Source organism: Curtobacterium sp. ME12, assembly GCF_903970855.1.
GTDB lineage: Bacteria > Actinomycetota > Actinomycetes > Actinomycetales > Microbacteriaceae > Curtobacterium > Curtobacterium poinsettiae_A.
In genome coordinates this window covers 55,726-109,578 of the sequence record NZ_CAJCKD010000009.1, presented here as the reverse complement: position 1 = coordinate 109,578, position 53,853 = coordinate 55,726, and the positions used below count along the sequence as shown (strand labels likewise).

At 71.2% G+C, this 53,853-nt stretch carries 46 protein-coding genes, 1 tRNA gene and 1 pseudogene (1 of these 48 only partly in view); 23 read left to right on the top strand and 25 right to left on the bottom strand.

Features of this window, described 5'->3' with window-relative positions; genetic code table 11:
* Window positions 1-521 (bottom strand): annotated as a pseudogene (locus H7A73_RS17950) (hypothetical protein); the annotation flags it as partial.
* A 191-nt stretch (window positions 522-712) separates the two neighbouring features.
* On the opposite strand from H7A73_RS17950, the gene H7A73_RS06880 reads away from it, so the two are divergent.
* A complete protein-coding gene (locus H7A73_RS06880) occupies window positions 713-1,921 on the top strand; it encodes an aminotransferase class I/II-fold pyridoxal phosphate-dependent enzyme (protein WP_182065254.1) in 1,209 nt (402 codons plus the stop codon).
* Window positions 1,922-1,952: 31 nt separating this feature from the next.
* Here the strand turns inward: H7A73_RS06880 and H7A73_RS06875 are convergent, their stop codons facing one another.
* The 4 genes from H7A73_RS06875 to H7A73_RS06860 form a co-directional block, all read right to left on the bottom strand.
* The gene (locus H7A73_RS06875) at window positions 1,953-2,792 is read right to left on the bottom strand and encodes a carbon-nitrogen hydrolase family protein (protein WP_182065253.1); all 840 of its coding nucleotides are present in this window, start codon (window positions 2,790-2,792) and stop codon (window positions 1,953-1,955) included.
* A 142-nt stretch (window positions 2,793-2,934) separates the two neighbouring features.
* A tRNA-Met gene (locus H7A73_RS06870) sits at window positions 2,935-3,011 on the bottom strand.
* 63 nt (window positions 3,012-3,074) lie between these two features.
* Window positions 3,075-6,059 (bottom strand): UPF0182 family protein, encoded by a 2,985-nt coding sequence (locus tag H7A73_RS06865; protein WP_182065252.1) that lies wholly within the window; start codon window positions 6,057-6,059, stop codon window positions 3,075-3,077.
* Window positions 6,060-6,224: 165 nt separating this feature from the next.
* Complete coding sequence (locus tag H7A73_RS06860; protein ID WP_182065251.1) at window positions 6,225-7,334, bottom strand: PDZ domain-containing protein; 1,110 nt, start codon at window positions 7,332-7,334, stop codon at window positions 6,225-6,227.
* A gap of 152 nt (window positions 7,335-7,486) precedes the next feature.
* On the opposite strand from H7A73_RS06860, the gene H7A73_RS06855 reads away from it, so the two are divergent.
* Both H7A73_RS06855 and H7A73_RS06850 read left to right on the top strand, forming a co-directional pair.
* Window positions 7,487-8,905 (top strand): zinc-dependent metalloprotease, encoded by a 1,419-nt coding sequence (locus H7A73_RS06855; RefSeq protein WP_182065250.1) that lies wholly within the window; start codon window positions 7,487-7,489, stop codon window positions 8,903-8,905.
* A 60-nt stretch (window positions 8,906-8,965) separates the two neighbouring features.
* Window positions 8,966-9,823: a TOMM precursor leader peptide-binding protein gene (locus tag H7A73_RS06850; RefSeq protein ID WP_182065249.1), complete on the top strand. Its 858-nt coding sequence runs from the start codon at window positions 8,966-8,968 to the stop codon at window positions 9,821-9,823.
* Here the strand turns inward: H7A73_RS06850 and H7A73_RS06845 are convergent.
* Window positions 9,714-11,480 carry an ATP-dependent helicase gene (locus H7A73_RS06845; protein WP_182065248.1) on the bottom strand — a complete coding sequence of 589 codons (1,767 nt, stop codon included), beginning with the start codon at window positions 11,478-11,480 and terminating at the stop codon, window positions 9,714-9,716. The two genes, H7A73_RS06850 and H7A73_RS06845, sit on opposite strands and share 110 nt — an antisense overlap.
* Entirely contained in the window at window positions 11,477-12,412 is a 936-nt protein-coding gene (gene nudC, locus H7A73_RS06840) for an NAD(+) diphosphatase (protein WP_182065247.1), read from the bottom strand. Before nudC ends, H7A73_RS06845 begins: the two co-directional genes overlap by 4 nt.
* Window positions 12,413-12,528: 116 nt before the next feature.
* Here nudC and H7A73_RS06835 point away from each other — a divergent pair, with 116 nt between their 5' ends.
* Window positions 12,529-13,527 carry a phosphotransferase gene (locus H7A73_RS06835; RefSeq protein ID WP_182065246.1) on the top strand — a complete coding sequence of 333 codons (999 nt, stop codon included), beginning with the start codon at window positions 12,529-12,531 and terminating at the stop codon, window positions 13,525-13,527.
* A gap of 374 nt (window positions 13,528-13,901) precedes the next feature.
* Here the strand turns inward: H7A73_RS06835 and H7A73_RS06830 are convergent, their stop codons facing one another.
* The gene (locus tag H7A73_RS06830; protein WP_259362755.1) at window positions 13,902-17,195 is read right to left on the bottom strand and encodes an ATP-dependent DNA helicase; all 3,294 of its coding nucleotides are present in this window, start codon (window positions 17,193-17,195) and stop codon (window positions 13,902-13,904) included.
* Window positions 17,192-20,347 (bottom strand): ATP-dependent helicase, encoded by a 3,156-nt coding sequence (locus H7A73_RS06825; RefSeq protein ID WP_182065245.1) that lies wholly within the window; start codon window positions 20,345-20,347, stop codon window positions 17,192-17,194. Before H7A73_RS06825 ends, H7A73_RS06830 begins: the two co-directional genes overlap by 4 nt.
* 127 nt (window positions 20,348-20,474) lie before the next feature.
* Between H7A73_RS06825 and H7A73_RS06820 the strand changes: the two genes are divergently transcribed.
* On the top strand, window positions 20,475-20,699 hold the full coding sequence (locus H7A73_RS06820; protein WP_031259670.1) for a DUF3107 domain-containing protein: 225 nt from the start codon (window positions 20,475-20,477) through the stop codon (window positions 20,697-20,699).
* A 4-nt stretch (window positions 20,700-20,703) separates the two neighbouring features.
* The gene (locus H7A73_RS06815; protein WP_182065244.1) at window positions 20,704-21,000 is read left to right on the top strand and encodes a hypothetical protein; all 297 of its coding nucleotides are present in this window, start codon (window positions 20,704-20,706) and stop codon (window positions 20,998-21,000) included.
* A gap of 36 nt (window positions 21,001-21,036) precedes the next feature.
* Here the strand turns inward: H7A73_RS06815 and H7A73_RS06810 are convergent, their stop codons facing one another.
* Window positions 21,037-21,750, bottom strand: coding sequence for a ferritin-like domain-containing protein (locus H7A73_RS06810; RefSeq protein WP_259362753.1), 714 nt, complete (start codon window positions 21,748-21,750; stop codon window positions 21,037-21,039).
* A gap of 189 nt (window positions 21,751-21,939) precedes the next feature.
* On the opposite strand from H7A73_RS06810, the gene H7A73_RS06805 reads away from it, so the two are divergent.
* Window positions 21,940-23,448 (top strand): DEAD/DEAH box helicase, encoded by a 1,509-nt coding sequence (locus H7A73_RS06805; RefSeq protein ID WP_182065243.1) that lies wholly within the window; start codon window positions 21,940-21,942, stop codon window positions 23,446-23,448.
* 176 nt (window positions 23,449-23,624) lie between these two features.
* On the opposite strand, the gene H7A73_RS06800 is transcribed toward H7A73_RS06805, so the two are convergent.
* A complete protein-coding gene (locus H7A73_RS06800) occupies window positions 23,625-24,497 on the bottom strand; it encodes a PHP domain-containing protein (protein WP_071405460.1) in 873 nt (290 codons plus the stop codon).
* Between the two features lie 70 nt (window positions 24,498-24,567).
* On the opposite strand from H7A73_RS06800, the gene H7A73_RS06795 reads away from it, so the two are divergent.
* Window positions 24,568-26,052, top strand: coding sequence for an aminopeptidase P family protein (locus H7A73_RS06795; RefSeq protein WP_182065242.1), 1,485 nt, complete (start codon window positions 24,568-24,570; stop codon window positions 26,050-26,052).
* A gap of 15 nt (window positions 26,053-26,067) precedes the next feature.
* Window positions 26,068-26,538: a GNAT family N-acetyltransferase gene (locus tag H7A73_RS06790; protein WP_182065260.1), complete on the top strand. Its 471-nt coding sequence runs from the start codon at window positions 26,068-26,070 to the stop codon at window positions 26,536-26,538.
* Between the two features lie 403 nt (window positions 26,539-26,941).
* Here the strand turns inward: H7A73_RS06790 and H7A73_RS06785 are convergent, their stop codons facing one another.
* Window positions 26,942-27,844: a general stress protein gene (locus H7A73_RS06785; protein WP_182065241.1), complete on the bottom strand. Its 903-nt coding sequence runs from the start codon at window positions 27,842-27,844 to the stop codon at window positions 26,942-26,944.
* 119 nt (window positions 27,845-27,963) lie between these two features.
* On the opposite strand from H7A73_RS06785, the gene H7A73_RS06780 reads away from it, so the two are divergent.
* From H7A73_RS06780 to H7A73_RS18195, 5 genes are all read left to right on the top strand, one after another.
* Window positions 27,964-29,283: a magnesium transporter MgtE N-terminal domain-containing protein gene (locus tag H7A73_RS06780; RefSeq protein ID WP_182065240.1), complete on the top strand. Its 1,320-nt coding sequence runs from the start codon at window positions 27,964-27,966 to the stop codon at window positions 29,281-29,283.
* A 52-nt stretch (window positions 29,284-29,335) separates the two neighbouring features.
* Window positions 29,336-29,833 carry a DUF1003 domain-containing protein gene (locus H7A73_RS06775; RefSeq protein ID WP_042539423.1) on the top strand — a complete coding sequence of 166 codons (498 nt, stop codon included), beginning with the start codon at window positions 29,336-29,338 and terminating at the stop codon, window positions 29,831-29,833.
* Entirely contained in the window at window positions 29,826-30,986 is a 1,161-nt protein-coding gene (locus tag H7A73_RS06770; protein ID WP_182065239.1) for a P-loop NTPase, read from the top strand. The genes H7A73_RS06775 and H7A73_RS06770 overlap by 8 nt, the downstream gene beginning before the upstream one ends.
* 10 nt (window positions 30,987-30,996) lie before the next feature.
* Complete coding sequence (locus H7A73_RS06765) at window positions 30,997-31,845, top strand: class I SAM-dependent methyltransferase (RefSeq protein ID WP_182065238.1); 849 nt, start codon at window positions 30,997-30,999, stop codon at window positions 31,843-31,845.
* A 161-nt stretch (window positions 31,846-32,006) separates the two neighbouring features.
* Window positions 32,007-33,302: a carbohydrate-binding protein gene (locus tag H7A73_RS18195; protein ID WP_220456595.1), complete on the top strand. Its 1,296-nt coding sequence runs from the start codon at window positions 32,007-32,009 to the stop codon at window positions 33,300-33,302.
* Window positions 33,303-33,380: 78 nt separating this feature from the next.
* Here the strand turns inward: H7A73_RS18195 and H7A73_RS06755 are convergent, their stop codons facing one another.
* Window positions 33,381-33,749 (bottom strand): twin-arginine translocase TatA/TatE family subunit, encoded by a 369-nt coding sequence (locus tag H7A73_RS06755; protein WP_027464570.1) that lies wholly within the window; start codon window positions 33,747-33,749, stop codon window positions 33,381-33,383.
* Between the two features lie 64 nt (window positions 33,750-33,813).
* On the opposite strand from H7A73_RS06755, the gene H7A73_RS06750 reads away from it, so the two are divergent.
* On the top strand, window positions 33,814-34,446 hold the full coding sequence (locus tag H7A73_RS06750; protein ID WP_182065237.1) for an O-methyltransferase: 633 nt from the start codon (window positions 33,814-33,816) through the stop codon (window positions 34,444-34,446).
* 27 nt (window positions 34,447-34,473) lie between these two features.
* Here the strand turns inward: H7A73_RS06750 and H7A73_RS06745 are convergent, their stop codons facing one another.
* The 4 genes from H7A73_RS06745 to dapE form a co-directional block, all read right to left on the bottom strand.
* Window positions 34,474-35,193, bottom strand: coding sequence for an AAA family ATPase (locus H7A73_RS06745; RefSeq protein ID WP_259362752.1), 720 nt, complete (start codon window positions 35,191-35,193; stop codon window positions 34,474-34,476).
* 123 nt (window positions 35,194-35,316) lie between these two features.
* The gene (locus H7A73_RS06740) at window positions 35,317-35,487 is read right to left on the bottom strand and encodes a DUF3117 domain-containing protein (protein WP_017887054.1); all 171 of its coding nucleotides are present in this window, start codon (window positions 35,485-35,487) and stop codon (window positions 35,317-35,319) included.
* 147 nt (window positions 35,488-35,634) lie between these two features.
* The gene (locus H7A73_RS06735; RefSeq protein ID WP_182065236.1) at window positions 35,635-36,879 is read right to left on the bottom strand and encodes a hypothetical protein; all 1,245 of its coding nucleotides are present in this window, start codon (window positions 36,877-36,879) and stop codon (window positions 35,635-35,637) included.
* Window positions 36,864-37,946 carry a succinyl-diaminopimelate desuccinylase gene (dapE, locus tag H7A73_RS06730; protein ID WP_182065235.1) on the bottom strand — a complete coding sequence of 361 codons (1,083 nt, stop codon included), beginning with the start codon at window positions 37,944-37,946 and terminating at the stop codon, window positions 36,864-36,866. The genes H7A73_RS06735 and dapE overlap by 16 nt, the downstream gene beginning before the upstream one ends.
* A gap of 120 nt (window positions 37,947-38,066) precedes the next feature.
* Between dapE and dapD the strand changes: the two genes are divergently transcribed.
* The 3 genes from dapD to H7A73_RS06715 all read left to right on the top strand — a co-directional run bounded on the left by dapD (window position 38,067) and on the right by H7A73_RS06715 (window position 39,897).
* Window positions 38,067-39,032: a 2,3,4,5-tetrahydropyridine-2,6-dicarboxylate N-succinyltransferase gene (gene dapD / locus H7A73_RS06725; protein WP_182065234.1), complete on the top strand. Its 966-nt coding sequence runs from the start codon at window positions 38,067-38,069 to the stop codon at window positions 39,030-39,032.
* A gap of 69 nt (window positions 39,033-39,101) precedes the next feature.
* Window positions 39,102-39,695, top strand: a complete 594-nt coding sequence (locus H7A73_RS06720) for a hypothetical protein (RefSeq protein WP_182065233.1) — start codon at window positions 39,102-39,104, stop codon at window positions 39,693-39,695.
* Between the two features lie 25 nt (window positions 39,696-39,720).
* On the top strand, window positions 39,721-39,897 hold the full coding sequence (locus H7A73_RS06715) for a hypothetical protein (protein WP_182065232.1): 177 nt from the start codon (window positions 39,721-39,723) through the stop codon (window positions 39,895-39,897).
* Window positions 39,898-40,373: 476 nt separating this feature from the next.
* Here the strand turns inward: H7A73_RS06715 and H7A73_RS06710 are convergent, their stop codons facing one another.
* The 7 genes from H7A73_RS06710 to typA form a co-directional block, all read right to left on the bottom strand.
* Window positions 40,374-41,672 carry a citrate synthase gene (locus tag H7A73_RS06710; protein WP_111046314.1) on the bottom strand — a complete coding sequence of 433 codons (1,299 nt, stop codon included), beginning with the start codon at window positions 41,670-41,672 and terminating at the stop codon, window positions 40,374-40,376.
* 164 nt (window positions 41,673-41,836) lie between these two features.
* A complete protein-coding gene (dapC, locus tag H7A73_RS06705; RefSeq protein WP_182065231.1) occupies window positions 41,837-42,955 on the bottom strand; it encodes a succinyldiaminopimelate transaminase in 1,119 nt (372 codons plus the stop codon).
* A gap of 11 nt (window positions 42,956-42,966) precedes the next feature.
* Complete coding sequence (gene fdxA / locus H7A73_RS06700; protein ID WP_017887060.1) at window positions 42,967-43,284, bottom strand: ferredoxin; 318 nt, start codon at window positions 43,282-43,284, stop codon at window positions 42,967-42,969.
* Window positions 43,285-43,319: 35 nt separating this feature from the next.
* Window positions 43,320-44,504: a PIG-L family deacetylase gene (locus tag H7A73_RS06695; protein ID WP_182065230.1), complete on the bottom strand. Its 1,185-nt coding sequence runs from the start codon at window positions 44,502-44,504 to the stop codon at window positions 43,320-43,322.
* Between the two features lie 19 nt (window positions 44,505-44,523).
* Entirely contained in the window at window positions 44,524-45,072 is a 549-nt protein-coding gene (locus H7A73_RS06690; RefSeq protein WP_182065229.1) for a hypothetical protein, read from the bottom strand.
* A gap of 117 nt (window positions 45,073-45,189) precedes the next feature.
* Window positions 45,190-46,383, bottom strand: a complete 1,194-nt coding sequence (locus H7A73_RS06685) for an amidohydrolase (RefSeq protein WP_164941235.1) — start codon at window positions 46,381-46,383, stop codon at window positions 45,190-45,192.
* Between the two features lie 100 nt (window positions 46,384-46,483).
* The gene (typA, locus tag H7A73_RS06680; protein ID WP_182065228.1) at window positions 46,484-48,406 is read right to left on the bottom strand and encodes a translational GTPase TypA; all 1,923 of its coding nucleotides are present in this window, start codon (window positions 48,404-48,406) and stop codon (window positions 46,484-46,486) included.
* A 138-nt stretch (window positions 48,407-48,544) separates the two neighbouring features.
* On the opposite strand from typA, the gene H7A73_RS06675 reads away from it, so the two are divergent.
* The 3 genes from H7A73_RS06675 (at window position 48,545) to H7A73_RS06665 (ending at window position 50,638) form a co-directional block, all read left to right on the top strand.
* On the top strand, window positions 48,545-49,294 hold the full coding sequence (locus H7A73_RS06675) for a CPBP family intramembrane glutamic endopeptidase (RefSeq protein WP_182065227.1): 750 nt from the start codon (window positions 48,545-48,547) through the stop codon (window positions 49,292-49,294).
* 119 nt (window positions 49,295-49,413) lie between these two features.
* A complete protein-coding gene (locus H7A73_RS06670) occupies window positions 49,414-49,893 on the top strand; it encodes a peroxiredoxin (protein ID WP_182065226.1) in 480 nt (159 codons plus the stop codon).
* Between the two features lie 193 nt (window positions 49,894-50,086).
* Window positions 50,087-50,638, top strand: coding sequence for a PH domain-containing protein (locus H7A73_RS06665; protein ID WP_182065225.1), 552 nt, complete (start codon window positions 50,087-50,089; stop codon window positions 50,636-50,638).
* A 115-nt stretch (window positions 50,639-50,753) separates the two neighbouring features.
* Here the strand turns inward: H7A73_RS06665 and H7A73_RS06660 are convergent, their stop codons facing one another.
* Window positions 50,754-52,472: an ABC transporter family substrate-binding protein gene (locus H7A73_RS06660; RefSeq protein WP_182065224.1), complete on the bottom strand. Its 1,719-nt coding sequence runs from the start codon at window positions 52,470-52,472 to the stop codon at window positions 50,754-50,756.
* A 255-nt stretch (window positions 52,473-52,727) separates the two neighbouring features.
* On the opposite strand from H7A73_RS06660, the gene H7A73_RS06655 reads away from it, so the two are divergent.
* A complete protein-coding gene (locus H7A73_RS06655) occupies window positions 52,728-53,708 on the top strand; it encodes an ABC transporter permease (protein WP_110894164.1) in 981 nt (326 codons plus the stop codon).
* A gap of 3 nt (window positions 53,709-53,711) precedes the next feature.
* Window positions 53,712-53,853: the start of an ABC transporter permease gene (locus H7A73_RS06650; protein ID WP_111235438.1), read on the top strand. 797 nt of this gene lie beyond the right edge of the window; the window shows 142 of its 939 coding nt (coding positions 1-142); the start codon lies at window positions 53,712-53,714; its stop codon lies off the right edge, out of view.

The following is a 53,853-nucleotide window of genomic DNA, read 5'->3' as shown; positions in this document are numbered from 1 at the left end:
TGCTGGCCGTACTGGGACTGCTGGCCGTACGGGTTCTGGCCCTGCTGGCCGTACTGCGACTGCGGGCCGTACGGGCTCTGGGCCTGCGGCGTCTGCTGGCCGTACGGCAACTGCTGGCCGTACGGGTTCTGGCTCTGCTGGCCGTACTGGGACTGCTGGCCGTACTGGGACTGCTGGCCGTACGGGCTCTGGCTCTGCTGAGGCTGCTGTCCGTACGGCGACGTCTGCTGGCCGTAGCCGCCCTGCTGCGCGCCCGAGGAGTCGCCGGAGACGGCGGGGTACGGCGCGGTGTAGCGGTCGGTCGGGTGGTCCGTCGACGACGGGATCACGTCCGTGTTGTCCGGGGTCGTGTCGTTCTGGTTCTGGTTCGGGCGACGGGTCTCGTCCGGCTGGTCGGAGTCGTTCGGCATCGACGTGTTCCCTCTCGTGGCCGCTGCTGCGGCGTCCTCACTGGCGGCAGGCGGAGCCGCATCGTCCGGACGGCGGTCGTCGCCCTGCCCGCTGGGCGTGGTGTCGGTCATGCTGGACGTGCTCCCTTCAAGCTCGTGCAGTCTGTCGCAAGCACCTGAGCGGTCCTTCTGGCGACGCTGCGAGCCACCCCTGGCGATCTTATGCGTGCGCTGTACACGGTGGCCCGGTCCGCCGCGGGACGGACAGCTAGGTTGGGGTCCGTTCAGCGCGACACGTCGTCGCCCGCACGGGAGGGAACCACATGCGCCAGGCAGGACCGTGGCTGCGAGCCGCCGACGGAGCGATGCTGCTGGGATCGGACGGGGTCCCCGCACCGACGGTGTTCGCCGAGATGAGCGCCCTCGCGGCCAGCACCGGTGCGGTCAACCTGGGGCAGGGCTTCCCCGACGAGGACGGGCCGGCCGAGGTGCTCGAGGCCGCGGTGCAGGCGATCCGCGACGGCGTGAACCAGTACCCGCCGGGCCGGGGCACCTCCGACCTGCGGGCGGCGATCGCCGAGCACCAGCAGCGGTGGTACGGGCTCGCGGTGGACCCCGACCGCGAGGTCCTCGTCACCGCCGGGGCCACCGAGGGGCTGGCCGCGACGATCCTCGCGCTGGTCGAACCCGGCGACGAGGTGGTCACCTTCGAGCCGTTCTACGACGCCTACGGCGCGCTCATCCGGCTGGCCGGCGGCGTGCACGTCACGGTCCCGCTCACCGCGCCCGACTTCCTGCCCGACGAGCGCACGCTCCGCGCGGCCTTCACCGACCGCACCCGCGCCGTGCTCGTGAACACCCCGCACAACCCGACCGGCCGCGTCCTGCCCACCGAGGTACTGCAGACGATCGTCGACCTGGCCACCGAACGCGACGCGGTGATCATCACGGACGAGGTCTACGAGCACCTGACGTTCGACGTCCCGCACACGCCCGTCGCGACCCTGCCCGGCGCTGCCGAGCGGACGGTGTCGGTGTCGAGCGCCGGCAAGACCTTCAACACGACCGGGTGGAAGGTCGGCTGGCTCACCGCTCCCCCGGCGCTCGTCGACGCGATCACGACGGTCAAGCAGTACCTGACCTTCGTGAACGGTGCGCCCTTCCAACCGGCCGTCGCCGTGGGACTCCGGCTGCCCGACGCGGTCTTCACCACCATCGCCGCCGACCTGCGCGCGAAGCACGAACTGCTGGCCGACGGACTGACGGCGGCGGGCTTCGACGTGATGCGACCCGACGGCGGGTACTTCGTGCTCGCCGACGCCGCGCCGCTCGGGTACGACGACGCCCGTGCGTTCTGCCTCGATCTCCCCGCGTTGGCCGGTGTCGCGGGCGTGCCGGTCTCGGCGTTCGTCCGCCCGGACCGGGTCTCCGGCTACCGGTCCCTGGTGCGCTTCGCGTTCTGCAAGCGCCGGAGTGTCCTGGAGGACGCCGCCGCACGCCTGGCGACCCTCGGAGCGCGCCCCCGCGCCTGAGACGCGACCGCGTCGGGACGCGACCGACGTGTCAGGGCTGCCCCGGGCCTCCAGGCAGGGGGCGCAGTGCGACGTCGTACCGCCGCAGCGACAGCGACGGGTTCACCCGCCGGACGGCGTCGGTGACGGCGGTGTCGATCGTGGCGGTGAGCGTCGTCGGCGAGGCGCCGGCCGAGGCGACCGCGACGCCCGACGGGTCGAGGACGACCGAGCCGCCGACCCCGATCGGCGGCGTCTGGCCGACCCCGACGACCCAGACGGTGTTCTCGATCGCGCGAGCGGTGAGGAGCGTGCGCCAATGGTGCTCCTTGCCGGGACCGCGCACCCACTCCGCGGGGAGGACGACGACGTCGGCCGCTCCGGTCTCCGGAGCGGCGAGCCGTCTGGTGACCTCGGGGAAGCGCAGGTCGTAGCAGGTCTCGAGCCCGATGCGGACTCCGTGGAGCTCGAAGACCGGCAGCTGCTCCGGGTCGCCGGACGCGATGCGGTCCGACTCCCGCGAGCCGAAGGCGTCGTAGAGGTGGACCTTCCGGTACGTCGCTGCCAGGTCGCCCGACGGGAGCACCGCGACCAGGGTGTTCCGGAAGCGCTCCGGCGTGTCCGTCGACTCAGCGACCCCGACGACGAGGGCGATCCCGGTCTCGCGGGCGACGTCGCGGAGGCCCGAGACGAACGGACCCTCCAGGGGCTGCGCGGCCGCCACGAAACGATCGTCGATGTCGGCGGTGAAGTACGAGGTGTACTCCGGCGTGACGAGGAGGTCCGCGCCGCGGGCGGCCGCGTCGGCGGCGGCGGCGCGCACGGTGTCGAGGTTGGCGACTGGGTCGTCCACGGGGGCGAACTGCGCCGCCGCGATCGTGAGGGTGGCCATGGGGTGAGCGTACCCGGGGGCCTGCGGCGGGTCGTCTCGCGACCGGTCGTCTCGCGGTGGGTCGTCTCGCGGCGGGTCGTCTCGCGACCGGGGACACGAAGAAGGCCCCGGTCCTGTTGGACCGGGGCCTTCATGTGACGCTTGGTTGCGGGGGCAGGATTTGAACCTACGACCTCTGGGTTATGAGCCCAGCGAGCTACCGAACTGCTCCACCCCGCGGCACGTTTAGAAGCCTACACGGGGCCGTGGCGGGACACAAATCGAGTGCCCCGCCACGGTGTGTCAGTTGCCGTTCTCGGCTGCCGTGGCGGCCTCGATCGCGTCCTGGAGGCGCTGGTCGGCTTCCGCAGCAGCGACCAGGTCGTTGTCGGCGTAGGCCTCCTGACGGTCCTGCAGGGCTGCCTTGGCGTCGGCCAGGGCCTCCTGCAGGGCGTCGTTGTCGGTCGAGCCGGATCCCGTCGAGCCGCCGGTCGAGCCGGAGCCCGAGGAACCCGTGTCGGAACCGGACCCCGTGTCGGAGCCGGAACCGCTGTCGGAGCCGGAACCACTGCCGGAACCGGAACCGCTCGCGCCGGAGTCGCCGGCGGCGGCACCGGAGTCACCGCCGAACAGCGAGTTCAGGGCCTCGTCGAGGGTGTCCTCGAACGCGATCTTGTCGCCGAAGGCCACGAGGACCTTCTGCAGCAGCGGGTACGAACCACTCGAGGTCGACTGGACGTAGACGGGCTGCACGTAGAGGAACCCACCGCCGACCGGGAGCGTGAGCAGGTTGCCCTGCTTCACGGTCGAGTTGCCCCGCTTCAGGATGTTCAGCTCCTGCGACACGGTCGAGTCACCGTTGAACAGGCTCTGCACCTGCCCGGGGCCCGGGATGTTGTCGGTCTTCGGCATCGTCAACAGCGTGAGTTTCCCGTAGCCCGACGCCTTCTCGCCCTTGCCGGCTCCACCCGCGTCGGAGTTCACCGCCAGGTACCCGGTCAGCACGTTGCGGTTGTTCGCCCCGGCGGACTGCTGCGGGATGTAGGTCGTGTACAGCGAGTACGCCGTCCCCTGCCCCGGCACCTTCATCGTCAGGTAGTACGGGTCCTGCAGGTTCGCCCTGTTGGCGGTCGTCGTCGTCTGCGCGCCGAGCGCGTTCGTCGACGTCGCCGCGGTGTCGGCGTCACTGTCCGACGTCGCCGTGCTCGTCGGTTCCTGCGGGGTGTTCCACGCGTCGTCACCCGAGTAGAACGAGTTCGCGTTGGTCACGTGGTACGTGCCGAGGATCGAGCGCTGCACCTTGAACAGGTCGGTCGGGTACCGCACGTGGTCGAGGAGCTCGGCGCTCATGCTCGACACCGGCTTCATCGACGTCGGGAAGATCTTCTGCCAGGTCTTCAGGACCGGGTCCTTCGCGTCCCACGTGTACAGCGTCACCTTGCCCGTGTACGCGTCGACCGTGGCCTTCACCGAGTTCCGGATGTAGTTCACCTGGTCGGTGCGGTACGTCGAGGACTCGGCGCCGGCGATGCTGTCCGACAGGCTCTGGCTCTGCGAGTACGGGTACGCGTCGCTCGTGGTGTAGCCGTCCACCACCCACTGGATGCGGTGGTCGACGATCGCCGGGTAGGCGTCGCTGTCGACGGTCAGGTACGGCGCGGCCTTCTGCACGCGGGTGATCGGGTCGCGGTCGTAGAGGATCTGCGAGTCCTTGTTCACCGCGTTCGAGAGCAGGATCTGCTCCGACTGGAACTTCGCGGCGTAGACGAGCCGGTTGAAGAAGTTGCCGAGGCTCGGACCGCCGTCGCCGGCGTACGTGGTGGTCGCGTTGCCGCCGTTGTCGTCGTCGGAGCCGGACGGGTAGTCGAGTTCGACGTCCTTCGTACCCTTCGGGGCACCCACGATCGAGTAGGGCGGCGAGGTCTCACCGAAGTACACGCGCTGCTGGAAGTCGCCCAGCGCACCGTTCGACGGGATACCGGACTCGAGGAACACCGGCTTCCCGTCGCTCGCGCGCTGGTTGCCGTAGGCCGCGGTGACGCCGTAGCCGTGGGTGTAGACGAACGCCCGGTTGTACTGGGTGTTCGCAGCCGAGCTGAGGCCGTCGAGGTCGATGTCGCGCACGGCGATCACGGTGTCCTCGGTCTCGCCCTTGACGTCGTAGCGGTCGACGTCGAGCTCGTTCGGGAACTGGTAGTACTGCCGGTACTGCTGCAGCTGACTGAAGGTGTCGGAGACGATCTTCGGGTCGATGAGGCGGATGTTCGCCGTCGTCTGGGCGTCCTGCGCCAGGGCGCCCGAGCTCGCCTCGGTCGTGGCGTCGTAGTTCTGCTCCTCGACCCCGGCGACGCCGTAGGCGTCACGCGTGGCCTTGATGTTCCGCTCGATGTAGGCCGACTCGAAGGTGCGCTCCGAGGGCTTCACCTGCAGACGCTGGACGACCCACGGGTAGATGCCGCCGACGACGATCGCGGCGACGAGCAGCAGGCCCGTCCCGACGATCGAGATGCGCCAGCGACCGATGACCGCCGTGACGATGAAGAGCAGCGCGACGATCGCCGCGATGCCCGCCATGATCTCGCGGCCCGGGATCACCGCGTTGACGTCGGTGTACTGGGCACCGGTGATGAGCGAGTTCGACTTCGTCAGCGCCGCGTACTGGTCGAGCCAGAGGCTGACGGCCTGCAGCGCGACGTAGAGCGCCGCCGTGACCGCGAGCTGGATGCGCGCGGCACGGGAGATCCGGACCTCGCGCCCACCGAAGCGGAGCGCACCGTAGAGGTAGCTCGCGGCGAGCGCAGCGAGGCCGGCGATGAGGACGACGGCCGATGAGTAGGCCACGATCGAGCGCCAGAACGGCAGCTCGAACACGTAGAACCCGATGTCCAGTCCGAACTGCGGGTCGGTCTTGCCGAACGGCGTGCGGTTGAAGTACTCGAGGACCATGCTCCAGCGGCCCGCCGTCGAGAGCCCGGCGAAGATGCCGAGCACCACGGGGATGCCGATCATCACGGCGCGCCGCAACGGCTCGATGACCTGCTGGTAGCGGTCGAGCTGCGAGTTGAGCTTCGCGTACACCGGCCGGAACCGGAACGCGAGCGCGATGCTCACGAAGACCGGGACCGCCATGCCCAGGAAGCCCGCCAGGAACATCAGGGTCCCGGCGATCCACCGGGTCGTGAGGACCTGCTGGAACCCGAGCTGCGCGAACCACGCGTAGTCGGTGTACAGGCTGGCGAAGATGAAGAAGGCGATCACCAGTGCGGCCAGCACGATGATCGTGACCACGATGGGGACCCGCGGCGAACGCCGCCCCGAGGTGGACGAGGTTGTCGTCACTTGATGTGCTCCAGACGTGTCGGACCGGCGGGCCCGGCTCGCGGCGGGCCGTCAGTGACTCTGATCCTATGGGACCGGACCGAGCGTGAACCTGTACGGGGACTCAGGACCGGGTCAGGAACCGCAGCGGGCGAGCTTCGCGGTGCTCTTGCCGTCGGCGATCGTCTGCAGGTCGGTGACGGCCTGGTCGAGCGTGGAGACGCTGTAGACGTCGAGCCCGTCCGGTACGTGCCCGACGACCTCGTCGCAGTTGTCCGCGGGGGCGAGGAACACCGTGGCGCCAGCGTCCGCGGCGCCGTAGAGCTTCTGCCGGATCCCGCCGATGGGGCCGACCTCGCCGTCCGCCGTGATCGTGCCGGTGCCCGCGACGTGCTTGCCGCCGTTGAGCTTGCCCGGCGTGATCTCGTCGATGATCCCGAGCGCGAACATCATGCCGGCTGACGGGCCCCCGACGTCCTGCAGACGGATCGACACCTTGAAGGGGAACTCGTAGCGCTCGGTGACGCCGACACCGAGCAGCGCCGTGCCCTGCTCGCTGCGCGGCGTCACGCGGACGTCCTTCGTCGCGCCGTCCCGCTCGACGGTGACGGTCGCGGGGCTCGCGGTGCCGTGCTGCGCGACGGCTTCGCGCAGGCTCCCTGCGTCGGCGTTGGTCGTGAGCGGCTTGCCGTCGAACGCCGTGATGACGTCGCCCTTCTCGATCGCGCCGTCGGCCGCTGAGCCCTGCTGCACGGCGCTCACCTCGAGTTCCGTGGGCATGTCGTTCCCCTGCTGGATGAGGGCGGCGGCGACGGCCGACTGCTGCGACGCCTGCATGTCGGCGGAGTCCCGCTCGTTCACCTGCTCGGTCGTGGTGCCGCTCGGGTAGATCGCCTCGACCGGGATCACCGCCTGCGACCTGGTGAAGATCGCGCGGATCACGCTGGTCCACGACGGACGGTTCGTGGCGTCGCCCTGGATGCCGACGGTGAGCATGTCGAGGGCGCCTGCCGTCGGGTACGTCTCGTGGCCGGACACCTGGATGAGCTTGACGTCCTTCGCGTCCTTGCCCGTCCCCTGCTTCTGCGTGCCGATGGTGTTGTAGACCGGCCCGGGGACCTCGATGAGGTACGGGCTGGGCAGCAGGCTCGCCAGCAGGCCCAGCACGACCGCGCCGATCAGGAACGCCCACCCGACGGTCCGGGCACGCGAGCGACGACGGGGCGCGGGGGCGAAGAGGGTCACGCGGGGTCCTTCCGAGGTGGGCACCCGCGCCTGGCGGCAGGGTGGTCGCCCACGTCTCGCGACGGGGCTGTTCGCCCTGGGCGCAGCGCTCCGGGCGTTCCCACGGGGGCATCCCAGGTGCGGCCCCGTGAGCAGCGATTAGCGTAGTCGGCATGCCTGATGAACCACAGCCGGGGCCGGACGACGACTTCCAGGAGATGCTGCGCAAGCTGCTCTCGGGCGAGGGGCAGATCGACCCGTCGCAGCTCGCCGGTGCCGCCGGTCTGCCGAACGACCCGGCCTCCGTGGCGAACCTGATGAGCCAGCTCCAGCGCGCCGCGCAGTCCGGCGGTGACGGCATCGACTTCTCGGCCACCGCCGAACGCGCCACCGCGATCGCTCGGGACGGCGGCCACCCCGTCGACCCGGCCACCTCGCAGGCCGCCGACCAGGCGTTCCAGGTCGCCGCATTGTGGCTCGACGAGGTCACGACGGTCGCCGAACTGACCGCGACCCCGAGTCTGTACACGCGTGAGCAGTGGGCCAAGGCGACCGTCCCGGTGTGGACGCAGATCGCCGAGCCGGTGGCCTTCAGCATCGCCGATGCCCTGACCGAGGCGATCGACCAGCGTGCTCCCGAGCAGCTCAAGGCGATGCTCGGCGACGTCTCGAAGGCGATGCGCGGCATCGGCGGGGCGCTGTTCGCGATCCAGCTCGGCCAGGTCGTCGGGCAGCTGTCGAAGGAGGTCGTGTCCGGCGGCGACGTCGGCGTGCCGCTCCTCGACGAGCAGGTCGCAGCACTCCTGCCCCAGAACGTCGCCGAGTTCGCCGAGGGCCTCGATGTCTCCGAGGACGAGGTCCGCATCTACCTCGCGGTCCGCGAACTCGCCCACGCCCGGCTCTTCCGGTCAGCACGGTGGCTGCGACTCCACATCATCTCGTCGATCACGGACTACGCGCGGGGCATCCACATCCCCTTCGACCGCGTCGAGGAACTCGCGGCCGACATCGACCCGACCAACCAGGAGCAGCTGCGCGACGCACTCGCCTCGGGTGCCCTCATCCCGCCGCGCACCGCTGAGCAGGACGCCGCACTCGCCCGGCTCGAGACGATGCTCGCCCTGGTGGAGGGCTGGGTCGACACGGTCACCGCTGCCGCCACCGTCCGTCTCCCGAAGGCCGGGGCGATCGCCGAGATGGTGCGCCGCCGCCGTGCGGCCGGTGGCCCGGCCGAGTCGGCGTTCGCCACACTCGTCGGCCTCGAGCTGCGTCCACGTCGTCTGCGTGAGGCCGCGGCGATGTGGCAGCGGGTGACCGACGAGCTCGGCGCCGAACAGCGCGACGCCCTCTGGTCGCACTTCGACCTCGTGCCGACCTCGGACGACGTCGACGCACCCGATGCCCTCGTCGCACGGCTGCGGAACCCGTCCCAGAGCGACGAGGACGACGCGTTCGACAAGGCCCTCGAGGACCTGTTGAACGACTCGACGGGTGCGCGCCCGCACGAGGACGAGTCCGGCCGTGTGGCGGACGACCCCGAGGGTGGAGCGGACGACGAGCCGGGGAACGACACGGGCGACCAGCCCCGCTGAGTTCTCCACAGATGCCCCTGGTGACCCCACACGTGCCGCGCACTCCGGCACCGTGGGGTCATGGGCATCCGCATCGATCCGACGCTCGAGTTCGTCTGGCGTGACCCCGCCACGGTCCAGCTCGGGGTCGATCCTCCACGCGCCGTCGTCGCGGTGCCCACCACGGGGGAAGAGCGTTTCCTCGACGGCCTGCGACGAGAGACCGGCCACGACGTGCTGGCAGGCTTGGCGGCCGCGTCGGGGTGCTCGCCGGAACGTGCCGCGGGTGTGCTCGGTGCGGCGTCGCCCGCGGTGGTCGAGGTCCTGCCCGAGCCGCTCGAACGCATCGAGGTGCACGGCGCCGGTGTCCTCGCCGACACCGTGGCGACGTTCCTCTCCGGCGAGGGTGTGACGGTCAGTCGCACCACCGCGCCCGCCGGGGGCCCGATCGCGTTGCCCGAGCCCGAACCGCGCCTCGCCGTGGTGGTGGCCGACCACGTCGTCGATCCGGCGCTCCGCGCCGCGTGGACCCGCCGGGGCCTGCCGCACCTGGCGGTCGTCGTCGGGGACGGACGCGTCCGTCTCGGTCCGTTCGTCGTGCCGGGAGCCGGGCCGTGCCTCCAGTGCGCTGAGTACGCACGCGTCGACGACGACCCGGTCTGGCCGGCGATCGCCGCCCAGGTGTGGGGGCGGCACCCCGCACCGCTGTCGCCGTGGCGAGCAGCGGCCGTGGCCGCCGCCACGACGCGGATGCTGCTGGAACGGCTCCCGCTCCGGACGCAACTGGCCGAGCCCGACCAGCTCGTCTTCGAGCGCGACGACCTGTCGGTCAGCCGTTCGCCGGTCCGGCCCCATCCGCGGTGCGCGTGCCGAGCGCTGCCAGGAACCGACTCGGAGCCCGGGCTCCCCCACGCGTGGAGCCCTGTTGCGACCACGTGATCGTGACGGATCGGCGGGCTCGGGTCAGCCCGACGTAGAACAGGCGTCGTTCCTCGTCCACCTCGGTGTCGGTCGACGCGTGCGAGATCGGCAGGAGCCCCTCGGCGGCGCCGGCGATGACCACGTGCGGCCACTCCAGACCCTTCGACGAGTGCAGCGTCGCGAGCGTGACGGCGTCGACCTCGGGCTCGTGGTGCGTCGCCGCACGGTCCACCAGATCCTGGGTGAACTGCTGCATCGTCGTGCCGGCGGGGGCGTCCTCGGCCAGGCCCATGATCGCCTGCAGCGCTTCCCACTGCTCGCGCACTGCGCCGGTGCCCTCCGGCGGTGTCTCCGTCCAACCGCTGACCTGCAGCACCAGCCGGACCCGTCGGGTCAGCTCGTCGTCGGTCTGCCGGATCGCCTCGCCGCGCATGTGGTGGACGGCGAGCTTGACCTCCGGGCGGTTGAAGAACCGGGTGCCTCCCTGCACGCGGTACGGGATGCCGTTCCGGCCGAGCGCGGACTCGAGCGCGGCGGACTGCGCCCCGACGCGGAAGAGCACGGCGCAGTCCCCGTAGGACGCTCCGTCCCCGACGAGCTCGGCGATGCGCCGGGCGATGGTCTGTGCCTCGTCGCCGTCGTGGACGCAGGCCAGCACGACCGGCTCCGGGCCCGGTTCCTGGCTCTGGGCCACCAGGTCGAGCGCGCCGGGCTGGCCGCGCATCAGCGTGTTCGCAGCGGACACGACCTCGCGAGTGGAGCGGTAGTTCCGCTCGAGGCGCAGGACCGACCCGCGCGGGAACTCCGACCCGAACCCGAGCAGGTAGTCGCTCGAGGCGCCGGCGAACGAGTAGATGGTCTGACTGGCGTCCCCGACCACGCACAGGTCGTCCCGGCCGCCCAGCCAGGCGCGCAGCAGGTCGTGCTGGACGGGCGAGACGTCCTGGTACTCGTCGACGACGAAGAACCGGTACTGCTGCCGCACGTACGACGCCACGCGGGGCTCGGACTCGACCATGCCGAGGGTCGCCAGCAGGACGTCCTCGAAGTCGAGCTGCCGCCGGTCGTCCTTCAGTCGCTCGTACGCCTTCATCAGGTCGATGACCCGGCGCGGTGTGGTGTCGCGCGGCATCACCCGGTCGGCGGCGGCGGCCTCGTACTCGTCGAGCGAGAGCATCTGCACCTTGCGCCACTCGACCTCGGCGGCCAGGTCGCGGAGCACCGGGGTGTCGACGTGCATGCCGACGGTGTCCGCGGCGTGGGCGATCATCCGCCCCTTGGACTCGACGATCTTCGGGGCGTGCCCGCCGACGGTGTCCGGCCAGAAGTAGCTGAGCTGCGCCATCGCGGCGGCGTGGAAGGTGCGCGCCTGGACCGTCCCGGCCCCGAGCGCGCGCAGGCGCGACCGCAGCTCGCCGGCGGCACGGGTCGTGAAGGTCAGCGCGAGGACGTGGTTCGGGGCGTAGGTCCCGGTGGCGACGCCGTAGGCGATCCGGTGCGTGATCGCACGGGTCTTGCCCGTCCCGGCGCCGGCGAGCACCGCGACCGGACCGAGCAGGGTGCGGGCGACCGTCCGCTGCTCGGCGTCGAGCGCGGCGAGCAGTTCGTCGGGCGATGGCGGCCGGGGCTCGACCGCCCCTGCGCCCGTTGCGGCGCGCGGACCGGCGGCACTCACGGCAGGTCCAGCGGCCCGCCGTACCACTCCTCGATGATGGCGCGGGCGATCGAGGTGCGTCCCGGCAGCAGCAGGGTGTCGCCGGCGCGCTCGCGGATCTCGTCGCGCGAGAACCACCGGACGTCCAGGATCTCCACGCCGTCGGGGCGGGCGGTCGTGGGGTCACCGCCGGCTGCGCGGGCACGGAAGCCCACCATCAGCGACGCGGGGAACGGCCACGGCTGCGAGCCGAGGTACTCGGGCTCCTCGACGCGGACGCCGGACTCTTCCCAGACCTCGCGACGGACGGCGTCCTCGAGCGACTCCCCCGGCTCGACGAACCCGGCCAGCAGCGAGTACCGGTCGGCGTCCCAGGCGGCGTTGGAACCGAGCAGGATCCGGTCGTCGGCGTCGACGACCCCGACGATGATCGCCGCGTCCGTGCGCGGGAAGAGATCGTGCCCCTCGGGGTCGCGGCGGACCCATCCGCCGCTCACGACGGCGGTGGGCGACCCGGTGCGCGGCGAGAAGCCGTGCACGGCGTGCCAGTTGGCCATCGCGACGGCTTCGACCGCCAGGCCCTGGTCGCGCGGCGAGAGCTCGGTGCCGAACATCCGGAGGCTCTGCCAGGCGTCGTCGTCGGGTTCGATGGCGGTCGCCGTCGCACTGTCGATCAGGGCGGCGACGAAGCGGGTACCCGCCGGGGCGTCGGCGGCGTCCGACACCGCACGGCCGAGGTACAGGGTCACGGTGTCGACCGGGATCTCCGACGCGGTCACGAAGCGCAGGGTGCCGTCGGCGTTCCGGAGCATCTCGGCACCACGCACCGGCAGGTACCGGGTGTGTTCGTCCTCGCGCAGGACGCGCTCGACGTCGTCGGTCGTGCGGAACTCGGCGTCGCGGTCGAGTTCGTTGCGGGAGAGCGGGAGCCGGGCGGCGAACTCGACGGTCACGGCGGGAGAGCTCCTCGGATCGGGTACGGACGTGCAGGAGACGTGCGGTGGGCGTGCGGGCCGCCGAACAGCGTGGCGTGCAGCCGTGCACGGCTCACGCGCCTACCCTGAGGGGCATGGCGGGATCCCAGTTCACTCTAGCCGCGTTGGCGACGACGGCCGTTCCAGGTCTCCTCGTCACGGGCACGCGCACGCTCGGCTCGGCCGCGGCCGGCGACTACGAGTCGGCGCTCCTCCGCGACGCCGACGGCACCGAGATCGTCATCCGCCGCCCCCGGAACCAGCGCGCCGAAGCGCGGCAGTCGGCCGACCTCGTCGCCATCCGTGCGCTGAGCGCCGGCATCCGCACGCGTCTGCCGTTCGGCGTCGCCGAGTACCGCGGCCAGGCGCCGATCGGGTCGACGCGCGCCATCGTCACGACCCGACTGGCCGGGGTTCACCCGACCCTCGCCTCGCTGGTCGAGCGCCCCGACCTCGCCACCAGCGTCGGCCGTGCCGTCGCCTCGATCCACCAGCTGCCGACGAGCTTCGTCTCCGACGCCGGCCTGCCGTCGCTCACGCCGTTCGAGGTGCTCCGGTCCGCCGTCTCGGTGATGGACCGCGCCGTGGCGACCAAACTCGTCCCCGCCGCGCTCGTCGAACGCTGGGAGGGTGCCGCTCGCGACCAGCAGCTCTGGCAGTTCACACCGACCGTCGTGCACGGGTCGCTCGGCACCGGCGCCCTGCTGGTCGACGGCGACACGGTGACCGGGGTCCTCGACTGGGGCGAGCTGCGGCTCGGCGACCCGGCGAAGGACCTGGCCTGGGTGCTCGCCGGCCGCCGCGATGCCTTCGACACCGTCCTCAGCGCCTACGAGGCGAACGGCGGCGGACGCGACCGCCAGCTCGCACAGCGTGCACGCGTGCACCACGAACTCGAGACGGCGCACTGGCTGCTCCACGGCGTGCAGGCGAAGAGCACCGAGGTCGTCGACGATGCCGTCGCGATGATGCACCGCCTGGTCGACGCGGTGCACGCCCCGAGTGCGGAACCGCTGCAGTCGGTGTCACCCGAGACGATGGAGATCGGCGAGGTGGAGCAGCTGTTGTCCTCCACCGAACGCCGCCACGGCTGACCCCGTCTCGTTCGGCGCCGTCTCGTTCCACGCACGGCGGTCACGACTCCCCGCTCAGTTCCGCCGAGGGGTCATGACTCGTCGGTCCCAGCGCGGCCGCCCGACGGTCTGTGACCACTCGCTGTGCGTCCTGCGGGGAGTGGTGACCGGTCCCGGCCGCCGCCCGGGCACCTGGCGCGACCGCCTGGAGGCCGGGTGCCGGCAGGGCGGACCCGCACCGGGCCTCCAGGGCGGAGCACGACACGGGCGCGACTCGACGCGGGCCCAGCGCGACGCGGGCGTAGCGCGACATGGGCGGAACACGACACGGGCGCAGCGCGACACGGGCGCGGTACACGACGGGCGCGACGCGCCACCCGCGTGACGCAGAGGGGTCAGCTACCGATGGCCTCGGCCCACGCACGCTCGAGTCCGGCGCGGTCGAGCAGCTCGGTCGGACGGACCTCGAGGTCGTCGGCGACGAAGTAGAACACCGCGTCGACCTGGTCGAGCGGTCGCCCGGTGAACTCGGCGTAGGCGACGCGGTACAGCGCGAGCTGCAGCGTTCGGCGGGCTAGGTCGTCCGCGCCCGACGGCGCCTTGCCCGTCTTCCAGTCGACGACCTCGGCACGGCCGTCGATCTCGTACACGGCGTCCAGCTTGCAGACCACACTGTGCCCGAGGAAGGGGATGTGGATCTCCCGCTCGACCTCGATCGGTGTCAGCCCAGCCCACCGGGAGCGGGCGAACGTCGCCTGGAAGTCCGCCAGTCGACGGGCGTCGTCGTCGGTGACCACGGCGTCTGGCGACGCGTCGGCGAGGTCGTCGGCATCGAGGTCGAGCTCCCCGTCCCACACGTCGAGCGTCTCGAGCGCGCCGCCGCTCCGCGCCCGCTGTTCCACCCACTGGTGGAAGAGCGTGCCGAGCCGGGTGGCGCGGTACGGTCGCTCCGGCATCGGCCGGCGGAGCCGCTCGGCGACGGAGTCGGGTTCGGTCAGGTAGTCCTTGAAGCCCGAGGCCGGCACCCGGTGCGGGACGGCGACCGCGTGCTTCGCGTTCCGGGTGGCCTGCCGTTCGGCGAGCAGGAGGTCGATGTCGGCGGCGAAGCGCCCCGCAGCGCCGGGGTTCGCGTTCCGCACCCGCTCCGCCGCGGCCAGGACCCGCGGCGCGCGCTGCCCGAACGGCACGTGCGGCCAGGTCTGGGTCGCGCCGCTCTCCCCCATCGGGTTCTCGTCGTGCACCGTCGTCTCCGGGATCGCAGCACCGTCGATGACGCCGGCGTCCACCAGGTCGCGCAGGTAGCGGCTCGGCTCGGTGGGTCGGACTCCGCCGGCCCAGAACGAGCCGGACACCAGCAGGTCGTGCTTGGCGCGGGTCAGGGCGACGTAGGTGAGCCGGCGCTCCTCGTCTTCGTTGCGGGCCTTCACCTGTTCCTTGAAGGCGTCGATCGCCGTGGTGACGTCCTTCTGGGTCTCCTGCCCGCGCCACGCGAGTCGCGGCAGCTCGGCGGCGTCCCCGCGGAACTCGTACGGCAGTCGGCCGAACCCGAGCCAACCGGACGAGCCCTCCTGCGGACGCGCCGGCAGCCCGCCCTCGACCATCCGGGGCACCGCGACGGCGTCCCACTCCAGCCCCTTGGACCCGTGGATCGTCAGGATCTGCACGGTCCCGGCCTCGGGCTCCTCGGAACGCGGACCCATGTCGTCACGCCGGGCTGCGGCGTCGATCCACCCGAGGAACGAACCGAGGTCGGCGCGGTCGTCGGTCGAGACGAAGCCGGCGAGTTCGTCGATGAAGGCGTCGAGGTAGGCGCCGCTGCCCTGTTCGTGCGCGGCGACCTCGATGTCGAGTCGCATCTCCTGCACGACGAGCGTCACGAAGTCGACCAGGTCGCTCCCCGCGCGTGAGCGGAGCATCGCGAGCTGCCCGCCGAGCGCACGCATCCGGCTGCGCCCGGCGGCGGTGATGCCCTCGAGCGCGCCGTGCTCGTCGGGTGCGGTCGCGACGAAGTCGAGGGCGTCGACGATCGACCCGTGCTCCCCGGCGGCCACCGAGGCCCGGAAGGCCGCGGTCAGGTCGTCGTCGAGGCGCTGCTGGGTGTGGTCGCGCTGGAACAGCCACCGGGCGAGCTGGTGCAGGGCGACGATGTCCGCCGCCCCGACCCGCCACCGTGCACCCGCCAGCAGCCGGATCAGGTCGTTGCCGGCCGCCGGGTCGTGCAGCACGCGCAGGCACGCCACCAGGTCGACGATCTCCGGACGCTGGAGCAGTCCTCCGGTGCCGAGCACGTGGTACGGCACCCCGCGGGCACCGAGCGCCGCCGTGAACGCCGCGAGGTCCTTCCGCGCGCGCAGCAGCAGCGCCATCGAGCCCGTCGGGTCCTGACGGCGGTGGTCCTGGAACCACGCCGCGACCTCGTCGGCTTCTTCCGGCAGGGTCTCCGGGAACACCACCCGCACGGTGCCGGCGTCCGCGCCCGGCCGCGGCGAGAGCCGTTCGACGTCGACCTCGGACGCCTCGGACAGCGGTGACACGATCGCGTTCGCCCCCGCGAGCACGTCCACCGGGTTCCGCCAGCTGGTCGACAGCGCGAAGGTGACGGGTTCGGCCACGTCGGGTTCGTCGCCGCCGAAGTCGTGCGGGAACCGGGCGAGGTTCGCCGCACTCGCACCACGGAACCCGTAGATCGACTGGTGCGGGTCGCCGACCGCCATCACCGAGTGCCCGCGGAACAGCCGGGCGAGGAACCGGGTCTGCACCACCGAGGTGTCCTGGTACTCGTCGAGGAGCACCACCCCGTACCGGCTCCGCAGGTCGGTGACGACGCGTGGCGCGGACTCGGCCGCGGCGAGCGCGAGGGCGATCTGGTCGGAGAACTCCACGAACCCGCGGTCGACCTTCTGCCGCCGGAACTCGGCGACCAGGTCGGCCAGGGGTTCGAGGGCACCGATCGCGGCGACCGCGTCGGTGATCGCCTTGTACGGCTTGCCGCGGTTGCCGGGGAGTTCGAGCAGCTCGGAGAACTCCATCGCGAACCGGCGCAGGTCCTCCGGCTCGACGAGGTGTTCGGACGTGGCGCCGGCGAGGGCGACCACGGCCGCGGTCAGGGTGTCGACATCGCGGTCGAGTCCGGCGAGCCGGTCGTCGCGAGCGGCCACCACGACCCGACGGGCGAGCTGCCAGGCCGAGGGTTCGGTCAGCACCTGGGACTCTCCGTCACGCCCGACGAGCAGGGCGTTCTCGCGGAAGACCGCGTTGGCGAAGGCGTTGTACGTCGAGACGGTGGGCGCCTCGAAGGCGTCCCCCGGGGTGATCAGCCCCACGTCCTCGAGCGCGCGGATGCGGTCGTTGATGCGGACGGAGAGTTCACCGGCGGCCTTGCGGGTGAAGGTCAGGCCGAGCACCTCGTCAGGGCGGACGAGTCCGTTGGCCAGCAGCCAGACGACGCGCGACGCCATCGTCTCGGTCTTCCCGCTGCCGGCTCCGGCGACGACCAGCGCCGGCACGAGCGGCGACTCGATGACCGCGCGCTGCTGGGCGGTGGGGCGGGGGCGGCCGAGGGCGTCAGCGATGGCGTCGGCGTCGTGCCGGATGACGGGCGGCGCAGCGGCAGCCGTGCGGACCGCGCCGGCCACAGCAGCCGTGCCGGTCGCGTCAGCCGCGTCGGTCGTGTCCGCCGTGTCGCTCACCAGGTCACCTCCGCCACCACGTGGATCCGGCACTCGACCCCGGTCCGGGCCTTGTCGCAGTGGTCGTCCACGTTCGCCACGAACGTCCGGCCGGCCATGCCCCGCGCCACCCCGTGCAACCGCCCGCGGTAGGCCTCACGCGCCTCGGCGTCGAACGCGTGCTGCGTCCGCTCGGAGAACGCCTGCCCACCGCGGGGGTTCTGGACGAACACCAGCCGGGCGTCGGTCATCGGAGAACCCGCCGGCACGCCCTCGACCGCGCCGTCCTCGACCGCGAGTTGGTAGGCGCCGAGCTGCGGGTGTTCCGGCATGTCGTTCTTCTCGCTGGGCATCGACCGGCCGGTCTTCAGGTCGACGACGCTGACCCGGCCCTCGGGATCGACCTCGATGCGGTCGATGCTCCCCCGGATCCGGGCGGGCCCGGTCACGAGCGCGAACGACGTCTCGGCTCCGAGCAGCCGGCGGCCGGCACGGGCGAAGGTACGGAGGTAGTCGCTCAGCCCCTCGATCATCCGCCGGGTCCGGGCGCGCTCGCGGTCGGCGACCCAGGGCGACTCGAACGTCAGCTCGTCCCACCGGGCCTCGACCCGCTCCCACAGCGACTCGACGTCGATCTCGGTGGCGTGCTCCATCGCCTCGTGCACGATCGTCCCGATGCCCATCGCCGGGCTCGGGGCACCGCCGCCGAAGGTCTGCGCGAACCAGTGCACCGGGCACTCCTCGAAGGTGCCGATCCGCGACGGCGACACCGACACGGCCGGAGCGACGGGCTCGCCGCCCTCGACCTCGGGCGCGGGCTCGGCGTCGAGGTCGACCAGGGGGTCGTCCGTGGTCGGTTCGGCGAGCCCGTACCACTCGTGCGGTGCCGCCCCGGGTACCTCGGCCTCGGCCAGGCGGGCCAGCGCGGACGCGGCCTCGTGGTCGCCGGAGCCCACCACCCGGCGGCGCAGCGACCCGGCGAGCCCACGCAGGGACAGCGGGTGGACGGTCGGCTGACGGTCCGGCGGCACCGGGACGAGTCGGACGAAGGGTGACGGCGACTCGTCGTCGTTCGCGACCGTGCCGATGACGACCTGGGTGGTGGCGCGCGAGACGGCCCGCGCGAACAGCCGGAGTTCGTCGGCGACCACCGCGGCACGGTCGTCGATGGGCGAACGCTCGACCCCGGCAGCAGCGCGGACCAGTCCGTCCGGGTCGAGCAGACTGCCGCGCACCCGGGTGTTGGGCCAGACGCCGTCCTGCAGACCGAGCACCACGACCACGTCGCACTCGAGCCCGATCGTCGCCGACGGCGTCAGCACCCGCACCCGGCCGGCGGTCCGGTCGGGGCCGATCGAGTCCTCGGGCAGGTCGGCGCCGAGCAGGTCGTCGACGAAGACCCGCGCGGGAGCGTCCGGCGTGCGCTCGACGAAGCGCTTGGCGGCGGTGAACAGGCCGACGACGGCGTCCAGGTGCCGGTCGGCTTCCCCGGCGCCGACCCCACCGGCGGCGGACTGGGCACCCCACGACTTCGCGAGACCGCTGCGTTCCCAGAGGCCCCAGAGGATCTCCTCGATGCTCGATCCCGCCTGGGCGTCGGCACGTGCCTGCACCAGGCTCCGGGCCAGCCGGGTCGCCCGGCGCGCGAACCCGGCGTCCACCGTCGCCAGGCGCTCCGGTGCGCCCAGGGCATCGACCAGCAGTTCGTCGGCGGTGCGGCTGCCGTCGCCCGCGAGTTCCTCGCGCCGCAGGGCGAGCCGGAGCCGGCGCATCGCCAGGGTGTCGAGGCCACCGAGGGGTCCCGTGGCGAACGCGGTGGCCAGGGCGGCGTCCAGCGGCAGGACGTCGAGCGCCACCGCAGCCGCGTCGAGCAGCACCCGCGCCGCGGAGTCGTCGCGCGGACGGACGGGCGCGGCACCGGCGGTCGCCGGGACCTCGGCCACGGAGAGTGCCCGGACGAGTTCGGGGATGGCGGCACCGCTGCGGGTGACCACGGCCATCCGGTGCCACGGCACACCGTCGAGCAGCCGGTGTTCGCGCAGTCGACGGGCGATCGCCACGACGAGCGCGGACCGGCTGGCGGCCTCGAGGTGCACGACGGCGTCGGACCGCGCATCATGGTCGCCCGCCGAGGCACTGCGCTGCCGACCGGCCGCCGCGGTGCCGATGCGACCCGTGACACCGGTGACCAGGGCACGGATCGGGGCGGGGTGCCGGTGCACTGCGCCGAGGAACAGCTCGTCGACGCGGTCGACGCCGAGTCGCACGGCCAGGCGACCGAGGACGTCCGGTTCGGCGCCGCGGAACGCAGAGGCGGCGATGTCCGGGTCGCCGAAGGCCACGAGCTGCACGCCGGAGCGGGCGAGCGCCCCGAGCAGGGCGATCTCACCCTCCACCAGTTCCTGCGTGTCGTCGACCACGACCAGGCGCAGGGCGGCGATGCTCGCGGGGAGCTCGTGCCGCAGCACCGCGGCGGTGGCGTACGCCACGAGTTCGCCGGAGTCGAGTCCGGTCGGTCGGAACGCGGTCACCGATGCCCGGTAGTCGTCCACGAAGTCCCCGACGGCCCGCCACTCGGGTCGTCCGAGCTCGTCGCCGAGTTCCCGCATGTCGTCGGGCTCGACGCCGGCGGCCACCGCACGCATCATGACGTCACGCAGGGCGGTGCGGAAACCCGCTCGCTCACGGACGACGGCGGTGATCGGGTCGGGCCAGGCCGGTCCGGCTCCGTCGAGTTCGTGCCCGGCGAGCAGGTCGGCGATGATCCGGTCCTGCTCCCCACCGGTCAGCAGCGTCGGGGGTTCCTGCCCCTGCACCGACGCCGCGTGGGTGACGATCTGGAACGCCAGCGAGTTCACGGTGCGGGCGAGTGCACCCGGCACGACCCGGTCGACCGCCCGAGCGAGCCGGTCGCGCAGCGCCGTCGCGGCCGTCCGCGCCGAGGTCAGGGCGAGGACCGTCGCGTGGCCGTCGGGGGTGATGGCGTCGGGTCGGGTCAGCCGGTCGGCGACGAGCCGTGCGAGCGTGGTCGTCTTGCCACTGCCCGGTGCACCGATCACCGCGGCGTGACGGCCGTCCGGCAGCGCGAGCACCGCGGCCTGCGAGGGGTCGTCGACCAGTGCGCGCGCGAACCCGGTGTCCTCGGGAGCGGGCGTCAGCGTGGTCTGCGGCACGCTCGTACGGTACCCAGGACCGCCGACAGCACCGCTGCGGACGCGCGGGACACCGGTCGTCACGACGTCGAGTGCGCCCGCGGCGAACGCCCGATGCCGCACGGGACGGCTCGGATACGCTGTGCTCGTGGACATCAAGATCGGCATCATCAACAGCCCCCGCGAGATCGCCTTCGAGACCGCCCAGACCGCGGACGAGGTCGAGAAGGCCGTGTCCGAGGCGCTCACCGCCAAGTCGACGCACCTGTCGCTGCAGGACGACAAGGGTCGTCGTTTCATCGTCCCCGTCTCGGCCCTGGCGTACGTCGAGGTCGGCGCGGAAGAGGCACGGCGCATCGGCTTCGTCGCCTGACGACGTGGAACTGCTCTTCGCCGTCCTCGGCGGCGTCATCATCGGCGCGGTCGCGCACGTGATCCTGCCGTGGCGGTCGAACCGCGGCGTGCTCGTCGGCCCCGCGGTCGGCGGCATCGCCGCAGCCGTCCTCTGGGAGGCACTGACCTGGGCCGGGTGGCGGTACGACGGCACCTGGATCTGGGTCGTGGCCCTCGTGGGGTCCGGCGTGGTCGCCCTCGTCGTCGAGTGGCTCCTCGGCACCCAGCGCGACAAGCGCGACGCCGCGTACTACGAGCAGCTCAGGACGCGCGGCGCCTGACCAGCAGGCGGCCCGACGCTCGAGCAGCCTGACCGCTCAGGCCGTCAGACCGAGTGCGTCCATCCGTCGGGTGTGCGCGGCGATGAGTTCGGTCCAGACCGGCTCGAGCCGCTCCTGGTCCTCGCGGGCGTGCGACGCCAGCGCCGACCGGGCGACCAGCAGGGTGTCACCCACCAGGCGACGTCCCCACATCGCCAGACGCGAACCGATCTGCGGGTCGTCCTCGATGTGCGCCGTCAGTTCTTCGACGACCGCCGCTTCCTCGCGTGCGTCGAACACCGAACGGAGCCGCTGCCGCACGTCGATCGGCAGCGAGCGGAGCAGGTTGCCGAACAGGTCGTTCAGGATGCCGGCCGTCACGTAGCCGGTCAGCATCGACTCGTACCAGTCGGCACCGCTGGTCCGTTCGAGGAACAGGTCGATCGCCTCGCGGTGCGGGGCCATCAGCGCCGCCGGGTCTCCGCCGCTGCGCTCGATCTCGGCCACGATCGTGCGGTGCCGCTCGAGCGCCGTCGTCGCGAGCACCCCGGTGACCAGACGGCCGGAGAGCGTCGGTGCGGAAGCACCGGCTCGTCCCATGGTCTCGTAGACGGAGAGCTGCAGGTACGCGGCCTGCCCCAGGTAGACGTCGAGCTCCGGGGTGACGTCGTCGAGCGCGAGCCGCTTGACCTGTGCGGCTCCGCGCGGGCTCCGCGACGCGAGCCATGCGGCAGCGAGCTGCGCCGCGCGCTTCCGGTTCCACCACGACACCACCCGACCAGCATAGAGGGCACCCGCCGGTCACCCGCCCGACCTCCAGCGGTGCCGACCGGTCACCCGCCCGACGTCCGGTGACGCCCGCCGGTCGCCCGCGCCGACGCCCCGACGGACCCCGGAGCGCCCGGACCACGCGCCCGTCGGTAGACTGGCCGGGACTTCCACCAGAACTAAGGTGATTCTTTGACTTTCTCAGACCTCAACATCGACCAGGACATCGTCGATGCACTGGCCGGCAAGGGCATCCTCGAGCCCTTCCCGATCCAGGAACAGACCATCCCGCTCGGCCTGACCGGCCAGGACATCATCGGCCAGGCCAAGACGGGTACCGGCAAGACGCTCGGCTTCGGCCTCCCGCTCATCCAGCGGCTCGGCGCCGACCCGGAGCACGGCGTGAAGGCGCTCGTCGTCGTCCCGACCCGTGAACTCGCGGTCCAGGTCACCGAGGACCTCGAACTCGCGGCCTCGAACCGTCCGACCACGATCGTCTCGATCTACGGCGGCAAGGCCTACGAGGGCCAGGTGGAGCAGCTCAAGGCCGGTGCCCAGATCGTCGTCGGCACGCCCGGGCGGCTCATCGACCTCCAGCGGCAGCGTCTGCTCGACCTCTCCCACGTGCAAGAGGTCGTGCTCGACGAGGCCGACCGCATGCTCGACCTGGGGTTCCTGTCGGACATCGAGCGCATCTTCCAGGCCGTCCCCGAGGTGCGGCACACGATGCTGTTCTCGGCGACGATGCCCGCGCCGATCGTCGCGCTCGCCCGCCGGTTCATGAGCCGTCCGGTGCACATCCGGGCGACCGACCCGGACGAGGGCCTCATGCAGGCCAACATCAAGCACCTCATCTACCGCGCGCACTCCCTGGACAAGGACGAGGTCATCGCCCGCATCCTCCAGGCCGAGGGCCGCGGCAAGACCGTGATCTTCACCCGGACCAAGCGTGCCGCGGCGAAGCTCGTCGAGGAACTGAAGGACCGTGGGTTCAACGCCGCAGCGGTGCACGGCGACCTCAACCAGGAGCAGCGCGAGCGCGCGATGGCGGCGTTCAAGGCCGGCAAGCGTGACGTGCTCATCGCCACCGACGTCGCGGCCCGCGGCATCGACGTCGACGACGTCACGCACGTGATCAACCACACGATCCCGGACGACCCGGACACGTACCTGCACCGCGCCGGCCGCACCGGCCGAGCGGGCAAGACCGGCATCGCGGTCACGTTCGTCGACTGGGACGACCTGCACAAGTGGACGCTGATCGACAAGGCCCTCGAGTTCGGGATCCCCGAGCCCGTCGAGACCTACTCGTCGTCGCCCCACCTGTTCGAGGAACTCGACATCCCCAAGGGCACCAAGGGCCGTCTGCCCGGCTCGTCGTCGCACGCGGCTTCTGCCGGCGCGCCGGTCGAGAAGCGCAGCAGCGACCGTCCGGCCTCGGGTTCGCGTGACGCGTCGCGTTCGCGGTCGCGCAGCCGCACCCGGTCAGGAGGCTCGGAGCAGTCCGCCGCGCAGGCTCCGGCCACCGAGTCGGTCGCCCCCACCGCCGCGACGGGCACCGAGGACGGCTCGGCCGCCGAGGCTGGTTCCACCACCGACGGCGCCGCGAAGCGTCGCCGCCGTCGCCGCCGTCGCGGAGCCGGCTCCGGCGATGCCTCGGCGACCGCTTCGGCACCGCAGGGCACGTCGGACGGCGAGTAACGCCTCCAGACCGAAGGGCCCGTCGCTGACGCGACGGGCCCTTCGCCGTCTCCCCCCCCGACTGCACCGTGGGAGCGACAGATCGCCGCGAAGGGTCAGCGGGCATCTGTCGCTCCCGCGGATGGGTCACGCCGCGCCGAGCGAGATCTGTCGCTTCGGTGGGACGGCGCGACGCGTCAGGACAGGCGCGAGCCGGGTCCGACCACGGGAGCGCTGCCCGTCGCCTCGGACACGATCGCGTCGAAGGAGACGCGTGCGGTACGGTGCTCCCCCAGCCGGTTCGGCTTGCCGGTGCCGTGGTAGTCGCTCGAACCGGTGACGAACAGGCCGTAGCGGGTCGCCCAGTCGAGCAGCGTGCGCTTGCCGTGTGCCAGGTTCTCGCGGTGGTCGACCTCGAGCCCGCCGAGCCCGGCGTCGACGAGGTCGCGGAGCATCGGTTCATCGATGACGATCCCGCGCGAGGACGCCGCCGGGTGCGCGATGACGGGCACGCCGCCTGCCTGCCGGATGAGTTCGACGCCGCGCAGGGGCGACGGTGCCTCGTGCGGTTCGTAGTAGCCGGACGCGGGGTGCAGGATGCCGCGGAACGCCGCGGACCGGTCGGACTCGAGCCCGCGAGCGACCAGGGCGTCGGCGATGTGCGGACGGCCGATCGTGGCACCGGGGCTGGACTGGGCCAGGACGTCCGCCCAGGTGATCGGGTGGTCCTCGGCGATGCGGTCGACCATGCGGTGCGCGCGGGAGAGCCGGCCGTCGCGGATGCGGGTCGTCTCCTCGACCAGTCCGGGGTGCTCGGGGTCCACCAGGTAGCCGAGCACGTGCACGCTGCGGTAGCCGATCCGGGTGCTCAGCTCGAGGCCCGGCAGCAGGGTCAGGGGCAGCTCGTGCGCCGCGGCCGTGGCGTCCGCCCACCCCGCGGTCGTGTCGTGGTCGGTCAGCGCGACGGCGTCGAGTCCGGCGGCCGCGGCCGCTCGCACGAGCTCCGCGGGACGCTCGGTGCCGTCGGAGACACTGGAGTGCGCGTGCAGGTCGATGAACGGGTCTGGCACGTGGCCAATGCTATCCACAGGTGAGCGGCCGCACAGGCCGGGTGTCCCCGGGCGGTGCGATGATGGACGCATGGCCGACACGACTCCCCGCGCGACGAGCAACCGATCCACGACCCCCGGGTCCTCGACCTTCAAGGACTTCATCGGGTCGCAGTGGGCCGAGCGCTCGGAAGCGCAGCCCGAGCCCCGCGAGCAGGCCGCGTTCGCCGCCGAGCGTCGCGCGCGCATCTCCGAGCTGCACCCGGGCCGCACGATCGTGGTGCCCGCCGGGCAGGCCAAGGTCCGCTCGAACGACTGCGACTACCCGTTCCGACCGCACTCCACCTTCGCGCACCTGACCGGCTGGGGCACCGACACCGTCGTCGGCTCCGTGCTCGTGATGACGCCGAACGGCTCCGGCCACGACGCCACGCTGTACTTCCGCGCCACCGCAGGCCGCGACTCGGAAGAGTTCTACGCCAACCCCGAGATCGGCGAGTTCTGGGTCGGTCCGCGCCCCTCGCTCGACGCCGTCGCCGCCGACCTCGGGCTGGCCACGGCCGACCTCGGAGCGTTCTCCGCCGTCGCCGACGCACTCGACGCATCGGCACTGCTCGTGCGCGAAGCCGACGACGACCTGACCCGTTCGCTCGACGCCCGCATCGGCGCGGCGATCGGTGGTGCGGTCGAGACCGAGGGATCGCCGGCCACCGACGACCTGCTCTCCCGCGACCTGTCCGAGCTGCGACTGGTCAAGGACCCGTACGAGGTCCGTGAGCTCCGCAAGGCCGTCGACGCCACGAAGCACGGGTTCGACGACGTCATCGGCGACTTCGACGCCGTGCTCGCGCACCCGCGCGGAGAGCGCATCGTCGAGGGCACGTTCAACCGCCGGGCCCGCGCCGACGGCAACACCGTGGGCTACGACACCATCGCCGCCTCGGGCCACCACGCCTGCATCCTGCACTGGACCCGCAACGACGGCGCCGTGCAGCCGGGCGACCTCATCCTCATCGACGCCGGCGTCGAGGTCGACTCCTTCTACACCGCCGACATCACCCGCACGCTGCCGGTGAGCGGCACCTTCTCGCCCGTGCAGCGCATGGTCTACGAAGCCGTGCTCGAGGCCGCCGATGCCGCGTTCGCGATCGTCAAGCCCGGCATCACGTTCCGCCAGGTGCACGCCACCGCGATGGAGGTCATCGCGCGCAAGACCGCCGAGTGGGGCTTCCTGCCGGTCTCGGCCGCCGAGTCGCTCGAGCCGGACAACCAGTTCCACCGCCGCTACATGGTGCACGGCACGAGCCACCACCTCGGACTCGACGTGCACGACTGCGCCAAGGCCCGCCGCGAGATGTACCTCGACGGCACCGTGCAGGCCGGCATGGTCTTCACGATCGAGCCCGGACTGTACTTCCAGCAGGACGACCTGACCGTGCCGGAGGAGTTCCGCGGCATCGGTGTCCGCATCGAGGACGACATCCTGGTGACCGAGGACGGCGCCGAGAACCTGTCAGTCGGCATCCCCCGGACCCCCTCGGAAGTGGAGGGGTGGATCGCCCGCTCTGGCCGCTAGCCTGATCGGGTGACCATGCCCGAGGCCTCCCCGAACACGTTCTCGATCGAGGTCGAGCACTTCGACTCCCCCGACGCCCAACGACTCCGCGCCGCCCAGCGCCTGGAGATCGACCGGGCACACGGCGGCGACACCGAACCCGGTGAGAAGCCGACGGCCGAGTCGATCGCGGTGTTCTTCGTCGCACGGGACGAGTCCGGTACTCCCCTGGGGTGCGGGGGCCTGCGCATCGTCGACGACGGCATCGCCGAGATCAAGCGGATGTACGTGCGACCGGAATCCCGCGGGTCCGGCGTCGCGGCTGCCCTGCTGCGACGGCTGGAAGAAGCCGCGCTCGACCTGGGGTCCCCGGCGCTCGTCCTCGAGACGGGGACGGAGCAGCAGCGCGCCGTCGGGTTCTACCAGCGCGAGGGGTTCCGGCGGATCGCGAACTTCGGGCCCTACGTCGGGGCACCCCTGTCGGTCTGCTACTCGAAGGTCCTCTAGTCGCGACGAAGCCGCCCGGCGGTTCCGTGCCGTGCGATGCCGTTCCGTGCGCAAGTCGGCGCCGCGCGCGGGCCCGCGCCGCGTCTGGTCACGACGTGCCGTCGGCCCGAGGACGAGCGGTCACGAACCGTCGTCTGTGCCGGCGCCGAACGACGATCGCTGACCGCTCGACCCCGGGCTCGCGAGGTGTGGCGACCGCCCGAACGTCCGCCCTCCGGACTCCGCCGCCGGGTCGCACGAAGTGCCGCCCGCGACGATCGGCGGCGACAGTTCGCGCGACGTCGGCGGACGTGAACGGCGTGTCGAGCGATCTCGCACGACCCGATCTCGCACGAACCGATCTCGCGCAACCCGATCTCGCGCGACCCGAGGACGAAGCCCGGTCGCGCCAGCCGGAGCGCAGCTAGCGGCGGTCGCCGTCCACGTCGCCGTCGCGATGGGCATCCGACGAGGACGAGGGCTCCGGCGGCGTGGCACCGGCGACCCGCTCGCCGTAGCGCGGCGGCTCCTCGGGCCGACGCTCCGGCACCGGCCGGGCCGCGGGGGCGGCAGCCGTCTCCGGGGTCTCCCCGTACCGGGGTCCGTCGTTCGTGCCGTAGCGCGGCGGGCCCGAAGGCGCACCCGTCTGCGCCCCGGGGGCCGACGTGCCGGGGTGCTGCGGGCCTCCTGGCTGCTGGTGCGGCGTGGCGTGCCCGCCGTACGGCGACTGCTGCTGCTGCGGCGGGACCCCACCGGGGCCCGGACGCCACTGCTGCTGCTGCCGCTGCTGCTGCTGCTGCTGCTGCTGCTGGGGAGCGTCGTTCCAGTGCGTGGACGGGGTCGCTCCGTGCTCACCGAGGATCCGCTGCGCCTGCCCGGTCAGCTGCGGGTTGACGACGATCTGGTAGTTCGTGGCGAGCACCTGGTGCACGCTCGTGAAGTCGCGCTGCCGCTTCGTGATCGCGAACGAGACGATGCCGTAGAGCATGCCGAACGCGGCGCCGATGACGGCCGCGGCGAAGAACAGCCCACCTGCCTGCGGTGAGAACAGCGTGAGCACGATGCCGAAGAAGAACCCGAGCCACAGACCGGACAGCGCGCCGGCGATGGCGGCGCGGCCGTAGGTCATCTTGCCGGTGACCCGCTCGACCGTCTTCAGGTCGTTGCCGACGATCGAGAGCTGGTTGACGGGGAAGTCGGCCTCGGCCAGCTTCGCCACCACGCGCTGCGCATCGGGGTAGCTGTCGTACGTTCCCAGGACGTCGCCCTTGGGCAGCGTCGGGAACGCCTGGGCGGTCCTGCCGGCGAAGGGGCTCTGATTGCTCACACAGCCATCATTCACCGCACACCTTGCAATCGCACGTGCACTCTCAGGGAAGCAGCCGATCGGAAGCAGCCGACCGGCGCGGGCCGAGCGCGCACACCCGAGCGGCTACGCTGGGTCGGGTGAGCGCCACGAAGGTCTTCGTCGCCCGCCTCGCCGGGTGCTCCGTCTTCGACCCCGCGGGCGACCGCGTCGGCAGGGTCAGGGACGTCCTGGTCGTGTACCGCCGGGCCGATCCCCCACACGTCGTCGGGCTCATCGTCGAGGTGCCCGGCAAGCGCCGGATCTTCGTGAGCATCGGCCGCATCACCTCCATCGGTGCCGGGCAGGTCATCACGACCGGCCTGGTGAACATGCGCCGCTTCGAGCAGCGCGGCGGCGAGGTCCGCGTCATCGCCGAGATGCTCGGTCGCAAGGTGCTCATCAAGAACCAGCGGATCCGCGCCACCATCGAGGACGTCGCGATCGAGGACCGCGGACAGGGCGACTGGGAGGTCGCGCAGCTCTTCCTCCGCAAGCCGAAGACCACGCCGTCGCCGTTCGGCAAGGGCCCCACGACGTTCGCGACGTGGAACGAGGTCACCGAGGACGAACTCCCCGGCGAGGCCCAGTCCGCCGAGCACGTCATCGCCGCCTACTCCGACCTGCTGCCCGCCGACCTCGCGTCGACGCTGCTCGACCTGCCCGCCGAGCGCCGGTTCGAGGTCGCCGAGGAACTGCCCGACGACCGCCTCGCCGACGTGCTCGAGGAGATGCCCGACCAGGAGCGCATCGAGATCCTCACGCGGTTGGCCGACGCCCGCGCCGCCGACGTCCTCGACCAGATGCAGCCGGACGACGCGGCCGACGTCCTCGCCCAGTTCTCCGACGAGCGGAGTGAGGCGCTCCTGCAGCTCATGGAGCCGGAGGAGGCGCAGGACGTCCGCATGCTCCTGGAGTACGAGCCGGACACCGCCGGTGGTCTGATGACCACCGAGCCGGTGATCGTCTCGGCCGACGCCACCGTGGCCGAGGGCCTGGCGCTGGTCCGCCGCCACGAGCTCGCGCCGGTGCTCGGCGCCGCCGTCTGCGTCACCCTGCCGCCGTACGAGCCCCCGACCGGTCGGTTCCTCGGGCTCGTGCACTTCCAGCGGATGCTCCGCTACCCGCCGAACGAGCGGCTCGGCACGCTCATCGACCAGCAGACCGAACCGGTCCGGGTCGACGCGAGCGCCGCCGAGGTCACCCGCATCATGGCGACCTACAACCTGCTGTCCGTCCCCGTGGTCGACGACGCCCACCGTCTCGTCGGGGTGGTGACGATCGACGATGTCCTCGACCACGTCCTGCCGGACGACTGGCGAAGTCAGGGCGAGGGGGAACCCTCACCGCTTCCACGCCAACGCCCGCGCAGGACACCCGTGACGACGGGAAGGAGGACCACCCGTGGCCCGAACGGATGACAACCGTCGCGACCGTGACCGCCAGGAGGTCCGGCTCGACTCCCCCAAGGGCATGCGCACGCGTGTGCTCCCCAGCCGCCGCCGTGGTCGCGGGGACACCTTCGGTCGCGCCACCGAGGGCATCGCCCGCGGTATGGGCACGCCGTGGTTCCTCATCGGCCTCACGCTGTTCTGCGTGGTCTGGATGGGCTACAACACCCTGGCACCGAAGCCGTGGCAGTTCGACTCGGCGGCCATCGGCTTCACGGCGCTGACGCTCGTGCTCTCGCTGCAGGCCTCGTACGCCGCTCCACTGATCCTGCTCGCGCAGAACCGGCAGGACGACCGCGACCGCGTGCAGTTCGAGCAGGACCGCCAGCGCGCCGAGCGCAACCTGGCCGACACCGAGTACCTGGCCCGCGAGGTCGTCGCCCTGCGCCTGGCGATGCGGGACATGGCGTCGAAGGACTTCATCCGCGCCGAGCTCCGCTCCCTGCTCGAGGAGCTCGACCGCCGCGACGCCGACGAGGCCGGCTACGCGGACGAACACGACAGCTCCACCCGTGGCTGACGCCGCCCCCACCGACGAGCAGCTCGGCACGGCGGTCCTCGCTGCGCTCGGCCGTGTCATCGACCCCGAGATCCGCCGCCCCGTCACCGAGCTCGACATGATCCGTGGTGTCGACGTGCAGCCAGGAGGCGCGGTGCGCGTCGACCTGCAGCTCACGATCGTGGGATGCCCGGCCGCCGACACCATCGAGCGCGACGTCTGCGTCGCCGCCGGGTCCGTGCCGGGGGTCGCCGCAGTCGCCGTCGACGTGTCCGTGATGGACCCGGCGACGCGCTCCGCACTCACCGAGCGGCTGCGGGCCGGCCGGCCCAAGGGTGTCCAGTTCCCCGCGGACTCGCTCACCCGGGTCATCGCCGTCACGAGCGGCAAGGGCGGCGTCGGGAAGTCCACCGTCACCGTGAACCTCGCCGTCGCGCTCGCTCGGCGCGGTATGCGCGTCGGGGTCGTCGACGTCGACGTGCACGGCTTCAGCGTCCCCGGGCTGATGGGTCTGACGGACGAGCACGGGGTCGCACCCCGTCCGACCCGCGTGGACAGCATGATCCTGCCGCCGGTGGCGCACGACGTGAAGGTCGTGTCGATCGGCATGTTCGTCGACGACGTCTCGACCGCGGTGTCGTGGCGCGGACCGATGCTGCACCGCACCGTGAACCAGTTCCTGACCGACGTGTTCTTCGGTGATCTCGACGTCCTGCTGCTCGACCTGCCCCCGGGCACCGGTGACGTCGCGATCTCGGTGGGGCAGCTGCTGCCGCACGCCGAGGTCCTGGTCGTCACGACCCCGCAGGCCGCCGCGGCCGACGTCGCCGAACGCAGCGGGATCGTCGCCCGGCAGACCGGGCAGCGCGTCATCGGCGTGATCGAGAACATGGCCGGGCTCGTGCAACCCGACGGATCGGTCCTGCACCTGTTCGGCGAGGGCGGTGGCGCCGAGACGGCCGCGCGGCTCTCCCGCGGGCAGGACGCCCCCGTCCCGGTGCTCGGCAGCGTGCCGCTGTCCGTGCCGCTGCGAGAGGGCGGCGACGCGGGCGTGCCGGTGGTGCTCAGTACCCCCGAGGACCCGTCCGCCGTGGCGCTGACGGCGATCGCCGACCGCATCACCACGATGGGACGCGGGCTCGCCGGTCGGAAGCTCGGGTTGTCGCTGTCCTAGGCTCGGGGGCATGAGCACGGATCACGTCGACGTCGACTGGGACCACGCACGCGCCACCAACCGCGCGAACTGGGACGACCGGGTGCCGATCCACGAGGGTGCCTACGCGATCGACGCCCTCGCCGACCCCGGCCACCGCTCGGACGTCGTCCGCGAGGACCTGCCGGCCCTGACGCCCTGGTTGCCGACCGGATCGCTCGCGGGCCTCGACGTCTGTCACCTGCAGTGCCACATCGGCACCGACACGGTGTCACTCGCGCGCGAGGGTGCTCGACTGACCGGCGTCGACTTCTCCCCCGCTGCCCTCGCCTCGGCCGCCGGGCTCGCATCACGCCTCGGCCTCGACGTCACCTGGGTCGAGACCGACGTGCTCGATGCCCGGGCCGCCGTCACCGGCGACTTCGACGTCGTGTACACGAGCATCGGCACGATCTGCTGGCTCCCCGACCTCGACCGTTGGGCTGCGCAGGTCGCCGGCCTGCTGCGCCCCGGCGGGGTGTTCTTCATCCGCGACGGCCACCCGGCGCTGTACGCCCTCGACGAGGACGCCGACGAGCTGATCACCCGGTACCGGTACTTCCCGGACGGCACGGCGCAGCAGTGGGACGACGCCGGCACCTACGCCGGCGACGGCACGGTGGCGAACACCCGCACCTTCGAGTGGCCGCACCCGCTGTCCGAGATCGTGAACGCCCTGCTCGGGGCCGGGCTGCGGATCCGGCGGCTCGACGAGGGCCGGACGCTGCCGTGGCGCTTCAGCTCGCGCATGGTCGAGACCGGCACCGGGTCGTGGGCCTGGCCGGAGCACGACCGCGACCGGATCCCCACCACCTACACGATCGTCGCGACCCGCGATTGACGCGTCCCCTGGTCCGTTCGGCGCATCCTGTGCGTTCGTTCATGGACAGGGCGTTCTACCCCGGCGCATTATGCAAGGGCATTACACAATGCCCTTGCGGAATATGATGTGAGGGCTCCACCCGCCGGACGACGACGTCCGACCGAGGACAGGAGAACCGTGTGAACCAGAACACCCGTGTGCGATCGGGCCTCGTTGCCACCATCGCCGCCGTCATCATCGCAGGGGGCTCGCTCACTGCGGCGCCAGCCTTCGCCGCGTCGACCTGTGCGACCGCTTGGAGCGCCGGCACCGCCTACAACGGCGGAGCCACCGTCAGCGAGAACGGCTCGAACTACACCGCGAACTGGTGGACCCAGGGCGACGAACCGGCGACCCACTCCGGTACGACCGGCAGCGGCCAGCCGTGGACGTCGACCGGCGCGTGCACCGGCGGCAGCACGGGCGGTGGGACGACACCTCCGGGCGGCGGCACGACGACCCCGGGCAACGGCAGCACCGGGACCGCGAGCGGGCTGGTCTTCAGCCCGTACAAGGACATCACCGTGAACCTCGACTGGAACACGAACGTCATGAACACCGCGGTCACCGGCACGCGGATCCCGGTCGTCGGGTCGACCAACAGCCTCGTGTCGACGCGGGAACCCGGTCTCAAGGCCATCACGCTCGCCTTCGCCACCGGCACCTGCGGCAGCGAGAACTGGGGAGGTGTGGCCGCCGACGCGTTCGCCAGCGCCAACATCGCGAAGCTCGACGCTGCCGGGGTCGACTACATCGTCAGCACCGGTGGCGCCGCAGGCTCGTTCAAGTGTTCCGGCACCGCGCTCCAGTCCTTCATCGCCCGGTACGCCTCGCCACACATGATCGGCGTCGACTTCGACATCGAGAGCGGGCAATCCGCCGCGGACGTACAGAACCTGGTGAGCGCAGCGGCCCTGGCGCAGTCGAAGTACCCCGGCCTGCGCTTCTCGTTCACGCTCGCCACCCTGGCGGCGTCCGACGGTTCGTTCGGCGGGCTGAACAGCACCGGTGACGCCACCGTCAAGGCGATCAAGGCCTCGGCGCTCACGAACTACACGATCAACCTCATGACGATGGACTTCGGGCGTGCGACCACGGCCAACTGCGTGATCGTCGGGTCGACGTGTCAGATGGGGCAGTCCACGATCCAGGCGGTCACGAACCTGCAGCACACCTACGGGATCGCGTCCTCGAAGATCGAGGTCACGCCGATGATCGGTGTGAACGACACCCAGGACGAGGTCTTCACCCTCGCCGACGTCGACACCGTGGCCGCCTACGCGAAGTCGCACGGCCTCGCCGGCGTGCACACCTGGTCCCTCGACCGTGACACCCCGTGCCCGGCACCGCAGAGCACGGCGTCGCCGACGTGCAACTCCGTGACGGGGTCGGCGCCGCTCGCGTGGACCGACCGGTTCCTGGCGGCGCTGCGGTAGGCGCGGCCCGGACGGACGGGAGGCCCGGTGCCAGCTGGCACCGGGCCTCCCGTCCGTCGCGTGGGGACGTGACGGGCGTCAGGTCGCCTCGGCGTCGAAGGGTGCCGGTTCACCGGCGGCCAGGGGCACGACGGGAGCCGTCGCGCGCACCTTGGAGGCCGTCACCTGCGCGGTCTGGACGGCTGCGGCACTCGTGCCGGAGTCGAGCAGGGCATCGCGGATGATGCGACGCGGGTCGTACTGGCGCGGGTCGAGCTTCTGCCACTCGATGTCGTCGAACTCGGGGCCCATCTCGTCGCGCATCCGCTCCTTCGCGGTGTCGGCGAACCGACGCACGGCCTTGACGAACTCGGCCAGCTTCTGGGCGTACATCGGCAGGCGCTGCGGGCCGAGCAAGAGGACGCCGATGACCCCGATGATCAGGATCTTGTCGAGCGGGATGTCCACGCGAGCGAGCCTAACGCGTGCTGCTGCGTTGCACCTCTAGAGTTGTCTCCCGAACGGAGTGTGCGTGTCAGAGAAAGAGTCGAACTGGAAGTTCGCCGAGGACATCGTCTCGGAGACCGAGGCGATCGCCCGTGCTCGTGAGCACTCCCTGGAACTCGGGGTCGAAGCGATCTCGCCCGCGATCGGTGCGCAGATCGGGGTCATCGCCGCAGCCTCGCGAGCCACGAGCATCATCGAGATCGGCACCGGCCTCGGGGTCTCCGGCCTGTACCTGCTCGCCGGCGCCCCGGACGCGACCTTGACCACGATCGACGTCGAGGTGGACCACCAGCAGTTCGCCCGCGACGCCTACATCAGCGCCGGTACCGCTCCCGCACGGATCCGGCTCATCCCCGGTCGGGCGAACCAGGTGCTCCCCCGCATGAACGAGGCGTCGTACGACGTCGTGCTCGTCGACGCCGACCCGGAGCACGTCATCGAGTACGTCGAGCACGGGCTGCGCCTCGCCCGCCTGGGCGGCACCGTCCTGGTGCCGCACGCCCTGTGGCGCGGGCGCGTGGCCGACCCGGTGAAGCGTGACCGCGCCACCACGGACTTCCGGCTGCTCCTGACCGAGGTGTCGACCTCGGGTGCGGTGCGGAGCGCGCTGTCGCCCGCCGGTGACGGGCTGCTGCAGTTGACGAAGGTCACCAACTAGCCCTCGACCCGCCGACGCTCGCGCAGGTCAGTCGAGGTACCGCAGGTACCGCTCGGGCGACTCGAGGAACGCACGCTCGTTCCGCACCAGGTCGAGGTCGCGCCATCCGGTGCGCCGCAGACCCCACTCGCCGACCTCGTTGATCTCGGCCCCGGGGAACGCGGCGAGCACGGGTGAGTGGGTCGAGAGCACGACCTGGCCGACACCCGTCTCGACGATGGACTGCAGGAGCCCGATCAGCGCCAGGCACCCCGAGAACGACAGCGCGGACTCCGGCTCGTCGAGGATCCAGAGCCCGGGCCACTGCGACCGGTGGATGACGAAGTCGAGGAACGACTCACCGTGGCTCCGTTCGTGGAACAGCGGCTCGGCTCCCCCGGGGTGCTGTTCGAGGTAGGTGAAGACCCCGTGCATCGTCTCCGCCCGCAGGAAGAAGCCGGACCGCACCGCGCCGGGCTCCCGGTGCAGGGCGATGTGCTCCCAGAGCTGCGATTCGCTCGGGCGGGTGCTGTGCCCGGACTTCGTCGAACCGCCCTCTGGCCCCATGCCGAAGGCGAGCGCCATCGCCTCGACCAGGGTGGACTTGCCGGCACCGTTCTCACCGACCAGCACCGTCACCGGAGCGAGGTCGAGCCCGTCGTCGAGGAGTTGCCGGACGGGCGCAACGGTCGCGGGCCAGACATCGCGCGGCATCGGGTCGGGCGCGTACTCCTCGACGCGGCGGATCGGCAGTCTCGTCCTCGGCACGGCCCCATCCTGCCGGAGCCGACCGACAGCGCCGGGGATGCTCCCGCCGCGGGATCGTCGGCGGACAGACGGAAGGCCCGGAGCGTACACGCTCCGGGCCTTCCGTTCTGGTGCTTCGACGTACTAGGCCGAGACGACCTCAGCGAGTGCGTCGTGGAGTTCCTTGGCCTCGGCATCGTTGACCGAGACGACCAGGCGGCCTCCACCTTCGAGCGGAACCCGCACGATGATGAGTCGACCCTCCTTAACAGCCTCCATCGGCCCGTCACCGGTCCTCGGCTTCATGGCTGCCATCAGATGTCCCCTTTCGTGCAGTAAATGCAGCCCCATTATCCCGTATGGAGGGGGCAACTGCGAAACCGCCCAGGTTGGGGGTGTCGGATGTGCCGTTCGGATGCTCCGCAGAACGCGGATCCACGGGCCTCAGGCACCCCGCATCGATCACGGCGGGGTCCAGTCGTAGCCGTCGATCCACCACGTGGAGTACAGCCAGACCCACTGCAGCCCGATGAACGCGACGACGACGGCCACGCGGTACACCCGCGACCGCGGCAGCGCGACGATGCCGAGCAGCGGTGCGATCGGCACGAGGATGCGCCAGGTGCTCGACTGCGGGAAGAACACCGCGAGCAGGTACACCAGGTACGCCACGCCCCAGAGTCGGAGCTCGATGCCGATCCGACGTGCGGCCGGCATGCCCACGAACGCCGCGAACCCGACGAGCACGACGACGAGCAGCACCGTGCCCGCCGGCTGTCCGAACCACCACCCGAACCCCTGCACCCACGGCGCGAACGGCACGAGTTCCTTCCAGCCGATGTACGACGACCGCCAGGCGAGCTCGGTGTCCGTGTAGGCCTTCGGCACGCCGGTGACCGCCCATGCGATCGCAGGCCAGGCCAGACCGACCAGACCCGACACCGTGGCGACCACCGCGGGTGGTACCAGCCGGCGGAGGGTCAGCGGTTCCGACGAGCGCACCCAGGCCGGGCGGATCGCCCACGCGGCCACGAAGAGCACCACCAGGAACGCGAAGGCGAGTCCCGTCGGTCGGGTCATGCCGAGCAGGAGCACGACGGGCAGCATCGCCCACCACCGTCGATCCACCATGAGCAGCAGCGCGACGAGCAGCAGGAACAGACCCATCGACTCCGCGTAGGCCACCTGGAACATCGCCGACACCGGTGCGACGCAGAACAGCACCGTGGCGAACGTCGCCCGTCCTGGGTCGAGGAACCGTCCCATGAGCCGGCGGAACACCAGCGCGGCCCCGAGTCCGGCGAGCAACGACACCGAGACCGCGACGGACTCGAACGACGCTCCGGTGAGCAGCGTGAGCGCGCGCACCAGGAACGGGTACGCGGGCATGAACGCCCACGCGTTCTCGGTCACGTGCCCTGCGGCGTCGACGGGCAGGGTCGACGGGTACCCGCCCGTGGCGATCACGCGGTACCAGGCGCCGTCCCAGATCGACGCGAACGACAGGTAGCCCGGGCTCTGCACGGTGAACGAGTTCGCCGCCTGCACGCGGGCGAAGGCGAGCATCATGGCGCCCGTGACGAGCCGCGCCAGCACGTAGACGACCGTGATGCGCACCCACCACGGGACGACCCGGTACCGGGCCCGCCAGCGGTTCCGAGCAGGGGTCTTCCGGGCGACCCCCGCCGTCGTCAGGCCGTCAGCCACCGACGCAGCCCGGCCTCGACCGCGGTGATCTGCGCGACCGGGACCTGCTCGTCGTCGTGGTGGGCGAAGACCGGCTCGCCGGGGCCGTAGTTGACCGCGGGGACCCCGAGCGCCGAGAAGCGTGCGACGTCGGTCCAGCCGTACTTCGGACGGGGCTCCGGTCCACCGACGGCCGCGACGAAGTCCTGCGCGAGCGGGGCGTCGAGCCCGGGGCGGGCACCGGCGGCGAGGTCGACGATCGTGACCTCGTACCCGTCGAACAGCTCGCGGATGTGGGCGACGGCCTCGTCGGCCGAGCGCGAGGGGGCGAACCGGTAGTTCACGTGCACCATCGCCTCGTCCGGGATGATGTTGCCCGCGATGCCGCCGCTGATACCGACCGCGTTCAGGCCCTCTCGGTACTCGAGCCCGTCGACCGTGACGGTCCGCGGCTCGTACGCGGCCAGGGTGGCCAGGATCGGGGCGGTCTTGTGGATGGCGTTGTCGCCGATCCAGCTCCGGGCGCTGTGCGACCGCTTGCCGAACGTGCGGATCTCGGCGCGGAGGTTGCCGTTGCACCCACCCTCGATCTGCGCCCCGGACGGCTCACCCAGGATCGCGAAGTCAGCGGCGAGGAGTTCGGGTCGCGTCCGGGCCAGGCGGCCGAGGCCGTTCAGGGCGTCGCTGACCTCTTCGTGGTCGTACCAGACCCACGTGACGTCGACCGAGGGGTCGACCAGGTCGTACGCGAGCTTGAGCTGCACCGCGCAGCCGGCCTTCATGTCGACGGTGCCGCGGCCCCAGAGGATCTCGGTGCCGTCCTCGGTGGTCCGGAACTCGGTCGGCAGGTTGTCGTTGAGCGGCACCGTGTCGATGTGACCGGCGATGACGACCCGGCGGTCGCGGCCCAGGTTCGTCCGCGCCACGATCGCGTCGCCGTCGCGGATCACCTCGAGGTGCGGCAGCGGTGCGAGCACGGCCTCGATCGCGTCGGCGAGGGCCTGCTCGTTGCCGGACACCGACTCGATGTCGCAGATGGCACGGGTGATGTCGATGGACGAGGCGGTGAGGTCGAGGTGCTCCGGCATGCGGGCAGCCTACCGGCCGCCCCTCGCACCGCCCCGGCAGTCCGGACGGTCGGCGACCCCACCCGCCCCGGCAGTCCGGCCGGACGGTGCCCGCCGACGGCCGCTCGGTACCCTGGAGCCGTGACCGACACGACTGCCACCGACCGCCCGACCCACGCCTGGGGCCACGGCCTCGCGACGATCGCCGCCGACGGCACGACGCTCGACACCTGGTACCCGGAGACGCACCTCGGCGCCCTGCCCGCCGACGCCGTATTCCCCGCCGAGCTGCAGGCGCACGTCGGTGACGACCCCCGCCGCGAGGTCCGGATCGACGCCGTCACCACCGAGATCACGATCGACGCCGGCCCGACGAGCACCCCGGACGCGTACCTCCGCCTGCACCTGCTGAGCCACCTGCACGTGCGTCCGAACGAGGTCTCCCTCGACGGCGTCTTCGGCCACCTGCCGATCGTCGCGTGGACGAACGCCGGCCCGGTGCATCCCGAGTCACTGACGCGACTGCGCCCCTCCCTGCAGCGCGCCGGCATCGCCGTGCACGCCGTCGACAAGTTCCCGCGCCTGCTCGACTACGTCGTGCCGGACCGCGTCCGCATCGGCGACGCCAACCGCGTCCGCCTCGGCGCACACCTGGCGCCGGGCACGACGGTCATGCACGAGGGCTTCGTCAACTTCAACGCCGGCACCCTCGGCGACGCCATGATCGAGGGGCGCGTCTCGCAGGGCGTCGTCGTCGGCAACGGCACCGACATCGGCGGTGGCGCCTCGATCATGGGCACGCTGTCCGGCGGCGGCACGCACCGTGTCTCGCTCGGCGAGCGCGCGCTGCTCGGCGCGAACGCGGGCCTCGGCATCTCGCTCGGCGACGACTCCGTCATCGAGGCCGGGCTCTACGTCACGGCGGGCACGAAGGTGGTCCTGGTCGGCGCGGCCACGAACCCCGACGGCACCCCGAAGACCGTCAAGGCCGCCGAGCTCTCCGGCACCCCGAACATCCTGTTCCGCCGCAACAGCATCAGCGGCGCCGTCGAGGCGCTGCAACGCACGGGCGAGGGCATCCAGCTGAACACCGCGCTGCACGCATAGCGCCGCTCAGCGCCTCCGCTGATATTTCTTCTCTTGCACGTCACGTTTCGTCTCGATACGGTGTGGCCAATGCCGCACCGCCGCGGCGCAACAAGCCAAGGGGAGAACATGTCACTTCGCACCACCGGCATCACGCTCGGGACAACCGTCGCGATCATCATGTCGAGCGTGCTCGTCGCACCGTCCGCGCACGCAGTCGACCGCTCCGCGCCCAGCAGCACGGCCGGTCCATCGACGACGCAACCGCTGACGGACGTCACACCAGAGCAACTCGACGTCGCTGTTGCTGAAGCCCGCGCCGGCGGGTACGTCATCGACGAGCGGATCGAGCGTGACGGCGCGCGCATGACCACCATCGAGCTCGGAGACGGCTTCTCGTTCGACATCGTGCAGGGTGATCCTCGAGCTCGTCTCGGGGCAGGCAGCGACAAGTACGGAACCTACGTCTCCTTCAACGCGACTGATCAGTCCGCGATCATCAGCGGAGCTGGCTGGGCTCTGGGCGCGGGTGTCTGCGCCATCAGTGCCGGGACGTTCTGCGTGGTGGCCGGCGCAATCATCGCCGCCGCAACGTGGGCGGTGACCACCAACGGGATCCGATGCGGATCGAAGTCGCTCCGCGTCTACCCCTTCAACGGCGCACGAAACCCTCGATGCGTGTGACGCCACGACCGATCGGAGTCAGCTGATGCAGGTACTCGTCGCGACCGTCTTCAGCATCTGCCTGGTGGCGTTCGGCGTCGTCATCACGACCTCACCGGCGACGGCAGGACTGTGGACGAGCAATGCTCTGGGGACGGTGGCGCTCTTCGCCGCGATCCTGATCACCGGGACCGCAATCCGGCATCACCGGAAGCGGCCCTGAAACGATGCTTGGAGGCCCGGTGCCGGTCCACGACACCGCCACCGGGCCTCCAGGCCGTTGCGTCCAGCGCCCCGCCCCGCGAGCGGTCACGACGCGCCGCCTGCGCGCGCCGAGGGCGCACGAACCGTCGCTCCGGCACTCGCCGGACGACAGTTCGCGACCGCTCGGCGGAAGTGAGCGGCACGTCCTGCCTCCTCACGCAGACCGACGCACGCACGCCAGGCCCGGAGCCGGTCCACGAGACCGGCACCGGGCCTCCCGGCCGTCGCGTCCAGAGCCCGCCCCGCCCTGCGAGTGGTCACAACACGCCGTCCGCGTGCGCCGAGGGCGCGCGAACCGTCGTTTCGACACCCGCCGGGCGACAGTTGATGCCCACTCGGCGGAGGTGAGCGGCGCCTCCTGCCGCCCCGTGCGACCCGGCGCACACGCACGAACGCCCCGCGCCACGGAACCGTGGGGCGGGGCGTTCGGAGTCGTCAGCGCTCGGGGACGTCGCGCTCGGGCGCCCCCACGTAGAGCTGCTGCGGGCGCCCGATCTTGTTGAGCGGGTCGTTGTTCAACTCGCGCCACTGGGCGATCCACCCCGGCAGACGCCCGATGGCGAACAGGACGGTGAACATCCGCGGCGGGAAGCCCATCGCCTTGTAGATGATGCCGGTGTAGAAGTCGACGTTCGGGTAGAGCTTGCGGCTGACGAAGTACTCGTCCTCGAGCGCGATCTGCTCGAGTTCCATCGCGATGTCGAGCAGGTCGTCCTGCACGCCGAGGGACTCGAGGACCTCGTGCGCGGACTCCTTGACGAGCTTCGCGCGCGGGTCGTAGTTCTTGTACACGCGGTGCCCGAAGCCCATGAGCTTGACGCCCTGCTCCTTGTTCTTCACCCGCTCGACGAAACGCGTGACGGGCTCGCCCGAGTCCTTGATCTGCTGGAGCATCTCGAGCACGGCCTCGTTCGCACCGCCGTGCAGCGGGCCGTACAGGGCGTTGATGCCGGCCGAGATCGAGGCGAACATGTTCGCCTTCGTCGAGCCGACCATGCGCACCGTCGAGGTCGAGGCGTTCTGCTCGTGGTCCTCGTGGAGGATGAGGAGCCGCTCGAGCGCCTTCGAGAGCACCGGGTTGGGCTTGTAGGTCTCGGCCATGGTGCCGAAGTTCAGCCGGAGGAAGTTGTCGACGAACGACAGCGAGTTGTCCGGGTACAGGAACGCCTGCCCGATGGCCTTCTTGTGGGCGTACGCGGCGATGACCGGGAGCTTGGCGAGGAGCCGGACGGTCTGCAGCTCGACCTTCTCGGGGTCGTCGACGTCCATGTCGTCCTCGTAGTACGTGGACAGGGCGCTCACGGCGCTCGACAGCACGGACATCGGGTGCGCCGAGTGCGGCAGGGCGTCGAACAGGCGGCGGAGGTCTTCGTGCAGCAGGGTGTGCCGACGGATGCGGGCGTCGAACTGCTCGAGCTCGGCGGGGGTCGGCAGCTCGCCGTAGATCAGGAGCCACGCGACCTCGAGGAAGGTGCAGTTCGCGGCGATCTGGTCGATCGGGTACCCGCGGTAGCGCAGGATCCCCTGGTCGCCGTCGATGTAGGTGATCGCGCTCTTCGTCGCACCGGTGTTCACGAACCCGTAGTCGAGCGTGTTCATCCCGGTCTGCTTCTTGAAGGTCGAGATGTCGATCGCGGACGCGCCGTCGACGCTCTGCAGGATCGGGAACTCCGCCGTGCCACCCGGGAACGTCAGCGTCGCGGTCGCGCCCTGCTGTTCGGCGGCGGGACTCACGGGGACGGGCGTGGTGGGCGGTGTGGCCGTCTTCTGAGCGTCATTGGCAGTGTCAGTCACGAGGACAGCCTAATCGCGGCACCTGTCGGCCGTGCACACATCCCAGGTGACGATCTGGTGGTTCCCACGGATTGCGGGCACCACCGGAAACACTCGTGTCCGTGCTACGCGGTGCCGAGGCGACGGCTGCTCGCCAGTCGCTGTGCCGCCGCGGCGATGCGTTCGTCGGTCGCTGTGAGGGCCACGCGGACGTGTTCGCCCCCCGCTGCACCGTAGAACGTGCCCGGTGCGACGAGGATCCCGCGGTCGGCGAGCCAGGCCACGGTGTCGAGTGCGGGTTCGCCCCGGGTTGCCCAGAGGTAGAGCCCGGCCTCGCTGTGGTCGATCCGGAACCCGGCACCCTCGAGTGCTCGCCGGAGCATGTTCCGTCGCGCTCGGTAGCGGGCCTTCTGCTGCTGCACGTGGGTCTCGTCCTGGAGCGCGACGACCATGGCCTGCTGCACGGGCAGCGGCGGCATGAGCCCGGCGTGCTTCCGGACGGCCAGGACGTCGGCCAGGATCGCGGCGTCACCGGCGACGAAGGCCGCACGGTACCCGGCGAGGTTCGACTGCTTCGACAGCGAGTACACGCTCAGCACGCCGTCGAGCGAGTCGCCGACGACCCGGGGGTCCAGGATCGTGGGGGTCGGGGTGGTGGCGTACTCGGGTTCCCACCCGAGCTCGGCGTAGCACTCGTCACCGACGATGACGGCCCCGAGCTCGCGGGCGCGCACCACGGCGGCACGGAGCTCGTCGACCGTCAGCACGCGGCCGTCCGGGTTGCCCGGGGAGTTCAGCCACACGAGCTTGGTGGTGGACGGCCACGCCTCGGGGTCGTCCGACGCGAGGGCCTCCGCACGGACCAGTGCGGCACCGAGCTCGTACGTCGGGTACGCGGCGGCCGGGAACACCACGGTGTCACCGGGGCCGATGCCCAGCCAGAGCGCCAGGCCCGCGATGAACTCCTTCGAGCCGATCGTCGGCAGCGCGTTCGCCTCGGTCAGGGCGACGCTGTGCCGGCGGCCGTACCAGTCCGCGATGGCCTGCCGCAGCGCCGGGGTGCCGGCGACCTGCGGGTAGGCGTGCGCGTCGGTCGCGGTGGCCAGTGCGGTGCGGACGACCTCGGGCGTGGGGTCGACGGGCGATCCCACGCTGAGGTCGACGATGCCGCCCTCGTACGCCGCGGCACGCTGCTTGAACGGGACGAGCTGGTCCCAGGGGAAGTCGGGGAGGTCGAGCGCCACGAGGGGTCCGGTCAGCCGCGGACGGGCTCGGCCGCGACGACGGGGTGGTCCTTGTGGATCACGCCGACCTTCGCGGCGCCGCCGGGCGACCCGACCTCGTCGAAGAACTCGACGTTGGCCTTGTAGTAGTCGGCCCACTGGTCGGGCAGGTCGTCCTCGTAGTAGATGGCCTCGACGGGGCACACCGGCTCACACGCACCGCAGTCGACGCACTCGTCGGGGTGGATGTAGAGCGAGCGGTCACCCTCGTAGATGCAGTCGACCGGGCATTCGTCGATGCAGGCGCGGTCCTTGACGTCGACACAGGGCTGGGCGATCACGTAGGTCACGGTTCGGGTGCTCCCTTCGACGAGCGGGTTCGAGTCTACTCGCGGCCCGGGGCCGTCCGGGACCGCAGCCCCGACAGGTCCGGCCACGCGAGGACCAGGGCGGCGATCACCGCGGGGGCGAAGGTCCACACGTACCCGGCCGCGTTGGCGAGGACGAGCGGCGAGCTCTCCCCGCCGACCGACACGAGCACCTGCGTCGCGACGAGGATCCCGATGCCGATCGCGGCGACCATCGCCCGCGAGCGGTAGACGAGCCGCACGCCCACGGTCAGGCCGAGCACGATGAGGGTGGTGACGACGAGCCCGACCGGGAACGCGCCGAGCGTCTGCTGGTGCGTGACCGTCCCGAGCCCGCCGGCGAGCAGCCCGAGCAGCAGCGAGACGACGACCGCCGCGGCCTTGCCCTGGCCGGACATCTCGGCGTAGGTCTGCGGGGCCGCTGGCTGCGGGGCCGCGTCGTGCCGGAACGCCTCGACCGCCGGGGCGTGCTGCCGGACGCCGTGCGGCATCACCCACGACAGGGCCGCGGGGTCGGCGGGGTCCACGGGGTCGACGGCGACCTGGGAGCGGTACTGCTCGACGGCCGCACGCACCTTGGCGCGGACCGGCAGGACGTCGACCGTGACGTCGGCCTGGCCGCTGGCGGGGTCGACGATCATCGAGAAGGGGACCTCCTCGGCACGGGCCGCGTACTGCGCCGCGTGGTGCATCCGCACGTGGTCGGGGTGCCCGTAGCCGCCGTCGTCGGCGTAGCTGATCACCGCGTCGGCACCGGTGGAGCGGATCGCCGCGCGGACGTCGTCGACGACCTCGCCCAGGTCGGCCGCGGTCAGCGAGTCGGCCGGGGCGTCGTCCGCGGCGGTGGCCCGACCGTCCGGGCCCCACTGCATGCCGGAGTCGACGTAGCGGCGCTCCGGCAGGTCGGTCGGCCGGGCCCCGGGCCCGCCGAGCCACAGGTGCTGCGGACCGCCGAGGGCGGCGAGGGCCGCGGCGATCTCGGTCTCCCGGTGCCGTGCCACCCGCGCGGCGTCCCCAGCCAGCGGGGCCAACTGCTCCGTGAGCATCTCACCGCGCTCGCCCCGGGTCGCGGTGAGCACGGTCACCTCGGCGCCGCGCTCGAGCAGGGTCGCGATGGTCCCGCCCGACGAGAGCGTCTCGTCGTCGGGGTGGGCGTGCACGATCAGGACGCGCTCGGGGCGTGTGACGGGGGCCTTCGACATCGTCCCCAAGGGTACGGGACTAGCGGGGCGTGACGATGTAGGTCGCCGTGACGCCGCCGCTGTCCTTGGCCTCCGAGAAGGTCAGGACGACGCGGTAGGCGTCGCTCCGGAACATGCCGAACGCGCTCGACGAGTCGGCACGCTTGGCCGACTCGGTGTACCCGGCCTCGGTGAGCTGCTGCACGGCGGTCTGGAAGTCGTCGACCGAGGCCGCCCGGACCTGCGCGACCCACCCGGAGCCGTTCGGTCCGGCTCCCCCGCCGAGCACGGTGCCGTCGACGAGCGGGACGTCGGCCGACGGGAACCCGTCGGGCACCTTGCCGTCGGACGTCACGTCGGCGCCCTCGAGCGCCGTGTCGAGCGCGCCGTCGATGCCGCCGGCGACCGAGGACATGCCGTCCTGGATCGCCTTGCCGTCGATGCCGGCGACCCCGTCGGCCACGTTCGACGCGACGGAGGATCCGAGGTCGGTGGCCTGCTGCACCGCCTGGGTCGAGCAGCCGGTGAGCCCGGCCAGGGCGATGCCGGCAGCGACGGCGGCGATCAGCGGGGTACGGAGGGAACGCATGGCGCGACCGTAACGGACGAGCCGGGAGGCCCGGCGCGAGTTGGCTGTGAACGTGCCGTCCCCGGGGCGGTCACGTGCGCGGCGGGGCCGCCCCGGGCCTCCTTCCCGACGGACGTGTCAGGCGACGTAGGCGCGCGTTGCCGCGACCAGGGCGTCGACGCCGACCGGGATCGCGGTCTCGGCCTGTGGCGCGTAGAACGGCGAGTGGTTGCTCGGGATCTCCTCGCCGCGGCGGAAGCGCTCCGGGTCGGTGATGCCCGTGAACCAGTACACGAGCGGCGCTCCGGCGGCGGTGGCGAGCTGACCGACGTCCTCCGACGCCATGGCGAGCCCGATCTCCAGGTCGCGGGCTCCCGGCACCTCGGCACGGATGGCGTCGAGCACGGTGGCGGCGGCCTCGGCGTCGTTCACGGTGACCTCGGCGCCCGGTGCACGCACGATCGTCGGCTCGGACAGGCCGCCGGCCGTGCTCTCGGCCCGGACGATGCGCTCGATCGAGGCGATGATGCGCTGGCGGGTCTCCTCGTTGCGGGCGCGGGTCGAGATCTCGATGACGGCCTCGTCGGGGATGATGTTCGCCCGCGTGCCGGCGTGGAAGCTGCCGACGGTGACGACCCCCGCGTCGCTCGGCGAGACCTCGCGGGCGACGACGGTCTGCAGCCGCACGACGGCCGAGGCCGCGGTGACGACCGGGTCGAGCGAGGCCTGCGGCGCCGAACCGTGCGCCCCTCGGCCGTTGAAGGTCACCGTCAGCCGGTCGCTCGACGCCATCACGGGGCCGGTGCCGACCGCGACGATGCCGACCGGTGCGGGTGCGGAGTGCTGCCCGAGCACGACGTCCGGCTTCGGGAACCGCTCGACCAGGCCGTCCTCGACCATCGCGCGGGCGCCGGAGATGACCTCTTCTGCAGGCTGGAAGACGGCGACGACCGTGCCACGCCAGTCCCCCGTGGTCGCGACCAAGCGCTCGAGCGTGCCGAGCAGCCACGTGACGTGGATGTCGTGGCCGCAGGCGTGCATGGTGGGGACCTCGCGGCCCTCGTCGTCGGTGCCGACGTGCTCGCTGGCGTACGACAGGCCGGTCCGCTCCTGCACGGGCAGGCCGTCCATGTCGGCGCGGAGCCAGACCACGGGGCCCTCGCCGTTCGACACGACACCGACGACGCCGGTGCCGCCGACGCCCGTCGTCACCTCGATCCCACCGATCTCGGCGAGCTTCGCAGTGATGACACCGGCGGTGCGGTGCTCCTGGAAGCCGAGCTCCGGGTGGGCGTGCAGGTCCTGGTAGATCGAGAGCAGGTCGAGAGTCACGCTGACCACGGTACAACCGCGAACGGCCCGGCCACCTGTTGCAGGTGACCGGGCCGTCGGACGGAGGACGGGCCTCCGCGGGTGTTGCTCGTGCCGGTGCTTACGCGTCCTGGCGCTTCAGGCGGGCGTACGAGCGCTGGCGGGCCTGCGCGTCGAGCTCGACCTTGCGGATGCGGACGGCGTCGGGGGTGACCTCGACGCACTCGTCCTCGCGCGCGAACTCCAGGCACTCCTCGAGGGAGAGCTGGCGCGACGGCGTCATCGACTCGAAGGAGTCGGCGTTCGCCGAACGCATGTTCGTGAGCTTCTTCTCCTTCGTGATGTTGACGTCCATGTCGTCGGCGCGCGAGTTCTCGCCGATGACCATGCCCTCGTAGACCTCTTCGGTGGGGTTGACGAAGAACGTCATCCGCTCCTGCAGGTTCGTGATGGCGAACGGCGTGACGACACCCGAGCGGTCGGACACGATCGAGCCGTTGATGCGGGTCTGGATCGGGCCGGCCCACTCGTCGTAGCCGTGCGAGATCGCGTTGGCGATGCCGGTTCCGCGGGTCTCGGTCAGGAACGACGTGCGGAAGCCGATCAGGCCACGCGACGGGACGATGAACTCCATGCGCACCCAGCCGGTGCCGTGGTTCGTCATGTTCTCCATGCGGCCCTTGCGGGCGGCCATGAGCTGCGTGATCGCGCCGAGGTACTCCTCCGGCGTGTCGATCGTCATGTGCTCGTACGGCTCGAGCAGCTTGCCGTTGTCGTCACGCTTCGTGACCACCTGGGGCTTGCCGACGGTGAGCTCGAAGCCCTCACGACGCATCTGCTCGACGAGGATGGCCAGTGCGAGCTCGCCGCGACCCTGGACCTCCCACGCGTCCGGACGACCGATGTCGAGGACCTTGAGCGAGACGTTGCCGATGAGCTCGCGGTCGAGGCGCTCCTTGACCATGCGGGCGGTCAGCTTGTGGCCCTTGACCTTGCCGACGAGCGGGCTGGTGTTCGTGCCGATCGTCATCGAGATCGCCGGGTCGTCGACCGTGATGGTCGGCAGCGGACGGACGTCCTCGGGGTCGGACAGGGTCTCACCGATGGTGATCGTGTCGAAACCGGCGACGGCGACGATGTCACCGGGGCCGGCCGACTCGGCCGGGTAGCGCTCGAGCGCCTTGGTGATGAGGAGCTCGGTGATGCGGGCGTTGACGACGGTGCCGTCGTGCTTGACCCACGCGACCGTCTGGCCCTTCTTCATCGTGCCGTGGAAGATGCGCAGCAGCGCGAGGCGACCGAGGAACGGCGACGCGTCGAGGTTGGTGACGTGGGCCTGCAGCGGGTGCTGGTCGTCGTACTTCGGCGCCGGCACGTGCTGCAGGATGGCCTCGAACAGGGGCTCGAGGTCGTCGTTGTCGGGCAGCGAGCCGTCCGCGGGCTTGTTGCGCGACGCGGCACCGGCACGACCCGAGGCGTAGACCACGGGGACGTCGAGGATCGCGTCGAGGTCGAGGTCGTCGACCTCGTCCGACAGGTCCGAGGCCAGCCCGAGCAGCAGGTCCTGCGACTCGGAGACGACCTCGTCGATGCGGGAGTCGGGGCGGTCCGTCTTGTTGACGAGCAGGATCACCGGGAGCTTCGCGGCGAGCGCCTTGCGGAGCACGAAGCGGGTTTGGGGCAGCGGACCCTCGGACGCGTCGACGAGCAGGACGACACCGTCGACCATGGACAGGCCGCGCTCGACCTCGCCACCGAAGTCGGCGTGGCCGGGGGTGTCGATCACGTTGATGGTGATGGGACCGCCCGCGCCGAACTCACCGGCGTGCTTGCCGTTGTAGAGCACCGACGTGTTCTTCGCGAGGATCGTGATGCCCTTCTCGCGCTCGAGGTCGTTCGAGTCCATCATGCGGTCTTCGCCCTCGAAGTGGGCGTCGAACGAGTTGGTCTGCGTGAGCATCGCGTCGACGAGGGTGGTCTTGCCGTGGTCGACGTGTGCCACGATGGCGACGTTGCGCAGGTCGGACCGGGTGGCGAGCGCCATACAGGACATCCTTCAATTTCTGGGAGAGTGTCGGGCCAGCTGGTGATCAACCCCGTTGGTCGATCGGCACCGCACCCGTGGGCAGAACGCCCGACACGCCAGTCTACCGGTAGTTCGCAAGCGACAGGAGTACAGCGCATGAGCCGTCGGCGAACGTGGGTCGAGATCGCCATCGTCCTACTGCTCTCGCTCGGCGCCAGCGCCCTCTGGTCGATCCTGCAGATCATCGACGACCTGTCGCAGACGACCCCGCTCGGCGAGCAGTCGACGGCGCTGAACACCTCGTCGACGACGGTGCAGTACGTCGATCTCGCCCGGCAGCTCCTGGGCATCGCGGTGGACCTGGCCCCGGTGGCGCTCGTCTGCTACCTGCTGTGGGACACGTCGCGGCCGCACCTCGGCCGGCTCGGGATCGACCGGTTCCGGGCGAAGCCGGACCTGGGCGGCCCGGCGCTCATCGCCCTGTGCATCGGGATCCCGGGGCTCGCACTGTACTTCGCGGGTCGGGCACTCGGCATCACCGTCGCGGTCGACCCCGCCGCACTGAACTCGTACTGGTGGACGGTCCCGGTCCTGCTGCTGTCCGCGATCCGCTCGGGCCTGCAGGAGGAGGTGATCGTGATCGGGTACCTGTACGCCCGGCTCGGCGACCTGGGGTGGGGCCGCTGGCAGGTGATCCTGTCGACCGCTCTGCTGCGCGGCAGCTACCACCTGTACCAGGGGTTCGGCGCGTTCATCGGCAACGCGGTGATGGGCATCGTGTTCGGCTGGATCTACACGCGGTGGGGCCGGCTCCTGCCGCTCGTCATCACGCACGCCCTGCTCGACGCGGTGGTCTTCGTCGGGTACCCCTGGGTGGCGCACGCGTTCCCGCAGTTGTTCTCGTAGGCCACGCCAGCGGCTCGTCGACGCGCCGCTGGCCGTTCAGCGCTCCCCCGAGCGCATCCACAGCCGCCGCACAGCGCGCCGAGGGGCGACCACCGCCGTGCCGCCCTACCGTGAGACCCATGAGCATCCCCGCGATCGGCGAACCGGCCCCGTCGTTCACCCTGCCCGGGATGGTCGTGCGCGGCGGCATCCGCACCGACGACGAGTACGACCTGTCCGCCGAGATCGGCCGGACCGTGGTGCTGGCCTTCTACCCGGGCGACGCGACGGCGGTCTGCACGGCCCAGCTCTGCAGCTACCAGGCCGAACTCGACGAGTTCAGCGACCTCGGCGCGACCGTGTGGGGCATCAGCCCGCAGGCACTCGACTCGCACGAGGGGTTCGCACGCGGGTCCTCGCTCGCGTTCCCGCTGCTCAGCGACACCGCGGGCTCGGTGGTCCGCGCCTACGGGGTGCAGGCACCGGGCATCGGCCTGCGCCGATCGGTCTTCGTGATCGGCCCCGACGGCGTGGTCCGCTGGCGGCACATCGGTCTGGTCGGTCTGCGGTTCCCGAAGGCCGAGACCATCCGCGAACAGATCGAACTGCTCGTTTCGTAGTCCCGGGCGTGGGAGTCCCCTGAATGCGTCGCGATGGGGTATTGACACCCCAACTGGGGGCGACGACCATTGTCGGCACGAGGGTCCGTCCAGGATCTGCCTCCCCGGGGAATCGGGTCGTCCGGAGATACGCGCCGGTGTGTCACACCCGCTCCCCGGGCGTCTCCGGGGAGGCATCTCGTACCCTCGTCCGGTGCCCACCACCATCGTCGCCCCCGGCCTGCGCGCCCTCGCCGTCGTTCTCTGGGTCGTGGCAGTCGTGCTCGTTCCGCTGGCCCTGCTCGGCGGCGGCGCCGCCTGGCTCGTGCCGATCCCGAGCATCGCCGTCGCGTTCGTCGCCTGGGCTGCGCTGTGGCGTCCCCGGATCGAGCTGACGCCGGAGCACCTGCGCATCGTGGACGTCCGGCGGACCAGCACCTACACCTGGTCCCGCATCAGCGAGGTGCGGACGAAGTACGGCATCGAGGTGGTCACCAGCGAGGGCGTCCGCCGTGTCTGGATCGCGACCCGCCCGACGGCGCGTCTCGCCGAGCACACCGGTGACCAGCCGGGAGGCCCGGATCGCCTGGACGTCGACGCTGCGGCCGCGCGGATGCTGGCCCACGTGCCCGCCCCGGCAGCGCAGGACGGCCCACCCCCGTCGACCGTGACGGCTGCGCCGATCACGCACCGCACCCACGGCTGGACGATCCTGGCGATGGTCGTCCTCGGGGTCGCGGCGTCGCTCGCGGCGGCACGGTTCTAGCGTCCGCGCAGTCCGCGCAGTCCTCGCGGCCGTGCCGCACGACAGCGCCCCGACACAGGACGACACCCCCGACGTCGTGCGACGTCGAGGGTGTCGTTCGTGAACGCGGTCGCGACTACTTCGTGTAGCCGACGTCCTGCCACTTGACCGAGGACTGCTGGAACTGCGCCGGACCGTAGTTCACCAGGTCCTTGCGCACACCCCAGGCGTACGGCTCGGCGAACAGCGGGATGGTGCCGGCGACCGCGACGATCTTCTTGTCGATGGCCTGGGCGTCCTTGATGCGAGCGTCCGGGTCGAGCTCGCCGTTCGCCTTGTCCCACGCGGCACCGAGCGAGTCGTCCGTCACGCCGGTGTAGTTCTGGCCGGCGTCGGCGGGGTAGTAGATCGACTTCAGCGACGAGATCGGGAACGGCGTGCCCTGCCACGCGAAGTACGTGGCGTCGAAGTCACGGGTCGTCGTGGTGATGTACTTCGTGAAGAAGTCGTCGGTGGGCACGGTGTCGATGGTCACCTTGAAGCCGGCGAGCTTGGTCTGCTGCTGCACGAGCTGCGCGATGTTCGCCGAGTTCGGGTTGTCCGACGGGATCACGAAGCGGACGTCGAGTTCCTTGCCGCCCTTGGTCGCGTAGCCGTCCGAGCCGATCTTCCAGCCCGCGTCCTCGAGCTTCGACTTCGCCTTCTCGGTGCTGTAGCCGTAGACGCTCGACACGTCGTCCTGGTAGCCCTCCTGACCGGGCAGGTACGTCAGGTTGTTGAGCACGTCGCCCGGGCTCTTCACCGGCGACAGGATCGCCTGGGCGAGCACCTTGCGGTTGATCGCCTGCGCGAACGCCTGGCGCACGTCCTGGTCCTTGAATACGTCCGATGTGCCGTTCAGCGTGATCTGGCGCTGCGTGGTACCGAGCGACCGCTCGATCTTCGAGTCCGAGCGCGAGTTCGCCGTCTTGAGGTTGTCGGCGCTGCCGTTCAGGTTGAACGCGTCGAGCTCCTTGTTGCCGTACGCCTGGGCGACACCGTCACGGGACACCGTCTTGAAGACGATCGTGTCGAGCTTGCCCTCGTCGCCCCACCACTTCGGGTTCTTCTCGAAGGTCACGACGCCGCCGTTGGCGTCGAAGGACTTCAGGATGTACGGACCACCGGAGACGTACGTCTTGCCGTCGGCCGCGTACGGGCCCTTGGCCCAGGCCTTGTTGAAGTGGTCCGGGGTGTCGACGGCCCAGTACGGGTAGATCGCCGTGAAGACCGACGCCCAGTCGGCGTTGGTCTTCGAGAACGTCATGATGACGTCACGCTCGTCGGAGCCCTGCTTGACCGAGTCCACGTCCTCCCACACGTTGGTGGCGAGGGGCGCGAAGGCCTTGTTCGTGCCGTTCAGCGCCTTCCAGTTCGCGATGACGTCCTTCGCGCTGATCGGGGTGCCGTCCGACCACACGGCCTTCGGGTTGATCTTGATCTCGACGGTCTGGGGCGAGTCCTTCGTCAGCTCGATCGAGTCGACGAAGTCCTTGTTCGCCTCCCACTCGCCGTTCTCCTTGAACTGGATGAAGCTCGGCAGGTAGGTGCCGGAGATCGTGTTGTCGTCGACCGTCCCCGAGTCCAGGTTCTGCAGCTGCCAGTTGGCCGGAGCCGTGTCGATCGGCAGGGTGATCGACCCGCCGTCCTTGACGTCGGCGCGGTCCGCGACGGTCCAGCCGGTCGACTTCAGTGACGACTCGGCGACCGCGGAGCTGCTGTTGCCGGCCTGTCCGCCGCCCGAGCAGCCCGCCAGCACGACGGCGGCAGCCGCAGCGGTGGCGAGGACGGCGATGCCCTTGATCCTCTTTCGCATGGCGAGGATTCCCTTTCGTTGTGGTTCGCGCGGATCGCGCTGGACCGCGGCGGCCCCCGCCGTCGCGTCTGTTGGTTGAGAACCCTAGCCACATCCGAAGGCGGCACAAGGGTCTGTGCGATGAATCGAAACACGCTCGTAACGAATGTTGCATAGCGTCACTTCCGTTGTCCCAACCAGTCGCCCGAACGGCTAGCCTGTCGCCACCGACAACGCCGTCCGGTCGGACGGCCGCACCCAGAGGTCACGAACCACATGCTCGCCTTCATCGCAAAGCGGATCGTCAACTACATCGTCCTGACGATCGTGGCGACCACGCTCGGGTACATCCTCGCCAGCACGACGCTCAACCCGGCGGCCCGGTTCCTGGGGCGCAACCCGGCCGTGCCGCAGGGCACCATCGAGGCGTCGCTCCGCAAGCTCGGCGCCGATCCGGACACCCCGCTCCTCGTCCGCACCTGGGACTGGTGGGTCGGTCTGGTGACGCACGGCTCGCTCGGCATGAGCACCCGCGGCACCGAGGTGACGGCCGACATCATCGCCCGCTCCGGCACGAGCCTGCGGCTGCTCGTGATCGGCACGCTGCTCGGCGCGATCCTCGGGGTGCTCCTCGGGGTCTGGAACGCGGTCCGGCAGTACCGCACCTCCGACCAGGTCTCGACGTACCTGTCGTTCGCGGTGCTCGCCACCCCGACCTTCGTCATCGCGGTCGTGCTGATGATCCTCGCGACCACGCTCAACCAGGGCGTCGGGACGCAGGTGATCCGGTTCACGGGCGAGTACACGCCGGGGGTGACCGGGTTCTTCCCGGTGCTCGGCGACCGGCTCGTGCACCTGTTGCTACCGACGATCTCGCTGACGATCGGTGCCGTCGCCACGTACTCGCGCTACCAGCGCTCGGCGATGCTCGACGTGCTGTCGAACGACTTCATCCGCACCGCACGCTCGAAGGGCCGCACCCGCGGGTCGGCGATCATGCGCCACGGCGTGCGGGTCGCCCTCATCCCGATGTCAACCTTCTTCGCGTACTCGTTCGGACTCATCCTGACCGGCGCGAGCATCACCGAGCTGGTCTTCAGCTGGCACGGGATGGGCGAGTACTTCGTCCAGAGCATCAGCAACAACGACATCAACGCGGCATCGGGCACGATCCTCTTCACGGCGATCCTCGTGCTCATCGCAGGGACCCTCGCGGACCTGCTGTACGCCGCGCTCGACCCGCGAGTGAGGGTGTGACCCGTGTCTGTTCTCGACCCCACGACCACGACCACCGCCGGTGACCCCGGCGACGGCAACGCCGGGACGCCGGCGCACGTCATCGAGGTGACGGGCGGCCGCACCCCGCTCTGGCGCAAGGTGTTCGGCACCTGGCGCGCGCGCA

What these genes read in the sequence shown, in the direction of transcription:
- H7A73_RS06880 (WP_182065254.1), top strand. Translation starts at nt 713, where the DNA reads ATGCGCCAGGCAGGACCGTGGCTGCGAGCCGCCGACGGAGCGATGCTG.
- H7A73_RS06875 (WP_182065253.1), bottom strand. Translation starts at nt 2,792, where the DNA reads ATGGCCACCCTCACGATCGCGGCGGCGCAGTTCGCCCCCGTGGACGAC.
- H7A73_RS06855 (WP_182065250.1), top strand. Translation starts at nt 7,487, where the DNA reads ATGCCTGATGAACCACAGCCGGGGCCGGACGACGACTTCCAGGAGATG.
- H7A73_RS06850 (WP_182065249.1), top strand. Translation starts at nt 8,966, where the DNA reads ATGGGCATCCGCATCGATCCGACGCTCGAGTTCGTCTGGCGTGACCCC.
- H7A73_RS06835 (WP_182065246.1), top strand. Translation starts at nt 12,529, where the DNA reads ATGGCGGGATCCCAGTTCACTCTAGCCGCGTTGGCGACGACGGCCGTT.
- H7A73_RS06795 (WP_182065242.1), top strand. Translation starts at nt 24,568, where the DNA reads ATGGCCGACACGACTCCCCGCGCGACGAGCAACCGATCCACGACCCCC.
- H7A73_RS06790 (WP_182065260.1), top strand. Translation starts at nt 26,068, where the DNA reads ATGCCCGAGGCCTCCCCGAACACGTTCTCGATCGAGGTCGAGCACTTC.
- H7A73_RS06775 (WP_042539423.1), top strand. Translation starts at nt 29,336, where the DNA reads ATGCGCACGCGTGTGCTCCCCAGCCGCCGCCGTGGTCGCGGGGACACC.
- H7A73_RS06765 (WP_182065238.1), top strand. Translation starts at nt 30,997, where the DNA reads ATGAGCACGGATCACGTCGACGTCGACTGGGACCACGCACGCGCCACC.
- H7A73_RS06740 (WP_017887054.1), bottom strand. Translation starts at nt 35,487, where the DNA reads ATGGCAGCCATGAAGCCGAGGACCGGTGACGGGCCGATGGAGGCTGTT.
- dapE (WP_182065235.1), bottom strand. Translation starts at nt 37,946, where the DNA reads ATGCCGGAGCACCTCGACCTCACCGCCTCGTCCATCGACATCACCCGT.
- H7A73_RS06720 (WP_182065233.1), top strand. Translation starts at nt 39,102, where the DNA reads ATGCCGCACCGCCGCGGCGCAACAAGCCAAGGGGAGAACATGTCACTT.
- H7A73_RS06715 (WP_182065232.1), top strand. Translation starts at nt 39,721, where the DNA reads ATGCAGGTACTCGTCGCGACCGTCTTCAGCATCTGCCTGGTGGCGTTC.
- H7A73_RS06695 (WP_182065230.1), bottom strand. Translation starts at nt 44,504, where the DNA reads ATGTCGAAGGCCCCCGTCACACGCCCCGAGCGCGTCCTGATCGTGCAC.
- H7A73_RS06690 (WP_182065229.1), bottom strand. Translation starts at nt 45,072, where the DNA reads ATGCGTTCCCTCCGTACCCCGCTGATCGCCGCCGTCGCTGCCGGCATC.
- typA (WP_182065228.1), bottom strand. Translation starts at nt 48,406, where the DNA reads ATGGCGCTCGCCACCCGGTCCGACCTGCGCAACGTCGCCATCGTGGCA.
- H7A73_RS06675 (WP_182065227.1), top strand. Translation starts at nt 48,545, where the DNA reads ATGAGCCGTCGGCGAACGTGGGTCGAGATCGCCATCGTCCTACTGCTC.
- H7A73_RS06670 (WP_182065226.1), top strand. Translation starts at nt 49,414, where the DNA reads ATGAGCATCCCCGCGATCGGCGAACCGGCCCCGTCGTTCACCCTGCCC.
- H7A73_RS06660 (WP_182065224.1), bottom strand. Translation starts at nt 52,472, where the DNA reads ATGCGAAAGAGGATCAAGGGCATCGCCGTCCTCGCCACCGCTGCGGCT.
- H7A73_RS06655 (WP_110894164.1), top strand. Translation starts at nt 52,728, where the DNA reads ATGCTCGCCTTCATCGCAAAGCGGATCGTCAACTACATCGTCCTGACG.